The organism is Glutamicibacter sp. FR1 (assembly GCF_047300825.1).
GTDB lineage: Bacteria > Actinomycetota > Actinomycetes > Actinomycetales > Micrococcaceae > Glutamicibacter > Glutamicibacter nicotianae.
Genome location: NZ_CP178602.1, coordinates 1,298,330 through 1,354,826, shown reverse-complemented (window position 1 = coordinate 1,354,826; position 56,497 = coordinate 1,298,330). Strand labels below are relative to the sequence as shown.

General features: G+C 64.0%; 55 protein-coding genes and 1 tRNA gene (2 of these 56 cut by a window edge). 20 read left to right on the top strand and 36 right to left on the bottom strand.

The features are described 5' to 3' along the window. A protein-coding gene (locus tag ACLQ8T_RS06680; RefSeq protein WP_413456126.1) for a hypothetical protein crosses the window boundary here: on the bottom strand, positions 1–283 show its beginning. It extends 1,424 nt beyond the left edge of the window; 283 of the gene's 1,707 nt are visible here — the first part of the coding sequence; the start codon lies at positions 281–283; its stop codon lies beyond the left edge, outside the window. Between the two features lie 161 nt (positions 284–444). On the opposite strand from ACLQ8T_RS06680, the gene ACLQ8T_RS06675 reads away from it, so the two are divergent. Then, positions 445–1,794 carry an AI-2E family transporter gene (locus ACLQ8T_RS06675; protein ID WP_413456125.1) on the top strand — a complete coding sequence of 450 codons (1,350 nt, stop codon included), beginning with the start codon at positions 445–447 and terminating at the stop codon, positions 1,792–1,794. Between the two features lie 23 nt (positions 1,795–1,817). Here ACLQ8T_RS06675 and ACLQ8T_RS06670 read toward each other — a convergent pair whose 3' ends face one another. Beyond that, complete coding sequence (locus ACLQ8T_RS06670) at positions 1,818–2,189, bottom strand: hypothetical protein (RefSeq protein ID WP_413456124.1); 372 nt, start codon at positions 2,187–2,189, stop codon at positions 1,818–1,820. A 59-nt stretch (positions 2,190–2,248) separates the two neighbouring features. On the opposite strand from ACLQ8T_RS06670, the gene nucS reads away from it, so the two are divergent. From nucS to nagA, 3 genes are all read left to right on the top strand, one after another. After that, positions 2,249–2,944: an endonuclease NucS gene (nucS, locus tag ACLQ8T_RS06665; protein ID WP_038990509.1), complete on the top strand. Its 696-nt coding sequence runs from the start codon at positions 2,249–2,251 to the stop codon at positions 2,942–2,944. Between the two features lie 119 nt (positions 2,945–3,063). Further along, on the top strand, positions 3,064–3,810 hold the full coding sequence (locus ACLQ8T_RS06660; protein WP_413456123.1) for a DUF4126 domain-containing protein: 747 nt from the start codon (positions 3,064–3,066) through the stop codon (positions 3,808–3,810). 86 nt (positions 3,811–3,896) lie between these two features. Next, on the top strand, positions 3,897–5,105 hold the full coding sequence (gene nagA / locus ACLQ8T_RS06655) for an N-acetylglucosamine-6-phosphate deacetylase (RefSeq protein WP_413456122.1): 1,209 nt from the start codon (positions 3,897–3,899) through the stop codon (positions 5,103–5,105). 59 nt (positions 5,106–5,164) lie between these two features. Here nagA and ACLQ8T_RS06650 read toward each other — a convergent pair whose 3' ends face one another. The 20 genes from ACLQ8T_RS06650 to argS form a co-directional block, all read right to left on the bottom strand. Continuing rightward, on the bottom strand, positions 5,165–5,593 hold the full coding sequence (locus ACLQ8T_RS06650) for a DUF2550 domain-containing protein (RefSeq protein WP_066137627.1): 429 nt from the start codon (positions 5,591–5,593) through the stop codon (positions 5,165–5,167). 8 nt (positions 5,594–5,601) lie between these two features. Further along, positions 5,602–5,871 carry a F0F1 ATP synthase subunit epsilon gene (locus ACLQ8T_RS06645; RefSeq protein ID WP_038990466.1) on the bottom strand — a complete coding sequence of 90 codons (270 nt, stop codon included), beginning with the start codon at positions 5,869–5,871 and terminating at the stop codon, positions 5,602–5,604. Positions 5,872–5,873: 2 nt separating this feature from the next. Beyond that, positions 5,874–7,319, bottom strand: a complete 1,446-nt coding sequence (gene atpD, locus ACLQ8T_RS06640; protein WP_060701294.1) for a F0F1 ATP synthase subunit beta — start codon at positions 7,317–7,319, stop codon at positions 5,874–5,876. A 36-nt stretch (positions 7,320–7,355) separates the two neighbouring features. Further along, positions 7,356–8,249 carry a F0F1 ATP synthase subunit gamma gene (locus ACLQ8T_RS06635; protein WP_060701293.1) on the bottom strand — a complete coding sequence of 298 codons (894 nt, stop codon included), beginning with the start codon at positions 8,247–8,249 and terminating at the stop codon, positions 7,356–7,358. Between the two features lie 76 nt (positions 8,250–8,325). Beyond that, positions 8,326–9,963, bottom strand: coding sequence for a F0F1 ATP synthase subunit alpha (gene atpA / locus ACLQ8T_RS06630; RefSeq protein WP_060703342.1), 1,638 nt, complete (start codon positions 9,961–9,963; stop codon positions 8,326–8,328). A 122-nt stretch (positions 9,964–10,085) separates the two neighbouring features. Further along, positions 10,086–10,898 (bottom strand): F0F1 ATP synthase subunit delta, encoded by an 813-nt coding sequence (locus ACLQ8T_RS06625; protein ID WP_146274869.1) that lies wholly within the window; start codon positions 10,896–10,898, stop codon positions 10,086–10,088. Further along, positions 10,898–11,452, bottom strand: a complete 555-nt coding sequence (locus ACLQ8T_RS06620; RefSeq protein ID WP_413456121.1) for a F0F1 ATP synthase subunit B — start codon at positions 11,450–11,452, stop codon at positions 10,898–10,900. Before ACLQ8T_RS06620 ends, ACLQ8T_RS06625 begins: the two co-directional genes overlap by 1 nt. A gap of 80 nt (positions 11,453–11,532) precedes the next feature. Further along, positions 11,533–11,745: a F0F1 ATP synthase subunit C gene (locus ACLQ8T_RS06615; RefSeq protein WP_413456382.1), complete on the bottom strand. Its 213-nt coding sequence runs from the start codon at positions 11,743–11,745 to the stop codon at positions 11,533–11,535. 97 nt (positions 11,746–11,842) lie between these two features. Further along, the gene (gene atpB, locus ACLQ8T_RS06610; RefSeq protein WP_413456120.1) at positions 11,843–12,634 is read right to left on the bottom strand and encodes a F0F1 ATP synthase subunit A; all 792 of its coding nucleotides are present in this window, start codon (positions 12,632–12,634) and stop codon (positions 11,843–11,845) included. Between the two features lie 284 nt (positions 12,635–12,918). Next, positions 12,919–13,353 carry a hypothetical protein gene (locus ACLQ8T_RS06605; protein ID WP_413456119.1) on the bottom strand — a complete coding sequence of 145 codons (435 nt, stop codon included), beginning with the start codon at positions 13,351–13,353 and terminating at the stop codon, positions 12,919–12,921. A gap of 170 nt (positions 13,354–13,523) precedes the next feature. After that, positions 13,524–14,645, bottom strand: coding sequence for an MraY family glycosyltransferase (locus ACLQ8T_RS06600; RefSeq protein ID WP_413456118.1), 1,122 nt, complete (start codon positions 14,643–14,645; stop codon positions 13,524–13,526). Continuing rightward, positions 14,642–15,325: an L-threonylcarbamoyladenylate synthase gene (locus tag ACLQ8T_RS06595; protein WP_413456117.1), complete on the bottom strand. Its 684-nt coding sequence runs from the start codon at positions 15,323–15,325 to the stop codon at positions 14,642–14,644. The genes ACLQ8T_RS06600 and ACLQ8T_RS06595 overlap by 4 nt, the downstream gene beginning before the upstream one ends. A gap of 35 nt (positions 15,326–15,360) precedes the next feature. Then, the gene (gene prmC, locus ACLQ8T_RS06590) at positions 15,361–16,218 is read right to left on the bottom strand and encodes a peptide chain release factor N(5)-glutamine methyltransferase (protein ID WP_413456116.1); all 858 of its coding nucleotides are present in this window, start codon (positions 16,216–16,218) and stop codon (positions 15,361–15,363) included. Between the two features lie 7 nt (positions 16,219–16,225). After that, positions 16,226–17,299, bottom strand: coding sequence for a peptide chain release factor 1 (gene prfA, locus ACLQ8T_RS06585; protein ID WP_038990452.1), 1,074 nt, complete (start codon positions 17,297–17,299; stop codon positions 16,226–16,228). Positions 17,300–17,487: 188 nt separating this feature from the next. Further along, complete coding sequence (gene rho / locus ACLQ8T_RS06580; RefSeq protein WP_413456115.1) at positions 17,488–19,692, bottom strand: transcription termination factor Rho; 2,205 nt, start codon at positions 19,690–19,692, stop codon at positions 17,488–17,490. A gap of 334 nt (positions 19,693–20,026) precedes the next feature. Next, positions 20,027–20,959 (bottom strand): homoserine kinase, encoded by a 933-nt coding sequence (gene thrB / locus ACLQ8T_RS06575; RefSeq protein ID WP_413456114.1) that lies wholly within the window; start codon positions 20,957–20,959, stop codon positions 20,027–20,029. A gap of 131 nt (positions 20,960–21,090) precedes the next feature. Beyond that, the gene (gene thrC / locus ACLQ8T_RS06570) at positions 21,091–22,191 is read right to left on the bottom strand and encodes a threonine synthase (protein ID WP_413456113.1); all 1,101 of its coding nucleotides are present in this window, start codon (positions 22,189–22,191) and stop codon (positions 21,091–21,093) included. Position 22,192: 1 nt separating this feature from the next. After that, a complete protein-coding gene (locus ACLQ8T_RS06565) occupies positions 22,193–23,479 on the bottom strand; it encodes a homoserine dehydrogenase (protein ID WP_413456112.1) in 1,287 nt (428 codons plus the stop codon). Next, entirely contained in the window at positions 23,480–24,901 is a 1,422-nt protein-coding gene (lysA, locus tag ACLQ8T_RS06560; protein ID WP_413456111.1) for a diaminopimelate decarboxylase, read from the bottom strand. It lies immediately after the preceding gene. 6 nt (positions 24,902–24,907) lie between these two features. Beyond that, entirely contained in the window at positions 24,908–26,551 is a 1,644-nt protein-coding gene (argS, locus tag ACLQ8T_RS06555) for an arginine--tRNA ligase (protein WP_413456110.1), read from the bottom strand. A 167-nt stretch (positions 26,552–26,718) separates the two neighbouring features. Here argS and ACLQ8T_RS06550 point away from each other — a divergent pair. From ACLQ8T_RS06550 to ACLQ8T_RS06540, 3 genes are all read left to right on the top strand, one after another. After that, positions 26,719–26,794: transfer RNA gene (locus ACLQ8T_RS06550), tRNA-Arg, on the top strand. Positions 26,795–26,915: 121 nt separating this feature from the next. Then, a complete protein-coding gene (locus ACLQ8T_RS06545) occupies positions 26,916–27,638 on the top strand; it encodes a VIT family protein (protein ID WP_061952444.1) in 723 nt (240 codons plus the stop codon). A 29-nt stretch (positions 27,639–27,667) separates the two neighbouring features. Then, positions 27,668–28,156, top strand: coding sequence for a GNAT family N-acetyltransferase (locus tag ACLQ8T_RS06540; RefSeq protein WP_413456109.1), 489 nt, complete (start codon positions 27,668–27,670; stop codon positions 28,154–28,156). 74 nt (positions 28,157–28,230) lie between these two features. Here the strand turns inward: ACLQ8T_RS06540 and ACLQ8T_RS06535 are convergent, their stop codons facing one another. The 3 genes from ACLQ8T_RS06535 to ACLQ8T_RS06525 all read right to left on the bottom strand — a co-directional run bounded on the left by ACLQ8T_RS06535 (position 28,231) and on the right by ACLQ8T_RS06525 (position 31,032). Beyond that, on the bottom strand, positions 28,231–29,022 hold the full coding sequence (locus ACLQ8T_RS06535; protein ID WP_038990443.1) for an ABC transporter ATP-binding protein: 792 nt from the start codon (positions 29,020–29,022) through the stop codon (positions 28,231–28,233). Further along, on the bottom strand, positions 29,015–29,935 hold the full coding sequence (locus ACLQ8T_RS06530; RefSeq protein ID WP_413456108.1) for an ABC transporter permease: 921 nt from the start codon (positions 29,933–29,935) through the stop codon (positions 29,015–29,017). Before ACLQ8T_RS06530 ends, ACLQ8T_RS06535 begins: the two co-directional genes overlap by 8 nt. Before the next feature lie 101 nt (positions 29,936–30,036). Continuing rightward, a complete protein-coding gene (locus ACLQ8T_RS06525) occupies positions 30,037–31,032 on the bottom strand; it encodes an ABC transporter substrate-binding protein (RefSeq protein ID WP_073707650.1) in 996 nt (331 codons plus the stop codon). 409 nt (positions 31,033–31,441) lie between these two features. Here ACLQ8T_RS06525 and hrpA point away from each other — a divergent pair, with 409 nt between their 5' ends. Further along, positions 31,442–35,422 (top strand): ATP-dependent RNA helicase HrpA, encoded by a 3,981-nt coding sequence (gene hrpA, locus ACLQ8T_RS06520; protein ID WP_413456107.1) that lies wholly within the window; start codon positions 31,442–31,444, stop codon positions 35,420–35,422. Here the strand turns inward: hrpA and ACLQ8T_RS06515 are convergent. Further along, positions 35,417–35,740 (bottom strand): AzlD domain-containing protein, encoded by a 324-nt coding sequence (locus tag ACLQ8T_RS06515; RefSeq protein ID WP_413456106.1) that lies wholly within the window; start codon positions 35,738–35,740, stop codon positions 35,417–35,419. The two genes, hrpA and ACLQ8T_RS06515, sit on opposite strands and share 6 nt — an antisense overlap. Before the next feature lie 119 nt (positions 35,741–35,859). Here ACLQ8T_RS06515 and ACLQ8T_RS06510 point away from each other — a divergent pair, with 119 nt between their 5' ends. Then, entirely contained in the window at positions 35,860–36,024 is a 165-nt protein-coding gene (locus ACLQ8T_RS06510) for a hypothetical protein (RefSeq protein WP_413456105.1), read from the top strand. Positions 36,025–36,178: 154 nt separating this feature from the next. On the opposite strand, the gene ACLQ8T_RS06505 is transcribed toward ACLQ8T_RS06510, so the two are convergent. Genes ACLQ8T_RS06505 through ACLQ8T_RS06495 form a run of 3 tightly spaced genes read right to left on the bottom strand, consistent with a single transcriptional unit; the run spans position 36,179 to position 38,174 of the window. After that, complete coding sequence (locus ACLQ8T_RS06505; RefSeq protein ID WP_204721580.1) at positions 36,179–36,607, bottom strand: HIT family protein; 429 nt, start codon at positions 36,605–36,607, stop codon at positions 36,179–36,181. A 29-nt stretch (positions 36,608–36,636) separates the two neighbouring features. Then, complete coding sequence (locus ACLQ8T_RS06500; RefSeq protein ID WP_413456104.1) at positions 36,637–37,473, bottom strand: sulfurtransferase; 837 nt, start codon at positions 37,471–37,473, stop codon at positions 36,637–36,639. Beyond that, positions 37,470–38,174, bottom strand: coding sequence for an MBL fold metallo-hydrolase (locus ACLQ8T_RS06495; protein WP_413456103.1), 705 nt, complete (start codon positions 38,172–38,174; stop codon positions 37,470–37,472). Before ACLQ8T_RS06495 ends, ACLQ8T_RS06500 begins: the two co-directional genes overlap by 4 nt. A 152-nt stretch (positions 38,175–38,326) precedes the next feature. Here ACLQ8T_RS06495 and ACLQ8T_RS06490 point away from each other — a divergent pair, with 152 nt between their 5' ends. Then, positions 38,327–38,752 (top strand): Fur family transcriptional regulator, encoded by a 426-nt coding sequence (locus tag ACLQ8T_RS06490; RefSeq protein ID WP_066137597.1) that lies wholly within the window; start codon positions 38,327–38,329, stop codon positions 38,750–38,752. A gap of 80 nt (positions 38,753–38,832) precedes the next feature. Then, a complete protein-coding gene (locus tag ACLQ8T_RS06485) occupies positions 38,833–40,293 on the top strand; it encodes an HNH endonuclease (RefSeq protein ID WP_413456102.1) in 1,461 nt (486 codons plus the stop codon). Positions 40,294–40,321: 28 nt separating this feature from the next. Here the strand turns inward: ACLQ8T_RS06485 and ACLQ8T_RS06480 are convergent, their stop codons facing one another. From ACLQ8T_RS06480 to ACLQ8T_RS06460, 5 genes are all read right to left on the bottom strand, one after another. Further along, a complete protein-coding gene (locus ACLQ8T_RS06480) occupies positions 40,322–40,951 on the bottom strand; it encodes a maleylpyruvate isomerase family mycothiol-dependent enzyme (RefSeq protein WP_038990430.1) in 630 nt (209 codons plus the stop codon). A 75-nt stretch (positions 40,952–41,026) separates the two neighbouring features. Beyond that, positions 41,027–41,884, bottom strand: a complete 858-nt coding sequence (locus ACLQ8T_RS06475; protein WP_413456101.1) for a metal ABC transporter permease — start codon at positions 41,882–41,884, stop codon at positions 41,027–41,029. A 9-nt stretch (positions 41,885–41,893) separates the two neighbouring features. Continuing rightward, on the bottom strand, positions 41,894–42,727 hold the full coding sequence (locus ACLQ8T_RS06470; protein ID WP_204721570.1) for a metal ABC transporter ATP-binding protein: 834 nt from the start codon (positions 42,725–42,727) through the stop codon (positions 41,894–41,896). Between the two features lie 129 nt (positions 42,728–42,856). Continuing rightward, positions 42,857–43,930 carry a hemolysin family protein gene (locus ACLQ8T_RS06465; RefSeq protein WP_204721568.1) on the bottom strand — a complete coding sequence of 358 codons (1,074 nt, stop codon included), beginning with the start codon at positions 43,928–43,930 and terminating at the stop codon, positions 42,857–42,859. Beyond that, complete coding sequence (locus tag ACLQ8T_RS06460) at positions 43,923–45,245, bottom strand: hemolysin family protein (protein ID WP_413456100.1); 1,323 nt, start codon at positions 45,243–45,245, stop codon at positions 43,923–43,925. The genes ACLQ8T_RS06465 and ACLQ8T_RS06460 overlap by 8 nt, the downstream gene beginning before the upstream one ends. A 429-nt stretch (positions 45,246–45,674) precedes the next feature. Between ACLQ8T_RS06460 and ACLQ8T_RS06455 the strand changes: the two genes are divergently transcribed. From ACLQ8T_RS06455 to ACLQ8T_RS06445, 3 genes are all read left to right on the top strand, one after another. After that, positions 45,675–49,430 (top strand): multifunctional oxoglutarate decarboxylase/oxoglutarate dehydrogenase thiamine pyrophosphate-binding subunit/dihydrolipoyllysine-residue succinyltransferase subunit, encoded by a 3,756-nt coding sequence (locus ACLQ8T_RS06455; RefSeq protein WP_204721564.1) that lies wholly within the window; start codon positions 45,675–45,677, stop codon positions 49,428–49,430. A gap of 210 nt (positions 49,431–49,640) precedes the next feature. Next, positions 49,641–50,246 (top strand): GDSL-type esterase/lipase family protein, encoded by a 606-nt coding sequence (locus tag ACLQ8T_RS06450; RefSeq protein WP_204721562.1) that lies wholly within the window; start codon positions 49,641–49,643, stop codon positions 50,244–50,246. Between the two features lie 98 nt (positions 50,247–50,344). Beyond that, positions 50,345–50,419, top strand: coding sequence for a 50S ribosomal protein bL37 (locus ACLQ8T_RS06445; RefSeq protein ID WP_369299107.1), 75 nt, complete (start codon positions 50,345–50,347; stop codon positions 50,417–50,419). Positions 50,420–50,506: 87 nt separating this feature from the next. On the opposite strand, the gene rsrA is transcribed toward ACLQ8T_RS06445, so the two are convergent. Together rsrA and ACLQ8T_RS06435 are read right to left on the bottom strand one after the other, a co-directional pair. After that, the gene (rsrA, locus tag ACLQ8T_RS06440; RefSeq protein ID WP_038990421.1) at positions 50,507–50,767 is read right to left on the bottom strand and encodes a mycothiol system anti-sigma-R factor; all 261 of its coding nucleotides are present in this window, start codon (positions 50,765–50,767) and stop codon (positions 50,507–50,509) included. 1 nt (position 50,768) lies between these two features. After that, positions 50,769–51,557 (bottom strand): sigma-70 family RNA polymerase sigma factor, encoded by a 789-nt coding sequence (locus ACLQ8T_RS06435; RefSeq protein ID WP_413456381.1) that lies wholly within the window; start codon positions 51,555–51,557, stop codon positions 50,769–50,771. A 160-nt stretch (positions 51,558–51,717) separates the two neighbouring features. Between ACLQ8T_RS06435 and aroA the strand changes: the two genes are divergently transcribed. The 6 genes in view from aroA to ACLQ8T_RS06405 are tightly spaced (at most 50 nt apart) and all read left to right on the top strand, a layout consistent with a single transcriptional unit that may run on beyond the window. After that, entirely contained in the window at positions 51,718–53,034 is a 1,317-nt protein-coding gene (gene aroA, locus ACLQ8T_RS06430; RefSeq protein WP_413456380.1) for a 3-phosphoshikimate 1-carboxyvinyltransferase, read from the top strand. After that, a complete protein-coding gene (locus ACLQ8T_RS06425; protein ID WP_239543261.1) occupies positions 53,034–54,125 on the top strand; it encodes a ribosome small subunit-dependent GTPase A in 1,092 nt (363 codons plus the stop codon). The genes aroA and ACLQ8T_RS06425 overlap by 1 nt, the downstream gene beginning before the upstream one ends. Before the next feature lie 7 nt (positions 54,126–54,132). Next, positions 54,133–54,945 (top strand): inositol monophosphatase family protein, encoded by an 813-nt coding sequence (locus ACLQ8T_RS06420; RefSeq protein ID WP_413456379.1) that lies wholly within the window; start codon positions 54,133–54,135, stop codon positions 54,943–54,945. A gap of 14 nt (positions 54,946–54,959) precedes the next feature. Continuing rightward, positions 54,960–55,589 (top strand): metal-dependent transcriptional regulator, encoded by a 630-nt coding sequence (locus tag ACLQ8T_RS06415; protein WP_204721558.1) that lies wholly within the window; start codon positions 54,960–54,962, stop codon positions 55,587–55,589. A gap of 50 nt (positions 55,590–55,639) precedes the next feature. Continuing rightward, positions 55,640–56,134: a universal stress protein gene (locus tag ACLQ8T_RS06410; protein ID WP_413456099.1), complete on the top strand. Its 495-nt coding sequence runs from the start codon at positions 55,640–55,642 to the stop codon at positions 56,132–56,134. Further along, positions 56,131–56,497, top strand: partial view of a fluoride efflux transporter FluC gene (locus tag ACLQ8T_RS06405; RefSeq protein WP_073707666.1) — the 5' portion only. 95 nt of this gene lie beyond the right edge of the window; only the first 367 of its 462 coding nucleotides appear in the window; its start codon is at positions 56,131–56,133; the stop codon falls past the right edge of the window. The genes ACLQ8T_RS06410 and ACLQ8T_RS06405 overlap by 4 nt, the downstream gene beginning before the upstream one ends.

Sequence of the window (56,497 nt, the reverse complement as noted above, 5' to 3'; positions counted from 1 at the left end):
CGGTGACCGATACGTGCGCGGCATCACCGATCCACGCCTCGACATCATAATCGCGTCCCAAGGATGCAGTGAATTCACCCTTCGACTTGATCACCAGTTCCACCGGATCCAGCTTGGGGTCGTTGACCGAGGATTCAATCAGGGTCAGCGGGGCCTCACCGGATAGTTGCGGCATGGTCGCGGTCACCGTTTCGGGCGGCGCCCAAAAGGTCTTCTGTCCGATGCCGACCACCAGGGCCACGGCCCCCAGCAGCATCGCGATCACGGAGATTACTTTTCGCACAAGTTCACCTATTCGCCTACGTCTCACAGCTGTTCTTCGACAAGTCTAACGAGTTACGGCGGATCATGGTTCCGATCCGTGCCTGTGAACTGCCTCAACACCGCAATTGAGTGGTGCCTTGAACCACTTAATAGACTCCAATGCGCGATATGCTCTGACCCATGGAGCCAGATCACCCGCGCCCGCATCGCGCTCAGCACGCGCACGACGAGCAATCGCACGCACCTGAGCGCTCCGTGGAACCAGAGACCCCAGGCCCGGAATCCACAGCGTATTCCCAGCCAGCGCCACCCCCATCAGAGGGCACGCCGGTCCCCCGCTATCCCGATTCTGCGCTATCGGGCGGCGCTGCGGCTCGCGAGGGCTGGACCAGGAAGCTCGCCGACCGGGTGGGCAAGCTGCTCAACGCCCCGCAGCGCGGCGCGGCCCTCGGCGAGGAACCCGAGCAGCCGCTGGAGGGCTCCCCCGAACCGATTCCTGCGCTGCACCCGATTTCCATGGGCTTCCTGGGCACCATCGGGGTCGGCATCGCCCTGGGCGGCTTCTACCTGCTGACCAATGTCGGCTCGCTGATGACCTGGATTGCCATTGCGCTGTTCATTGCCCTGGGCCTTGACCCGATTGTGCGCTTCATGATGCGCAAGGGGCTCTCCCGTCCGCTGGCCGTGACCGCGACCATGGTCAGCCTGCTGGCAATCTTCGGCGGCTTCATGGCCTTGATCATCCCCACCCTGGTCAATCAGATCACCGCTTTCATCACGCGGGCGCCTGAAATCGTCGATGATTTCCTCAACAGCGAATGGGTCAGGGAAATCGACCGCCAGTATGCAATCTCCCAGCGCATCACTACCGAGGTGGACCGCTTCTTTGGCGACTCGGGCGCAGTAACGAATGTCTTCGGCGGTGTCCTGGGCGTCTCGCAAACCGTCGCGCAGTCGATGTTCGGCGTGCTGATCGTGCTGGTGCTGGCCATCTACTTCCTGGCGTCACTGCCGGGCATGATGGGCTTCTCGCTGCGCCTGGCCCCTCGCTCCAAGCGCGAGCGCGTCTCGGAATTGACCGTGCGCATCACCCGCTCGGTGGGCAACTATGTCATGGGCCAAGCCACCGTCGCGATACTGAACTGCCTGGTGGCGCTGCTCCTGATGAGCATCCTAGGCGTTCCGTTCACCGCGCTGCTCACCTTGCTGGTGGCCTTGCTGGCCTTCATCCCACTGGTTGGTGGCGTGATCGCCGGTGTGCTGGTCACCTTGGTGACCCTGTCCCTGGGGTGGCAAACCGCGCTGATCTATGCCATCTGCTACTTCGGCTACCTGCAAATCGAAGCCTACTTCGTCTCGCCGCGCATCATGCGCCGTGCGGTGGCAGTGCCCGGCGCGGTCGCCGTGATCTCGGTGATTGCCGGTGGCAGCCTGGCCGGAGTCACCGGTGCGCTGATGGCCATTCCGGTAGCTGCCAGCGCAATGATCCTGTTGCGCGAGGTATTCATCGCACGCCAGGACCGCCGCTAGCGGACTCCCCCAGCTTGCTGGCCCTAGTAGCGGTAGGAACGGGTTTCCCAGCAGTGCGGATGCCAGTGGCGGCGCGCATTGGCCGCGGCTTCATCCCCGGACCAGTGATCCGCCCGCCAGGCAACCACATGGGCCACGCCCACGCCGATGGATCGGTGGCACCCAGGGCAGGTGTAGATCTTGTTGGCGTTCAGCGGCGCGATCTTGCGGACATGCCACTGCCCATCCGGGGCATCCTGGCGGAGCACCACGCCGAAGCGGGCCCGTTGCATCCACTCTTCCTGGTCCGCTCCGTACTCTTGCTCGTCATCCCCGTAGCCGTGGTCGGATCCGGAGTTCCGGCCTCTGGCAGGTCGTGAATTCTTCGAGCGGCGCGGGCGGTTGGAACGTGGCATGTCATTAATCATGCCGTATCTGAGGGCACAAGTCGCAACCAGCTAGTAAAGTGTGTGGGGTGCGTTTAGTGGTAGCGAAGTGTTCAGTAGATTACGAGGGCCGTCTGCGAGCCCACCTTCCGTTGGCGACCCGCCTGATCATGGTCAAGGCCGATGGATCGGTTCTAATCCACTCGGATGGCGGCAGCTACAAGCCGCTGAACTGGATGAATCCTCCATTGACCCTGCGCGAGGCCGACCCCGACGAGGAAGCCGCCGCTTTGGGAGCCACCGCCACGTGGATCGTGGCCAGCGCCAAGACCGATGACAAGCTGACCATCCACTTCCACAGCTTCGAGCACGACTCGGCCCACATTCTGGGCAATGATCCGGGGCTGGTCAAAGACGGCGTCGAGGCCGACCTGCAGCGACTGCTGGCCGAGCAGATCGAGTTGCTCGGCGACGGCCACCAACTGATCCGCCGCGAGTACATGACCGCCATCGGCCCGGTGGACATCCTGGCCCGTGATGCCAAGGGCGCCACGGTAGCGGTAGAGCTCAAGCGCCGCGGCGACATTGACGGCGTGGAACAGCTGACCCGCTATCTGGACCTGCTCAACCGCGATCCGCTGCTCAAGCCGGTGACCGGCATCTTCGCCGCCCAGCAGATCAAGCCGCAGGCCCGCACCCTGGCCGAGGACCGCGGCATACGCTGCCTCACCCTGGACTACGACGCCATGCGCGGTGTCGACGATTCTGCAGGACGTCTCTTCTAGCGCAGAGTCCTGCCCCACGCGCTACGAGTCCCGGAGCTGCCTGCCGACTGCTAATCTGATCTCCTCAACCAAATGCGCTTGGGGCCGCACGGCACCAGCCAGCTTTGCCGGGAGGACCATTGGATCCGCTGACAGCTTCGCTCATGGCCATTGGCAGCGGTTCCGCCGCCGGACTTCGGCCCTACTTCACCGTGTTGGCGCTCGGCATTGCGGGACTCGCAATTCCCGACACCGCACCAGAGATGATCGCCTCCGCCGCCCGGCAGATCCCCGAGAGCATCAGCAATCCTTGGGTTCTGGCGATTTGCGCGGTGCTGGCCATTGGCGAAGCGGGCCTGGACAAGATCCCTTTCCTGAACTTGTCCATGGAAACGGTCTCCGTATGGCTGCGCCCGGTCTTCGGAGCGCTGGTAGGCATTGGGCTTGGGGCCAACTCGGGAGTGGAAGTTGCCGTGGTGACCGGGTTGCTCGGTGCGGGATCCGCGCTGTCGGTGAGCCTGGGCAAATCATCGCTGACCGCGGCAACCAACGTCGTGCCCGAACCAGTGACCCAATGGGTGCGCAGCCTGATCGAGGATTTCGGTGCGCTGGTGCTCGTCCTCGCCGCGGTGCTGCTTCCGGTGCTGGCCGCGTTGCTCGGCCTGGCTGCCGTGGCGATAGGTTTCCTCCTCTACCGGATGTTCCGCAAGGCCTACCGCTCGCTGAAGAGCAAATTCGGCAACGCGAAGGAGAAGCAGGCCGCCGCACGGACCGCCCGCGAAGCGCAGAGCGACACCGGCGGGAATGCCAGCGCCTGGCAATCGCTGAAGCTCATCGCTTCCGGCACCGATCCGGAAAACCCGGATCCTGCCGCTACACGCGGCTGAGCGCATGGCGCCGGCCCTCCACGTCCGCTGCGAGAATAATCCGCCAAGTCGGTGACTGGATGCCTTCTCTCTTCTAAGCTGGGAACATGACTACGACGCGCTACGCTTTGTTCGCCACCCTGATTTCCGATGGTCTCAAGGTCACCGATGGCGTGCTCGCCGTCGAGGGAGACCGCATCCGCTTTGCCGGCAACCGCGATGACTTCACCGCCCTGCCCGACGCCTCCGACTACCCGGTGCTCGAGGTGGCCCCGGGATCCATCATCATCCCGGGCCTGATTGACCTGCACTGCCACGGCGCCCTCGGCGCTGATTTCTCGTCGCCGGATCACAAGAGCGTCACCGAAGCCATCGAGTACCTGCACCGTTCGGGCACTACAACGCTGCTCGCCTCGCTGGTCACCGCTGAGCCGTCGTCGATGATCGAGGCCGCCGAGCTGCTCGCCGAATTGGCCGAGGCCGGGAAGATTGCCGGCATCCATGCCGAGGGCCCGTTCCTCTCCGAAGCCCGCTGCGGCGCCCAGGATCCGCGCTTCCTGCAGGAACCTGATCCCGGCTTCGTCAGCGAGTTGGTGGCCGCCAGCCGCGGCCAGCTGCGCACCATGACCTATGCCCCCGAGCTGGACGGCACCGAGGAAATCATCGAGCAGCTGGTCTCCCACGGCGTGGTTCCCTCGCTGGGGCATACCGATGCCAGCGCGCAGGTCGCCTCCGATTCGCTGCGCTTTGCCCGCGAGCAGCTGCGCAGCGCCGGGGTGGACGGATTCACCGAACGCCCGACGGTCACCCACCTGTTCAACGGCATGCCCTCGCTGCACCACCGCGAGCCGGGACCGGTGGCCGCCTGCCTGGAAGAAGCGGTGAACCGCAATGCATTCGTGGAGCTGATCGCCGACGGGGTGCACCTGTCCCCCGATACCGTGCGGCTGGTCTACCGGCTGGTGGGCGGAAGCAACATCCTGCTGGTTAGCGATTCCATGGCAGCCACCGGCTTGGCCGATGGCCAGTACGCTCTCGGCCCGCAGGAGGTGACCGTGTCCAACGGCCAGGCACGGCTGTCGAGCGATAATTCGCTGGCCGGCGGCACCTGCACGTTGCTCCAGATCGTCCAGCATGCGGTGCAGGCAGGGGTCTCGCTGGTCGAGGCGGTCAACTCGGCCACGTCCATCCCCGCCTCGCTGATCGGATTGGCCGATGAAGTCGGCTCCCTGCACTACGGCTTCGCGGCCGACGCGCTGGTCCTCGATGCCGACCTGCAGCTGGTCCAGACGATCCGCAACGGGGAATACCTCTAGCCTTTAAGAAGCGAAGACCGCCGCTGCATCTGCAGCGGCGGTCTTCGCGTATTCAAGTGCTAGATCTGCCAGCTTCCGGCGATCGGACCGGCTTCGAGCCAGGCCGAGAAGCCGGTGTAGTCACGGTAGTCCATGGCCAGCAGCAGTTCCTCACCGCTGCGCACCAGCATCACGATGATGAATCCCGGAGGGATCCGCGAGGTTTCCTCATCGGTGGGCTGGCGCGTTCCGGTGATGTCCAGTCCGCGGCGCTCGATCACGAAGCTCGGCACCGGGGAGACAGAGAAAAACCGCAACAGGTCCACATGCGCTCCGCCGTAGCGGCCGATGACCATGATCCATTTGCCCGACGGCGCAAGGATTGATGCATCGAAGGTGCCCAGCGTGCGCCGCAATTGGATGCGGCGCACGGCCATGGCCCCGAAGAACATGGCGATGCCGATCAGGATCAGCAACGCGATCAGAACTGGTGCGGTTATCTCGAACAATTCATCGCCTACGCTGCGGTACCAAGCACAGCGTTGTCAGCAACGATTACTACGCGATCCGAATCAACGGAGAAGAAGCCCCCATCGATCTGGACCGAGAAGCGGGACTCGGAAACCGGTTCGATTTCCAGGTCCCCAGCGGCAAGCACGGACAGCATCGGAACGTGACCGGGCAGAACACCGATCTCGCCGTCCACCGAACGAGCCTTGACCAGCTTCGCTGCGCCCGACCACACGAAGTGGTCGGCCGCGACGATTTCGACCTGAAGCTCAGCCATGATTAGCTGGCCTTCTGGATTTCGGCCCACTGGCGCTCGACGTCGTCAAGACCGCCGATGTTGAAGAACGCCTGTTCTGCAATGTGGTCCAGGTCGCCATCGCAGATGGCCTTGAAGCCTTCGATGGTGTCCTTGATCGATACGGTCGAGCCCTCGACACCGGTGAACTGCTTTGCGGTGTAGGTGTTCTGCGACAGGAACTGCTGGATGCGGCGTGCACGGGCAACGACGATCTTGTCCTCTTCGCCCAGTTCGTCGATACCGAGGATCGCGATGATGTCCTGCAGTTCCTTGTTCTTCTGCAGGATAGCCTTCACGCGGATGGCTACATCGTAGTGATCCTGGCCGATGTACTGCGGATCTAGGATTCGCGAGGTCGAGGTCAGCGGATCGATTGCCGGGTACAGGCCGCGCGACGCGATTTCACGCGACAGCTCGGTGGTTGCATCCAGGTGGGCGAAGGTTGCTGCTGGAGCCGGGTCGGTGTAGTCATCGGCCGGGACGTAGACAGCCTGCATCGAGGTAATCGAGCGGCCCTTCGTCGAGGTGATGCGTTCCTGCAGCAGACCCATTTCATCGGCCAAGTTCGGCTGGTAGCCCACGGCGGAAGGCATGCGGCCCAGCAGGGTCGACACCTCGGAACCGGCCTGGGTGAAGCGGAAGATGTTGTCGATGAACAGCAGCACGTCCTGGTTCTGGACATCGCGGAAGTATTCCGCCATGGTCAGTGCGGACAGTGCCACGCGCAGACGGGTTCCTGGTGGCTCATCCATCTGGCCGAACACCAAGGCGGTGTCCTTCAGAACGTTGGCCTCATCCATTTCGACCCAGAGGTCGTTGCCTTCACGGGTGCGCTCGCCCACACCGGCGAATACCGAAGTACCACCGAAGTTACGTGCAACACGGGTGATCATTTCCTGGATCAGCACGGTCTTGCCCACGCCGGCGCCGCCGAACAGGCCGATCTTTCCACCCTTGATGTACGGGGTGAGAAGGTCGATCGACTTGATGCCGGTTTCCAGCATTTCGGTCGAGCCCTCAAGTTCAGAGAACTTAGGTGGCTGGCGGTGGATTGGCCAGCGCTCGGTGACCTGGATCTCCGAGTTGTCAACGTCCAGGGCGTCGCCCAATACGTTGAAGATGTGGCCCTTGACGCCGTCGCCAACAGGGACGGAGATCGCAGCGCCGGTGTCGGTCACCGAGGTGCCGCGGACCAGGCCGTCGGTGGCCTGCAGCGATACCGCGCGAACCAGGCCCTCACCGAGGTGCTGGCTGGTTTCGAAGGTGATCTTCTTGGTTTCACCGTTGAGGGTCAGCTCAGCGGTCAGTGCGTTGTAGATAGCAGGCAGTGCATCGGCTGGGAACTCGACGTCCACGACCGGGCCAGTCACGCGCGCGATGCGACCGATGGCCCCTGCGGTAACCTGCTCGTTGAGTTGGGCAGTCATCTTTCTCACTTCTTGTCTGGTCGGACCTGTCGGGAATTAGCCGTTCAGCGCGTCGGCGCCGGCAATAATTTCCGAAAGCTCCTGGGTGATTTCAGCCTGACGGGCATTGTTAAGCAATCGTGTGTACTTCTTGATCAGTTCGCCTGCGTTGTCGCCTGCGGCCTTCATTGCCCGCTGGCGTGCAGCAAGCTCGGAGGCTGCGGACTGCAGCTGGCAGTTGAACAATCGAGACTCGATGTACCGAGGAAGCAGTGCGTCAAGCACTTCTTCCGCCGATGGCTCAAACTCGTACAGTGGCAACAGCTCGTCGGTTGGAGTCTCGGATTCATCCTCGACAACCTCCAACGGCAACAGACGGATGACCGTCGGTTCCTGCGTGACCATCGACTTGAACTGGGTGTAGACGACGTGGATTTCTTCCACGCCACCCTCTTCGTAGTCGGTGTTGAAGTCCTCCAGGAGGACGTCTCGCAGCTCGTGTGCGGTTTCGAAACGCGGAGAATCAGTTTCCCCGGTCCACACTCTGGCGTACTCGCGTGAACGGAAATCAAAGTAAGCCTGTGCCTTGCGGCCGACCAGGTAGGTCTTGACTTCTTTGCCTTCTTCACGCAAGAGTTCCACGAGGTGCTCTGCCTGCTTCAGAACGCTGGCGGAGTAGGACCCGGCAAGTCCTCGGTCCGAGGTCATCACCAAGACCGCGGCACGGCGTACCTGCGCCGGCTCGGTGGTCAGTGGGTGTTCGACATCGGCCTGGGACGAGACGGCGGTTACTGCACGGGTAATCGCATTGGCGTACGGCAGTGATGCCGCGACACGCGTACGTGCCTTGCCAATGCGGGATGCAGCGATCAGTTCCATCGCCTTGAAGATCTTGCGCATCGACTTGGTCGATCCGATCTTCTGGCGGTAGACCCGAATCTGGGCTCCCATGTGTGTCCTTTCCTTATCCCCTGTGCTGTTGTTGCGGCGCCGTCACCGGCGCCGCAACTTCAGCACAAGAAAATTGTCAGCGCTTCTGCTTGACGATCTGTTCCTGGTCAACGGACTCGGCGTTCAGAGCGTCGTGCTCTTCGTGGCCAGCGGCAACCAGCTGATCGCTGCCTGCACCGAAGAAGCCGGCCTTGAAGTCGGCGATGCCGGACTTCATGGCTTCCAAGGTCTCGTTCTCAAGCTTGCCGGTCTGGCCGATTACGGTCAGAACGTCAGTGCGGTGACGCAGGTAGTCGATGAACTCAGCTTCGAAGCGGCGTACGTCCTCAACCGGGACATCGTCCAGGTAGCCGTTGGTGCCGGCCCAGATCGAAACGACCTGATCCTCAACAGCGTATGGGGTGTACTGGCCCTGCTTGAGCAGTTCCATCAGGCGTGCACCACGGGTCAGCTGCTGCTTGGAAGCGGCATCCAGATCCGAAGCGAACATTGCGAAGGCCTGCATGTCGCGGTACTGAGCCAATTCAAGCTTCAAGGTACCGGAGACCTTCTTCATGGCCTTGACCTGTGCCGAACCACCAACGCGGGATACCGAGATACCCACGTCGACAGCTGGGCGCTGGTTGGCGTTGAACAGGTCCGACTGCAAGAAGATCTGGCCGTCGGTGATCGAGATAACGTTGGTCGGGATGAACGCGCCCACGTCGTTGGCCTTGGTCTCGATGATTGGAAGACCAGTCATCGAACCTGCACCGAGCTCGTCCGAGAGCTTGGCGCAACGCTCAAGCAGGCGGGAGTGCAGGTAGAAGACGTCACCTGGGTAGGCTTCGCGTCCTGGCGGACGGCGCAGCAGCAGGGACACGGCGCGGTAGGCTTCAGCCTGCTTCGACAGATCATCGAAGACGATCAGAACGTGCTTGCCACCGTACATCCAGTGCTGGCCAATGGCCGAGCCTGCATATGGCGCCAAGTACTTGAAGCCTGCTGGGTCAGATGCCGGGGAAGCCACGATGGTGGTGTATTCCAGGGCGCCCTGCTCTTCGAGGGTCTGGCGTACGGCAGCGATGGTCGATGCCTTCTGGCCGATTGCCACGTAGATGCAGCGAACCTGCTTGGTTTCGTCACCGGTTGCCCAGTTGTCGCGCTGGTTCAGGATGGCGTCAACCGCGATAGCGGTTTTGCCGGTCTGGCGGTCGCCAATGATCAGCTGACGCTGGCCACGGCCGATCGGGATCATTGCGTCGATGGCCTTCAGGCCGGTCTGCAATGGTTCGTGAACGCTCTTGCGCTGGGTCACGCCTGGTGCCTGGAGCTCCAGTGCACGACGTCCTTCAGCGGCAATTGGGCCCATGTTGTCCAGTGGCTCACCCAGTGGATCAACAACGCGGCCCAGGTAGCCGTCGCCGACTGGAACCGAAAGGATCTCGCCGGTGCGCTCTACCTTCTGGCCGTCTTCGATGCCGGTGAAGTCACCAAGCACAACGACACCGATTTCACGGGTATCGAGGTTCTGGGCCAGGCCCAGGGTGCCATCTTCGAACTTCAGCAACTCGTTGGCCATAACGGAAGGAAGACCTTCCACTCTGGCGATGCCGTCGCTCGCGGCGACGACGCGTCCCACCTCGGTGCGCTCTGCCTTACCCGGTTCGTAGGAAGATGCGAACTCGTTTAGGGCATTGCGGACGTCGTTGGCATTGATGGTCAAATCGGCCATCTGCAGTCCCTGCTCTCCTAAATTGTGATCCACCCTCAAGAATGGTGGATCGATGTGAATGAAGTCTGTGTTGGTCCCGGCGAGCCGGAACAACTGCCAGGAGCCAGCTCCTGGCAGAAGTCCTAGCTAGCCAGTGCGCGGCGCAAATCCGCCACGCGCGATGCCACGGAAGCGTCGACAACTTCGTCGCCAACCTTTACTACCAGTCCACCGACCAGCGATGGGTCGATAGCGGTGTTGAGCTTGAGCTGACGACCGTATAGCTTGTTCAGGCTGGTCTCCAGGCGCGAACGCTGAGCCTCGGAAAGCTCCACAGTGCTGGTCACCGTAGCGATCCAGCGCTGCTGGCGCTTGGCGACTAGTTCAACGAAGCGTTCGGCCAGGGTTGCAGGCTTCAAACCGCGTGGGTTCGAAACTGCCTGGGAGATCAAAACCTGCGAGGTCTGCGACGCGTTAGGCACAAGCTTGAGCGCAAGTGCGCGCTTAGCTTCAACTGGGGCCTGTGCATCATCCAACGCACGCTGCAGTTCGTGGTTTCCACGGACCACCTCGATGAAGGAGAACAGATCCTGCTCCAGCTTGTTCAGCCCTGAAGCGCCGTCCTGCTGTTCCGCCACTGCGGTAGCCGCGGTGACAGCCAGAGTTTCGAGCGCATCGCTAATGTCGCGTTCCGAGCTCCAGCGGGTTGAAGCCAGCTGGGCGACGGTGTCCTCAGCGGCAGCCGAGACCTTTCCGTGCAGCAGCTGAGCCAAGAGGCCTGCCTTTTCGGCATCTTCACGGGCTGGATCAGTCAGTGCTCGGCGAAGACCGGCATTTGCATCCAGTACTTCCAGGACCGCGAACAGTTCCTTTGGCAGCTCAATAGATGCCAGTGCCAGCTTGGGTTCCAGGAACTCCAAGGCCTTTGCCAATGACTCGCTCGATACACTTGCCATTAGTTCGATGCACCTGCGTTCTGCTGAGCTTCCAAATCGTTCAGGAACTGATCAACCACGCGCTGTGCACGGGCATCGTCCTTCAGAGCTTCGTCAACAACCTTGCTTGCAAGCTCGGTGGCCAAGGTGCCCACGTCGGTGCGAAGCGAGGACAGAGCGGCTGAGCGCTCTGCCTGGATCTGGCGCTGAGCCTGCTCGCTGATGCGAGTAGCCTCGTCGGTTGCTTTGATCTTCAGATCTTCAAGGATCTGAGCGCCTTCGCTGCGAGCTTCCTCGCGGATGCGGTTTGCTTCGGTGCGTGCTTCCAGAAGCTGGGCCTTGTACTGTGCCAAGGTCTCCTCTGCTTCCTTCTGCGCTGCCTCGGCCTTTTCAAGACCGCCTTCGATCGCGGTGACGCGATCTTCATAGGACTGCTCAAACTTCGGAGCGATGACCTTGATGACGATGAAAAGGAGGACCGCGAAGCCAACGCCCGTGACGAGAATTTCCCACGGGTTAGGCATCAGCGGGTTGACCGATTCGCCCGCAGCGAGGATGAAGTCAGTGCTATTCATTCTCACCATTCCTTATCTATTAGTTTCCACTTGTGTGTATGCCTCGCGATAGTGGCGAGGCCACTACAGCCGGGAAGGACTTACTTGATAACGAAGGCGAAAACCAGGCCAAGGATGGCCAGTGCTTCAGCAAGTGCGAAGCCGAGCATTGCGATTGGCTGCAAGATGCGCTGTGATTCTGGCTGACGTGCAACGCCGTTGATGTACGCTGCGAAGATCAAGCCCACGCCGATAGCCGAACCAATTGCTGCCAGACCGTAGCCGATCATGTTCAGGGAGCCGCTCATGCGAATTTTCCTTTCAAGATACCGGCTTTTTGCCGGTAGGTTGTGAGGTTTTCCTTGAATCGTTCAAGGAAGAACATTTGGGATTTAGTAAATAAGAAATGGCCTAGTGGGCGTCAGCTTCAATTGCACCCTGGATGTAGATCGCGGTCAGCAGCGTAAACACGAACGCCTGCAGAACCATGATCAACAATTCCAGGAAGTACATAGCCACGGAACCTGCGATGACCAGAACACCAACACCATTCAGTGCCAGCGAGTCCTGGACGACGATCAAGTGGCGTGCACCTGAAGCAGCCAGCATCACAATGATATGGCCTGCCAGCATCGTTGCCATCAAACGCAGCGAGTGCGTCAGCGGGCGGACAATGAAGTTAGAAATGATTTCCAACGGCACCAGCAGAATCAACATCACTGGGCTGACACCCGGTGGGGTGACAGCCAGCTTGAAGTAGCGGATACCATGGTTCTTCAGGCCTACGGCAATCCAGGTGCCGTAGATGATGATAGCCATCGCGTAGGCAGAACCAGCGTGTGAGAACGATGGAAGCTGCAGGAACGGAATCGCGCCGAAGAGGTTGTTTAGCAGTACGAAGAAGAAGGTCGCGAACAGCAGAGGAATCCAAGGACGGAAGTTCTTCTCGCCGATGATGTCGCGGCCAATTCCGTTACGTACGAATGCGTAACCGGTTTCAGCGATGTACTGCATCTTGCCTGGAACCAATTTAGGGTTCTTGATGGCCGCGGTGAAGAACCAAGTGATGAGCACGATCGACAAAACGATCATGAGCATCTGCTTGCCGAAACCCGTGCCGTACTCCGCCATCCAAGGGAAGATTTCTGGAAGGTGGGTATCGGAAACGGTTGGCGGTACGAAGCCGCCTTCTTCTGAGGCCATTGGGAGCGCAAACGCGAACAACGCGCTGTCCTCTCTGCAGTAACGGTCACGGGCAAAAGGCGGTGACTGGCGGTAACTGCCTCTCACCGTGTGAAGAAAAGATCAAACGGGGATCCCATCATGGCCCATGCCAAAGCATCAACCCTGATGAGGGTCCATCTGCGGGTCTCCCCGCGGATGCATCTTGCATAAACCACCCGCAGTTCAGCGGACGGCCAAAAATGACCCGAAGTAAGCTTATCAAACTCACAGCACCCCACCGACACATAGTCGGGCGGAATACTCTATTCCTCGTTGTAGATAGCCAGGCGTGCCTTCATGAAGGCACGCACCTCGCCAACCTGCCAGGCAACAAGGGAGATAGCTGCTGCAAGAACGAATCCCTGGCGGTTGACCCATTCGGGCAACCCCAGGTTCAACAGCACGAAGGCGATGCCGAAAACCTTGATGACAAAGACGCCCAGGAACGCGGGCATGGCCCACGAGCGGCGGATTCGCCCGGCAGCTTCGGCGATGAGGATGCCAATTGCGAAAAAGCCGATCACGATCCCGGCAGCCAGCGCGCCAGAAAGCGCGTAGGTGAGATCAGCTACCAGCCATGAAATCAGGAAAAAAATGGCGGTAGCGATCGCTGAATACACCAGTGACAAGCCGAGAATCGGCGGCCAGATGGATTTCGGGGCTGACGAAGCACTGACGCGGGCAGAACCAGGATTCACGTCCGCAACCTTTCTTCGTCAACACCGAGGGACCATCGTGCACCCATCGATGCTGATGAAACTTGAAACTCCCACCCGCTCCCGAAAAGAACAGGAGGAAGAAGATCCACATGGAATTCTACACGAGATAGAAACAGATTGCTCATGCATTACTTGGCTAATTAACCGGGCTAGGCCTTGCCCATGCGCTTGCGCAGGGCATCAACCCGCTTGATCACCAGCGGACGCCAGGTCGCCACCGCTGCCACTAGGAACAACAGCAAGGCCATCGGCACCACCAGGATGACCGGGATGAAGGCGATGGACACCACTGAGACAGCAATCACGGCAGCCCAGAGGTACAGCAGGATCACCGACTGGCGCACCGAATGTCCCTGGGCCAGCATCCGGTGGTGGATGTGCTTGGCGTCCGGTGAAAAGGGTGAGCGTTTGTTGGCCAGCCTGCGGAAGACCGAGAGCACAAGGTCCAGAACTGGTAGGAAGACGATGACCATCGGCAGCAGCATCGGCATGTAGGCAGGGATGTTGCGGAAGCGCCGGGCCTCCAGCCCCTGCACATCCCCGGTCACCGCGATCGCGGCCACCGACAGGATCATGCCGATGGCCAGCACCCCGGTCTCCCCCATGAAGATATTCGCCGGGTTGAAGTTGTGCGGCAGGAAGCCCAGGCAGGCGCCGAGCAGCAGGGCGCAGAGCAGCGCCCCGATATTCGCGTAGTCATCCGCGCTCACATGCGTGGCCAGCACATAGGAATACACGAAGAAGGTCGCCGCGCCAATTGTGGCCAGGCCCGCGGCCAGGCCGTCGAGCCCATCAGAGAAATTGATCGCGTTCATGGTCAGCACGATCAGGAACACCGTCACCGCGATCTGCAGCCACGGCTCATCGATCTGCCACGAACCGACCGGCAGCGACTGGATGACGATTCCGTGGGTGGCGATCAGCCAGCCGATCAGGATCTGCCCGGCGAGCTTCAGCCACCACTTCAAGTCGTACATGTCATCGGCCAGACCCATGAGCACGATGACGCCCAGCGCGTAGGCGATGCCGCGGATGGCTTCGTCATTGCCGAAAACCCCGCGGAAGAAATGGAAATTGCTCGCGAGCCATAATCCTGCGGCGAATGCGGCGATGATTGCCAGCCCGCCGAACTTCACGATCGGCTTTTCATGCTGGTCGCGTTCGCGCACCAGCTGGTTCCCGGTAAAGCGCTGGCCGAGCGTGCGCACGATCGGCGTGAGCAGGAACGAGACCGTAAAGCTGAACGCTATGAGCAGGACATATGTTCTCATGCGCCGGTTTCCGGTGCGTCCTGTCCCAAATCGAGAATTCCAGGGACAACCACGCGCAATTCCTCAATGGAAATTGCGCCCGAGCGGACTACCTGCAGGTGCGCACCGGTGCAATCGATGATGGTCGAGGGCAGGACTTCTTCGCCGGCCGCACCGCGCGGACCGCCGTCGAGGTACACGTCCACCGACTCGCCCAGCTGGGCGATGGCCTGCTCGACATCCAGCGCCGCCGCGTTGCCGGTGCGGTTGGCCGAGGACACTGCCAGCGGGCCGGTCTGGCCCAGCAGTTCCAGGGCGGTGTCATCGTTGGGCACGCGCAGCGCAACGGTGCCGCGGGTCTCCCCCAGATCCCAGGTCAGCGACGGCTGGGCGTGCAGGATCAGGGTCAGGCCGCCCGGCCAGAAGGCTTCGGCCAGCTTCCGGGCTTCCTTTGGGATGTCCCGGGCCAGCCCGTCCATGGTGGCGGTCTGGGCAATCAGCACCGGTGGCGGCATGGTACGGCTGCGGCCCTTGGCCGCCAGCAGCATCGCTACGCCCTGGGCGCTGAAGGCATCGGCGCCAATCCCGTAGACGGTATCTGTGGGCAAGACGATGCAGCGCTTGTCCGCCAGTGCGGCCTTGGCTGCGGCGATGCCGTCAGCGTGTTCCTGCTCGTTGCTTACCGAAAATATTGTGCTCACGGGATCATTCTTTCATGCACTGGTGTGTCGTTTGGTTATTGGGGCGCGTAGCCGGATGTGGCGCGGGCGCGCCCGGTGAGGTCCTGGTGGCCGGCAACCTGCGTGAACCCTGCTTCGCGCAGCATCGCCGCCGCGCTCTCGCGCTGCACTTCGGCGTGTTCCATCACGTACCAGCCGCCGGGACGCAGCAGCTTCAGGGCCTGGGCTGTGACGACACGCGGGACCTGCAGCCCATCCTTCCCCAGCCCGTACAACGCCATCTCCGGGTCGTGCTCGCGCACCTCGACCTCGCGCGGCACCGCATTCGGCGGGATATACGGCGGATTGGAGATCACCAGGTCCATGGTGGCGTCCAGCTGGGCGGGCACCTGCGTGGCGTCCCGGTGCAGCACGGTGACCCCGTGGGGTTCGCAGTTGGCCCGGGTGTAGCCGATAGCATCATCCGAGAGCTCCACGGCCCAGACGCTGGCCGCCGGCACCTCGCTGGCCAGGGCCGCGGCAATGGCGCCGGAACCCGAGCATAAGTCGATGCACCGCGGGCTGCCGATCCCGTGGGCCGCCAGGAAATCAAGGCCCAGCTGCACCACGGTTTCGGTTTCCGGCCGAGGGGTGAAGACCCCCGGCCCGACCTTCAGTTCCAGGTAGCGGAAGTAGGCGATGCCGGTCAGGTGCTGCAGCGGGATGCGGGTGCGCCGGGCTGCCACCAGCTCGGTGAACTGCTCCCGGTGCGCCGGCTGAAGGCCGTCGCCGCGCAGCTCGCGCAGCTTCAGCTGCGCGCGGTCGATGCCCAGCACATGGCAGAGCAGCAGATCGGCGTCGACGCCGGGGCTTGGCACCCCGGCGTCGGTCAGCGCCGCAATCGCCTGGCGGCGTACGGCAGATAGTTCTTCCAAGGCGCAGTTACTCGCCCAGCGCAGCTAGGCGCTCTTCCTCGTCCATCTGGATGCAGGAGTCGACCACCGGCTGCAGGTCGCCGTCCATCACGGCATCCAGGTTGTAGGCCTTGTACCCGGTGCGGTGATCCGCAATGCGGTTCTCCGGGTAGTTGTAGGTGCGGATGCGCTCGGAACGGTCCATGGTGCGGATCTGGCTGGCGCGCTGCGCAGAGTTCTCGGCGTCGATCTGTTCCTGCTGGTGGGCCAGCAGGCGCGAACGCAGCACGCGCATGGCGGCTTCGCGGTTCTGGATCTGCGACTTCTCGTTCTGCATGGCCACCACGATGCCGGTGGGCAGGTGGGTGATGCGCACGGCGGAGTCGGTGGTGTTCACCGACTGCCCGCCGGGGCCCGAGGAACGGTAGACGTCGATCTTCAAATCATTCTGGTGGATATCGACTTCTTCGGGCTCGTCCACTTCGGGCAGCACCAGCACGCCGGCGGCCGAGGTGTGGATGCGGCCCTGGGATTCGGTGACCGGCACGCGCTGCACGCGGTGCACGCCGCCCTCGAACTTCAGCTGGGCGTAGACACCTTCTGCCGGGTCGTTGGAGTTGCCCTTGATGGCCACCTGCGCGTCCTTGTAGCCGCCGAGGTCGGACTCGTTGTAGGAGATCATCTCGACCTTCCAGCCCTTGTGCTCGGCGAAGCGGGTGTACATGCGCAGCAGGTCCGCGGCGAACAGCGCCGCTTCGTCGCCGCCTTCGCCGCCCTTGACTTCGAGGATCACGTTGCGGCCGTCGTTCTCGTCGCGCGGGATCAGCAGGCGGCGCAGCTTCTCCTCCAGCGCCGGCAGCTCGGCGGTCAGGGTTTCGACCTCTTCGGCGAAGTCCGGATCCTCGTCGGCCATTTCCTTGGCGGCTTCCAGGTCCTCGGTGGCGGTGTTCCACTTGTTGTAGGCTTCGACGATGCCGTTCAGCTGGGCCGAACGGCGGCCGAGCTTGCGGGCCAGCGCCTGGTCGGCGTACACCGCTGGATCCGAGAGCTGCGCCTGGATGGCTGCATGCTCTTCTAGTAGCGACTTGACGGACTCGAACATGGTGGTGTGCTTCCTTGTTGGCGTTTTCCGCGCAGTGCCGGCGCTTGCTGCGTTCCTAGGCACTGCTGGAATTCAATTCTAGACGCTGCGCCGGCGGTCACCGGCGTGCGAGGTGTCACTACGCGCCGATGGCGTCCAGCCAGCTGCCGAGGTGGCAAGCTGGCTGGACGCCATGGCGGTGGATGGTGCTAATCCTTGTTTGGAGTGGTCTTGTTGACCAGCATCAGGAATTCCGCGTTGGACTGGGTCTCGCGGATCTTCCCGGTGAGCACCTCCAGTGCCTGCTGCGGATCGATGCCCGAGAGCATGCGCCGCAGGCGCCACATGATGCGCACCTCTTCGGCACTCATCAGCTGCTCTTCGCGGCGGGTCGAGGATGCGTTGACATCCACCGCAGGGAAGATGCGCTTCTCGGCCAGCTGGCGCGAGAGGCGAAGCTCCATGTTGCCGGTGCCCTTGAATTCCTCGAAGATGACCTCGTCCATCTTGGATCCGGTCTCCACCAGGGCGGTGGCCAGGATGGTCAGCGAGCCGCCGTTCTCGATGTTGCGGGCGGCACCGAAGAAGCGCTTGGGCGGGTACAGCGCCGCCGAGTCCACGCCGCCGGAGAGGATGCGGCCCGAGGCAGGGGCGGCCAGGTTGTAGGCGCGGCCCAGGCGGGTCATCGAGTCCAGCAGGACCACGACATCCATGCCCATTTCCACCAGGCGCTTGGCGCGCTCGATGGCCAGCTCGGCCACGGTGGTGTGGTCATCTGCCGGGCGGTCGAAGGTCGAGGCGATGACCTCGCCCTTGACCGTGCGCTGCATGTCGGTGACTTCTTCGGGACGCTCGTCGACCAGCACCATCATCAGGTGCACCTCTGGGTTGTTGGTTGTGATGGCGTTCGCGATGGACTGCAGGATCAGCGTCTTGCCGGCCTTTGGAGGCGAGACGATCAGGCCGCGCTGGCCCTTGCCGATCGGTGCGACCAGGTCGATGACGCGTGGGCCGACCAGCTTCGGGTCGGTTTCCAGGCGCAGGCGCTCGGTCGGGTACAGCGGCACGAGCTTGTTGAACTCGACGCGTTCCTTGTTGTCTTCCGGCTTCTTGCCGTTCACGGAAGTCAGCTGCACCAGGGCGTTGAACTTCTGGCGCGGGTTCGGGGTCTCGCCCTCGCGCGGCTGGCGGATGGCGCCGACGATGGCGTCGCCCTTGCGCAGGTTGTACTTCTTGACCTGTCCCAGGGTGACGTAGACGTCGTTCGGGCCGGGAAGGTAGCCGGAGGTGCGGACAAACGCGTAGTTCTCCAGCACGTCCAGGATGCCGGCGATCGGCAGCACGACATCGTCTTCGCTCAGCTGCGGCTCGTCGTCGTCGCGGCGGTTGCGGCGGTTGCGGTTGTTCCGGTCGTTGTTGCGCTCACGGCGGTTGTTCCGGTCATTGCGGTCATTGTTGCGCTCGCGGCGTTCACGGCGGTCATTGCGCTCGCTGCGTTCAGAACGCTCCTCGGTGTTCTCCGAGTCGTTCGAGTCGTTGTTGCGATCATTGCGATCGTTGTTGCGATCATTGCGATCGTTGTTGCGATCACGGCGGTTGTTCCGGTCATTGCGCTCGTTGTTGCGCTCGCGGCGCTCTTCGCGGCGGTCGGTGCGCTCTTCGGCGTTCTCCGAATCGGCGGCGTCATTGCGCTCGTTGTTGCGCTCGCGGCGGTTGCCACGCTCACGGCGGCTGCCGCGCTCGCGGCGGTCTTCGCGTGCTTCGCCGTTGTTCTCGGTGTTCTCTGCCGGAGCCTCGGCTGGCTCGGCGCCCTGTTCTGCAGGCTGCTCAGCTGGCTTGCTGCTGCGCGAGTTGCGGCGCTGGCGCGGGGCCTTGGCTTCCTCGGCTGGAGCCTGCTTCTCGGCAGGTGCTTCGGCGGCTGCTTCCTTGGTTTCGGCAGCAGCGGCAACCTTGCCGGAGTCGGTCACGCGGCGCGAGGTGCGGCGTGCGCGAGCAGGCTTTTCCGCCGGTGCTTCGGCAGCTGCGGCGGTTTCCGGCGCGGCGGCGGTATCGGTCTCGGCCTGCTCCTTGGCTGCGGCCTTCGGGGCGCGGCGTGCGCGGGCCTTGGTTTCCTTGGCCGGCTCGGCGGCGGCTTCTGCCTTGACTGCAGGTGCTTCGGCCTTGGCCGACTTCGCTTCCTGCGCGGCCTTGGCTTCCTGCGCTGCCTTGGCGTCCTTGGCGGCAACGGAGCCACCGCGCTGGTGGTCGCCGATGGCCTTGACCAGATCAGCCTTGCGCATGCGCGACCCGCCGGTAATTCCCAGCTGGGAAGCCAACTGCTGCAGCTGGGTCATCTTCAAAGAGGCCAGACCGGCACTCTTATTTTCGGAAGTCTTGGTGTCCACGCCTTCGGTGAGGCTCGTGGTTTCGGTCACGAAAGTTCCTTCTGACTCGTAGGATGGGCCGCTTCAGGCAGGCCCACTATGCCGTAAATGATGTTCCGTAGCCGAAGATTTCGTGGCTACTTCACTTTCTCCCCGCAAGATAGCCCAGAATTCGGAGCAAAACTGCGGTGGATTAAAGAAACTGATATCGCCTGGGCACGAAGACGTACCTGGATGCGGGATATCAAAGGTGCTGCGAACTGCAGGGAAATCCGGAGCGGCTGGAGGGATGAAATGGGGTTCAAGAACCGAATTTATCCGCATCAACACTGGCCACAAATGATTCGGACCGGGCTACTGCCCAGCGATCCGGCCTGCCATGGTGTTACAGCACTTCTACTGTAACACCGTTAGAGGCAAGCTTGGGAACTTCAGCACGCCAAGACACTGAAGAACTCGCAGAAAATTCGTTGATCACCGCTTGCACGGCAGCTACCTGGTCCTCGCTGGATACCAGGGTCATCACCGTTGGGCCGGCACCGGAAACCACTGCGGCCAATCCGGCATCGCGCAGCTTGGCAATCAGTGCGGCGCTTTGCGGCATGGCCGCAGCCCGGTAATCCTGGTGCAGGTAGTCCTTGGTGCCGCCAAGCAGCTGGCTTGGGTCATTGCTCAAAGCGTGGATCAGCAAGGCGGCACTAGCGCTGTTCGCCGCGGCCACCGCATGCTCGATGTGCGAGGGCAGTGCACCACGGGCCACTTCGGTGGACAGCCCGTTGGAAGGGATGGCCAGCACCGCACGCAGATCCGGGTGCAATGGCACCTGCACGGAGCTGAAGCTGCCATCGGGATTCGTGGCAGAAATGCTCAAACCGCCAAAGACCGCAGGGGCCACATTATCCGGGTGGCCTTCCCACGCGGCCGCGGCCTGGAAGATTGATTCGGTTCCACGACGTGCCGCTGCTGGCAGCAGCGCGTCGGCCGCAGCATAGGCGGCAACGATCGCCGCTGCGGACGAGCCCATGCCCCGAGCATGCGGAATGCGGTTATGCGCCACCAGTTCCACGCCTACCGGGGCGAAGCCGGCGTCTTTCCAGTAGCGGTGCATTTCCTGGATGATCAGGTGGGATTCATCGCGTGGCAGCTCATCGGCCCCGTCACCGAAAATCTCGACGCGGCTGGAGTGCGCGGTGCCCACCTCAAGGCGGTCGCGGTATTCCAGGGCCAGGCCCAGCGAATCGAAGCCGGGACCGAGGTTGGCGGAGGTGGCCGGAGGGGAAACGATCAACTTCTGGCCCAGGGCGATCTGCTGCGTCATGGTTCCTTCAAGATTTCGGTGCGATAGATGATGGATGCACAACGGCCCGCCACGGCCGGCTCCCCCGTTTCCGGGAGAGCCATTGGCGCGGCGGGCCGTTGGCTGGCCAGAAGAATTCTGGCCGAAGGCGTTTAGGCCAGGCCCAGGGCGCCGGCGACCTCGACTACGTCGAAGGCCACCTTCTTTGGTGCGACGTCCGAGCCGTCGGCCTGCTTCAGGGCCCAGTCCGGGTCCTTCAGGCCGTGGCCGGTTACGGTGATCACGATCTTCTTGCCGGTGGGCACGTTGCCGGCGGCGTGGTGCTTGAGCAGTCCGGCGACGCCGGCTGCCGAGGCGGGTTCCACGAACACGCCTTCGCGCGACGAGAGCCAGCGGTGCGCGGCGAGAATTTCCTCATCGGTGACCGAGTCGATCTGGCCGCCGGACTCGTCGCGGGCTGCTTCGGCCTGTTCCCAGGAAGCCGGGTTGCCGATGCGGATCGCGGTGGCGATGGTGTCCGGTTCGGTGATCGGGTGCCCGGCAACAATCGGAGCGGCGCCAGCTGCCTGGAAGCCCCACATGATCGGGTTCTTGGTGGATACCGGTTCGAGGACCTTGCCGGCCTCGTTGGTCCACGGCGTGGAGTACTCCTTGTAGCCCTTCCAGTACGCGGTGATGTTGCCCGCGTTGCCTACCGGCAGCAGGTGGTAGTCAGGTGCATCGCCCAGGAAGTCCACGACCTCGAAGGCGCCGGTCTTCTGGCCCTGGATACGCGCAGGGTTCACCGAATTGACCAGGAATACCGGGTAGTTCTCGCTGAGCTTGCGGGCGACCTCAAGGCAGTTATCGAAGTTGCCGTCGATCTGGATGATGTCTGCGCCGTGGGCGATCGCCTGGGACATCTTGCCCATGGAGATCTTGCCGTCCGGTACCAGCACGGCGCACTTCAGGCCGGCCTGGGTGGCGTAGGCCGCGGCCGAAGCCGAGGTGTTGCCGGTGGAGGCGCAGACCACTGCCTTCGCGCCGGCGGCGACCGCAGCGGTCATCGCCATGGTCATGCCGCGGTCCTTGAAGGAGCCGGTCGGGTTCATGCCCTCGACCTTCAGGTACACCTCGTTGCCGGTATGGGCCGACAGCGCCGGTGCGTAGACCAACGGGGTGCCGCCCTCGCCGAGCGTGATGACCTTGGTGTTTTCGTCGACTGGCAGGCGATCGGCGTATTCGCGGATCACTCCGCGCCACTGGTGAGCCACGTTAGTTTCCTTCAACTCGCATAACGGATAGTACACAGTGCACCGCGTCCAGCGCGGTGAGCGCCTCGACGGTGCTGGCCAGGGCAGCTTCGGTGCCCTGGTGGGTCAGGATGCGCAGCTGCGCGCCGGCCTCGGCGTCGACCTGCTGGCTCATCGACTCGATGGAGACCCCGTGCTCGCCGAAGACGGTGGCGATGGCCGCCAGCACGCCCGGCTGGTCCTTGACCGACAGTCCGATCCAGTAGCGGGTGTCGATGGCTTCGAAGTCCAGCATCCTCGGGGCCTGGCTGACCGAGCCGTTGGGCAGCGGCGCTCCAGCGGCGATCTGCCGGGCCACGGCGACGACGTCGCCCATCACCGCCGAGGCGGTCGGGTTGCCGCCCGCGCCTGCGCCGTAGAACATCAGGTCCCCGGCGTTCTCGGCCTCGACGAACACCGCGTTGAACGCGCCGTGCACGGTGGCCAGCGGGTGGCTGCGGCGCACCAGCGCCGGGTAGACGCGCACCGAGATCCCGGCTTCTGTGCGTTCGGCGATGGCCAGCAGCTTGATCACGTAGCCGGCGGCGGATGCGGCCGCGACATCGGCGGCGGTGACCTCGGTGATGCCCTGGGTCCAGACCTGATCCGAGGACACGGTGGTGTGGAAGGCCAGCGAGGCCAGGATGGCCGCCTTCGCGGCGGCGTCGTGCCCGCCTACGTCGGCGGTCGGATCGGCTTCGGCATAGCCCAGCGCCTGGGCTTCGGCCAGCACGTCGTCGAACGCGGCACCGGTGGTGTCCATCGCGTCGAGGATGAAGTTGGTGGTGCCGTTGACGATGCCCATCACCTTGGTGATGTGGTCGCCCGCCAACGAGTCGGCGATCGGGCGCAGGATCGGGATGGCCCCGGCCACCGCCGCCTCGTAGCGCAACTGCGCGCCGTTGGCGGCGGCCAGCGCGTTCAGCTCGGCGCCCTTGAGCGCGATCAGCGCCTTGTTGCCGGTGATGACGCTGGCGCCCTTGGACAGCGCGGCGGCGATGTATTCGCCGGCCGGTTCCATGCCGCCGAGCAGCTCGATGACCACATCGGCCTGGGCGATCAGCCCGGGAGCGTCGGTGGTGAAAAGCTCCTGGGGCAGCGCCGCATCGCGTTTGGCATGCAGGTTGCGCACGGCAATGCCGATCAGCTGCAGGCCGGCGCCCGAGCGGGCGGCCAGTTCATTCGCATCTTCCAGCAGGATCCGGGCCACCTGGGCCCCAACGGTGCCGCAACCCAGCAGGGCTACCTTCAGGTTCTTTTCGCCGCTCAATTAAACTCCCATGTCGCGGGCCAACAAGTCTGTTTCCGTTTCCCTGCGCACGATCAGGCGGGCTTGGCCATCGCGTACAGCTGCCACCGCGGGACGGGTGAGGTAGTTGTAGTTGCTCGACAACGCCCAGCAGTAGGCGCCGGTGGCCGGAACGGCGAGCAAATCGCCGGCCGCCACGTCCTCGGGCAGGTAAACGTCCTTCACGACTATGTCACCTGACTCGCAATGTTTCCCAACTACACGAGAAATAATTGCGTCGCTTTGCGTCATACGGCTGGCCAGCACGGCGGTGTATTGCGCGTCGTAGAGCACCGGGCGGGGATTATCGCTCATGCCGCCATCCACCGAAATATAACGGCGCGGGAACAGTGCTCCGGTGGAGTCCTCCACCTGGACGTCCTTGCGCACGCCGGCCTCGTAGAGGGTGAAGGTGGTCGGGCCGACGATGGCTCGTCCCGGCTCGATGGAGATGCGCGGGCAGTCCAGGGCCAGTGCCTTGCAGGTCGCGGTGACGACCTCCGCCATTTGGCCGGCCAGCTTCGCAGGGGTCGAGGGGTGGTCCTCGGAGGTGTAGGCGATGCCGTAGCCGCCGCCGAGATCCAGTTCGGGCAAGCTCACGCCGTGAATTTCGCGGATCTGCGCCAGCAAGCCGAGCATGGTGCGAGCAACCATGGCAAAGCCTTCGGCTTCGAAGATCTGCGAGCCGATGTGCGCGTGCAGGCCCAAGAGGTTCACGTTCTGCGCTTCAAGGGCGCGGGCTACCGCGCGCAATGCCGGCGAGGTGCCGGTGGCATCAGCAAGGATCGACAGTCCGAACTTCTGGTCCTCGTGGGCAGTGGCGATGGCCTCATGGGTGGAGGCGTGCACGCCCGGGGTGATGCGCAGCATTACTTCTGCCTTCAGGCCTAGCCCATCGGCCAGCGAGATCACACGGTCCAGCTCATCGAGCGAGTCGATGACAATGCGTCCGACGCCCATTTCCAGGCCCCGGGTGATTTCGGCCTTGGACTTGTTGTTGCCGTGCAGCGAGAGGTTTTCCGCCGGGACGTTGGCGGCCTTGGCCACGGCCAGTTCGCCGCCGGAGCAGGTGTCCAGGCGCAGCCCTTCTTCGGTCACCCAGCGGGCGACCTCGGTGCAGACAAAGGCCTTGCCGGCGTAGTAGACGTCGACTCCCCCGCACAGGTCCTTGAAGGCCTCATCGAAGGCGGTCTTGAAACCGCGGGCGCGGGCGCGGAAGTCGTTTTCGTCCAGCACGAACAGCGGGGTGCCGAATTCCTCGGCGAGCGCGCTGACCGTGATGCCCTGGACAGACAGTTCGCCGCTAGCTTCGCGGGAAACCCCCGAAGCCCACTCGATCTGACGAAGCGCGTTGATGTTTTCCGGGAAGTGCAGCCATTGCGGGGCTAGCGGCGATACGGCCATAGGGTCTTACATCCTCTCTGGGGCGGAAACGCCCAGCAGTTCCAATCCATTTGCCAAGACGGTGGTGGCGGCGTCGTTCAGCCACAGGCGGGTGCCGTGCACCGGTGCGACTGCTTCATCTTCGCCCATCGGGGTGATGCGGGTGGCGGCGTACCACGAGTGGTAGGCGCCGGCGACCTGCTCCAGGTAGCGGGCGATGCGGTGCGGTTCGCGGAATTCAGCGGCGCCGGCAACCACCGACGGGAACTGGCCGAGCACTGCCAGCAGCTCGTTTTCGGTGGCGTCGGTCAGCAGCGCGGCGTCGAACTCATCGCGGGTCACGCCCTTGGCGGCGGCATTGCGGGCTGCGGCGGCCGAGCGCGCGTGGGCGTACTGCACGTAGAACACCGGGTTGTCATTGGTGTTCTTCTTCAGCTGCTCCGGGTCCAGTGCGATCGGCGAATCGGCCGGGAAACGGGCCAGCGAGTAGCGCAGCGCGTCGGCGCCGATCCAGTTGATCAGGTCGCGCAGCTCGATGATGTTGCCGGCGCGCTTGGACAGCTTGGCTCCGTTGACCGAAATCAACTGGCCGATCAGTACCTCGATGTTCTTTTCCTTGTCATCGCCAGCGCACGCGGCAATGGCCTTCAGGCGGTTGACGTAGCCGTGGTGGTCGGCGCCGAGCAGGTAGATCTTCTCTTCGAAGCCGCGGTCCTTCTTGGACAGGTAGTAGGCGGCGTCCGCGGCGAAGTAGGTAGGCTCGCCGTTGGCGCGGATCAGCACGCGGTCCTTGTCATCGCCGAAGTCGGTGGTGCGCAGCCAGACGGCGCCTTCCAAATCGAAGATGTGGCCCTGTTCGCGCAGGCGTGCCACGGCGTCAGCTACGGCACCGCCCTCATGCAAGGTGGTTTCTGAGAAGAACACGTCGAAGCTGACGCCGAAGTCGGCCAGGGTCTTCTTGATGTCTTCGAGCTGTGCCTTGTAGGCGGCTTCGCGCAAGGCCGGGATGGCTTCGGCTTCGTCCAGGTCCTTCAGGCCAGGGTTTTCGGCGAGAACGATCTCGCCCAGTTCCTTGATGTATTCGCCGGGGTAGCCGCCCTCGGGCACCGGCAGGCCGTGGATGCGGTTGTACACCGAGCGGGCAAAGACGTTCATCTGGTTGCCGGCATCGTTGATGTAGTACTCGCTGGTCACGCTAGCGCCGGAGGCACGCAGGACACGCGAGATCGCATCGCCCAGGGCGGCCCAGCGGGTGTGGCCGATATGCAGTGGTCCGGTGGGGTTCGCCGAGACGAACTCCATGTTCACCACGTGGCCGGCCAGGGCCTGGTTGTTGCCGTAGGCGGCTCCGGCCTCGACGATGGTGCGAGCCAGTTCGCCGGCGGCGCCAGCTTCGAGGGTGATATTCAGGAAGCCTGGACCTGCGATGTCCACGGCGCCGACTCCTGGAACTTCGGCAAGGCGTCGGGCAAGGATCTGCGCGAAGTCGCGCGGTGCCATGCCGGCCTTCTTGCCCAGCTGCAGCGCGATGTTGGTTGCCCAGTCACCGTGCTCACGGCTCTTGGGACGGTCGACACGCACGGTGTCTGGAACCTCAACGGAGATTTCACCAGCGGCGACGGCTTCGGTAAGGCATGCGGATATTGCTGCGGAGAGTTCTTCAGGAGTCACCGTTCAAGAATACCGGTAATTGCACTGCTTATTTAGCATTCATGACTCCGCCAAGGCTGTGAGACTTGCCGGGTTCGGTGACTTTTACAACACATCACAGCCCGGCTGCTCGAATTGCGCAGATCAGCACACCACCTGATAGTATTTTTTCTGTTGCCCGGCAACACGCCTCTGTAGCTCAGTGGATAGAGCGTCTGCCTCCGGAGCAGAAGGTCGAAGGTTCGATTCCTTTCAGGGGCACCAGCAAATTGCAGGTCTGGTTTATCCGGACCTGCAATTTTTTTATTTCCCCAGCGGTGTGATCTTCCACCGCAGATCAGCTAAACACTGGCGGTTCTCGCCCAGCTGGTGGTTATCTTGGGGCATGACCGATTCAACGCAGGCCCACCCGGATGAGCCACACGATCAGAACTTCGCCGAACGCCTGAACTGGCTCCGCGCCGGGGTGCTCGGCGCGAATGACGGCATCGTTTCGGTAGCCGCCACAGTGGTTGGCGTCGCCGGCGTCACCAACCACACCGCCCCCATCTTCACTGCCGGAATGGCCGCGGTCATCGGCGGAGCCATCTCGATGGCCCTGGGTGAATATGTTTCGGTCAGCAGCCAACGTGATTCGCAGCGAGCCCTGGTTGAAAAGGAGCGCCAAGAACTCCGTGACGATCCCGACGCGGAGCTCGCTGAGCTTGCCGGGATCTACGAGGCCAAGGGATTGAGCCAGCACACCGCGATGCAGGTAGCCACCGAGCTGACCGAGCATGATGCGTTGGCAGCACATTTGTCCGCTGAGCTAAATATCGATGAAGAAGAAGTCGTCAATCCTTGGCATGCCGCCTATGCATCGGCGGCGTCCTTCATTGTCGGCGCCATCTTGCCCATGCTGGCGATCTTGCTGCCGCCGGAACAGATCCGCATTCCGGTGACCTTTGCCGCGGTACTCGTAGCCCTCGCTCTTACCGGGACGCTTGGCGCCTACATCGGCGGAAGCTCCAAACGCGTGGCAGCACTGCGCCTGGTCATCGGCGGTGCCCTGGCCTTGGCCGCGACCTTCGCCATCGGCTCACTGCTTGGCTCCAGCGGAATTATCTAGCCCACGAACTCCGGCCTGGGAAACTATTCATGGACACCCCATCGATAACTTTTGCTGAAGCGACACCACAGGATTCGAAGCACGTCCAGCGCGCTGCGAAAATCTGGGCGCAGGCTGCGGCCCAACGCGATCACAAGCCCCTGCCTTTCGACGGCAGCCAAGCACTGGCCGGCGTCGAGCGTCGCTTGGCCTTGCCTGGTGCCAGGCTCGTGGTCGCATCCGAGGACGGGGTTCCAGCAGGATTTACCCTCTGCTCACCGCAAGATGGCTATCTGGAGATCTACTACGTCGCTGTTGCGCCGGATTTCTGGGGACAGGGCGTGGCACGCGAACTCTTGGCCGAAGTGGACCACTTCGCGCATAAGGCCGGTTCCCACGATTTGCGTCTATGGGCCATCGCCGATAATTCACGGGCCATCAAGCTGTATCAGGCCAACGGCTACCGTCCTACTGGTGAAGAACACAGGGATGAAGCTTCGGGACGAGTGGAAATCCTGTTGTCCAAGACACTGCGCTAAAACCCTGGCTTAAAAACAGCAAGGGCTTTGCCGCCCCCTCGGATCGGCAAAGCCCTTGATACTGGGCAATTCAGCTACTGCAGCATGGTCTTGTCATCGAGCTGCGCGCCCTTGATCTTGCTGAATTCGTCGAGCAAGTCCTGGACGGTCATCCTGGACTTCTCTTCCTGGTTCAAATCCAGGATGATCTGCCCGTCGTGCATCATGATCAGCCGGGTGCCCAGCTGCAATGCCTGCTCCATATTGTGCGTGACCATCAACGTGGTCAGCTGGTGGCGTTCGACAATTTCCTTGGTCAAGCGCGAGACCAGCGCCGCACGCTGCGGATCCAGGGCCGCGGTGTGCTCATCGAGCAGCAGGATCTTCGGCTTGGAGAAGGTGGCCATCAGCAGGCTCAGCGCCTGGCGCTGGCCGCCGGAGAGCAGGCCCACCTTCGTCTTCAGTCGCCCTTCCAGGCCGAGCTCCAGGGACTTCAGCTCCTCGACGAACAGCTCGCGGCGCTTGGAGCCCACGCCCAGGCCCAGTCCGCGGAAACGGCCGCGGGCGTAGGCCAGCGCCATGTTCTCCTCGATGGACATGGTCGGTGCGGTGCCGGCCATCGGGTCCTGGAACACCCGGCCGATGTACTTGGCGCGGGAGTAGTCGGCCATCTTGGTGACATTCTTGCCCGCAATGGACACCGAGCCGGTATCCGGCTGCAGCTTGCCGGCGACCATGTTCAGCACGGTGGACTTGCCGGCGCCGTTGGAACCGATGACCGTGACGAATTCGCCGTCCGAGAGGTTCAGGTTGATATTGCGCAGCGCCTTGCGCTCGTTGACGGTTCCCGGGAAGAAGGTGCGGGACAGGTTCTTGATCTCAAGCATTGGTGCGAACCTCTTCCTTGGATTCGGTGACGGACGCCGGGGTGCGCTTGAAGGACTTCACGATCTTCTGGAAGCCCTTCCACTTCGGCAGCAGCAGGGCAACGACCACGAGGACCGCGGAGATCAGCTTCATGTCGTTGACCTCCAATCCGGCCGACAGGGCCAGCTGGATGACCAGGCGGTAGATCACGGCGCCGAAGACCACCGCAATGGCGGCCAGCCAGATGTAGCGCTGGGTGAAAATCGCCTGGCCGACGATGACCGAGGCCAGGCCGATCAGGATCAGGCCGATGCCCATGCCGATGTCGGCGAAGCCCTGGTACTGGGCGATGACCGCGCCGGAGAGCGCCACCAGGCCGTTGGACAGCGCCAGGCCCAGGATCTTCTGGTTATCGGTGCTTACGCCGAAGGAGCGGATCATCTCCTGGTTGTCGCCGGTGGCGCGCATGGCCATGCCCAGTTCGGTGTGCAGGAACCAGACGATTGCCGCGACGAAGACCAAGCAGGCGCCGAAGAGGATCGCCACCGAAGCGGCCGAGCCGAGGATGCCGGCGGCCCGCATCGGGCTGATCAGCGTTTCCTCGCCGAGCAAGGGGGTATTGGCCTTGCCCATGATGCGCAGGTTGACCGAGTACAGCGCGATCATGGTCAGGATGCCGGCGAGCAGGCCGTCAATCTTGCCCTTGGTATGCAGCAGGCCGGTAATGACACCGGCAACCATGCCGGCGAAGAAGGCCAGCACGGTGGCCAGCCAGGGATTCATCCCGTTCACGATGCCGACCGAGGCGACGGCTGCACCGGTGGTGAAGCTGCCGTCGACGGTCAGGTCGGGAAAGTCCAGGATGCGGAAGGTCAGGTACACCCCGAGCGCCATGATGGCGTAGATCAGGCCGAGTTCAACCGCTGTGATCATGTGTGGATCCTTGAGTTGTAAGTTTTTTGCGAGTTATCACGACGAAAGGCGAGGCATCAGGTTATGCGCCTCGCCTTTCGTCGATAAGTTGTTGCCGGGGTTTAGTAGACCTCGACGGCTTCCGATTTCATCTCATCGGTGAATTCGATGCCTGCCTTCTTGGCGGCATCTTCGTTCAGGTAGAGGTCGACCTCGGAGATAGTCTCCACCGGCATGGTTGCCGGCTCGGCCTCGCCCTTGAGCAGCTTCACGGCCATGGCAGCGGTCTGCTCGCCGAGCTTCTCGTAGTTGATGCCGTAGGTTGCGGTCGCGCCGCGCTTGACGGACTCGCCGTCAGCCGAAATGACCGGAACCTTGTTCTTCTGGGCAACCTGCAGCAGGCCTTCCAGTGCGGAGACCACGGCGTTGTCGGTCGGGACGTAGTACGCGTCGACATCCAGCGAGCTGGCGGCCTGCTGGACTTCGCTGGAGGCCGAGACGGCGGCTTCCTCAATGGTCAGGCCCAGGCCCTTGGCGGCTTCCTTGGCCATCTTCACCTGGACTGCGGAGTTCGCTTCGCCCGAGGAGTAGACGATGCCGACCTTCTTGGCATCCGGCACCAGGTCCTTGAGCAGCTGCAGCTGCTCATCGACCGGGTTCATGTCCGAGGTGCCGGTGACGTTTGCGCCCGGGGCTTCGTTGGAAGCAACCAGCTTGGCATCCACCGGGTCGGTCACAGCCGAGAAGAGCACCGGAACATTGGTGATCGCCTGGGCGGCTGCCTGTGCCGATGGGGTGGCTACTGCCAGCACCAGGTCGATATCCGAATCGGCGGCCAGCTTGCCGGCGATCGAGGTGTTGGTGGCCTGGTCGGTTTCGGCGTTGTTCTCGTCGTAGCTGATCTTCTCGCCCGTGTAGCCGGCTTCTTCCATGCCTGCCTTGAAGCCGGTGACCACTGCATCCAGCGACGGGTGCGAGACGAACTGGGAGATGCCGATCTTGACTGGTTCGTCGCCGCCTCCGGCGGCACCCTGTTCTCCGCTGCCGCCGCAGGCGGTCAGGGCCAATGCGCCAGCTGCTGCGATCGCAGCGAATTTCATGGCGGTGAAGCTCTTCATTGAAGTTCCTTTCAAAGTTCCCTTGCGAGTGATTCCCACCGATAGCGCGGATGCCAGGTTATGAAGCGCAACTGGTGCGCAGCATGCGGGAACCGTCCAGGCATCGCGACGATGATTACCCACGATCTTACATGTGAACGACCTCACCTTGCCTACAATCAAGGTCGTTTCCTAGACGATTGCCTCTTGATACCGATTCTGATGGACACAAACGATCCACTTCTGGCCGGAATCTGGAAGTTTTGTATTTGGCGGCCCGAAGTTGTCGACAATTGCTTGGACAATCTGAAAATTTGACTCCTGGACCCCTGCTTGCCGACCGCCTGGGTTATTGCATTTCTGCTGCCCGGCCAGGCTCCGGCCCGGCGGCCACCACGAAAATGCGGGGCGTGAATAGAATGGGAACATCATGGCGCTCAGCATTACGTATCCCGAAGCACTTCCCGTCTCAGCCCGCCGAGAGGACATCCTCGACGCGGTGCGCGAAAACCAGGTAGTGGTCATCGCCGGCGAAACCGGTTCGGGCAAGACCACCCAGCTTCCCAAGATGCTCATCGAACTCGGCCTGGCCGAGCAGGGCATGATCGGGCACACCCAGCCGCGCCGCCTGGCCGCGCGCACCGTGGCCGAGCGCATCGCCGAGGAGATGGGCACGACCATCGGCGAGGAAGTCGGCTTCCACGTGCGCTTCACCGGCGAGGTCTCGCGCAAGACAAAGCTGAAGGTGATGACCGACGGCATCCTGCTGGCCGAGATCCAGCGCGACAAGCTGCTGAAGAAATACTCGGCGATCATCATCGACGAAGCCCACGAACGCAGCCTGAACATCGACTTCCTGCTCGGCTACCTCAAGCAGATCATGCCCAAGCGCCCGGATTTGAAGATCATCATCACCTCCGCCACCATCGACCCGCAGCGCTTCGCCGCGCACTTCGGCAAACAGGATGCCAAAGGCGAACTGGTCCCTGCCCCGATCCTGGAAGTTTCCGGGCGCACCTTCCCGGTGGAGCTGCGCTATCGGCCGCTGCAGGCCGATCAGCCCATGGACGCCGACGAGGCGGCCGAGAACACCCTGGAGGAAGAGCGCGACCCGCTGGATGCGGTGACCGACGCGGTCAAGGAGCTGAGCGGCGAAGCGCCGGGCGACATCCTGATCTTCTTCTCCGGCGAGCGCGAAATCCGCGATGCCGCCGAAGCCTTGCGCGCCATGGTCACCGCCAACAAGCGCCTGCCGCGCTATGAGGTGCTGCCGCTGTTCGCCCGGCTGTCGCTGGCCGAGCAGCACCGGGTCTTCCACCCCGGCGGCGCCCCGCGCATCATCCTGGCCACCAACGTGGCGGAGACCTCGTTGACCGTGCCGGGCATCAAGTACGTGATCGATACCGGCACCGCGCGCATCTCCCGCTACTCGCATCGCACCAAGGTGCAGCGCCTGCCGATCGAGCGCGTCTCGCAGGCCAGCGCCAACCAGCGCTCGGGCCGCTGCGGCCGCGTCTCCGAGGGCATCGCCATCCGCCTGTACTCCCAGGAGGACTACAACTCCCGACCTGAGTTCACCGACCCGGAAATCCTGCGCACCAACCTGGCCAGCGTGATCCTGCAGATGATCTCCATGGGCGTGGTGGCCTCGGCCGCCGAAGTCGCCAGCTTCCCGTTCGTCCAGCCGCCCGAAGCCAAGGCGATCACCGATGGCGTGAACCTGCTGCGCGAGCTCGGGGCGCTGGGCCAGGACAAGTCGGCCAAGCTCACCGAGGTCGGCCGGAAGCTGGCCCAGCTGCCGCTGGATGTGCGCCTGGGCCGGATGATCGTCGAATCCGCGCAGCGCTCGGTCGCCAAGGAGGTGATGGTGCTCGCCGCCGGGCTGAGCATCCAGGACCCGCGCGAGCGGCCCAGCGAGGAGACCGGGCAGCGCGAGCGCGCCACCGAGCTGCACAAGCGCTTCGCCGACGGCAAGTCGGATTTCATCGCGCTGCTGAATCTGTGGGCCTATCTGCAGGAGCAGCAGAAGGAACTGTCCTCCTCGGCCTTCCGCCGGCTGTGCAAGGCCGAGTTCATCAACTACCTGCGCGTGCGCGAGTGGCAGGATTTGTTCACCCAGCTGCGCCAGCTGGCCAAGCCGCTGGGCATCACCGTGGCGGCCGCCCCGATCGAGCCGGCTGCCAACGAGGACGAGGTGCACAAGTCGCTGCTCTCCGGCCTGCTCGGGCACATCGGGCTCTATGACGAGCGCAAGCGCGACTACCAGGGCGCGCGCGGCACCCGGTTCGCGATCTTCCCCGGCTCGGGCCTGTTCAAGAAGTCCCCGACCTGGGTGATGTCCGCCGAGCTGGTGGAGACCTCGCGGCTGTGGGCGCGCACCAATGCGGCGATCGACCCCGCCTGGGTGGAGGAGCTCGCCCCGCATTTGCTCAAGCGCACCCACTCGGAGCCGCACTGGTCCAAGCGCAACGGCTCGGTGATGGGCTACGAGAAGGTCACGCTCTTCGGGCTGCCGATCGTCCCCCGCCGCCAGTTCCACTACTGGCGGGTGGACAAGGACCTGGCCCGCGAGCTGTTCATCCGCCATGCGCTGGTTGAGGGCGATTGGCGCACCCACCACAAGTTCTTCGCGAAGAACCGCGCGCTGCTTGAGGAAGTCGAGGAGCTGGAAACCCGCATGCGCCGCCACGACCTGCGCATCTCGGACGAGGACCTGTTCGCGTTCTACGATGCCCGGGTGGGTGCCGAGGTGTACTCCGAGCGGCACTTCGACCGCTGGTGGAAGAAGGCCCGCGCCGCCGACCCGGCGCTGCTGGACTTCGACCCCGAGGCGCTGCTGGCCGAAACGGACGCGGTGGACGAAACCGCGTTCCCGACCACCTGGAAGCTCAGCGGCATCCACCTGCCGCTGTCCTACGAGTACAACCCGGCAGCATCCGCCGGCGAGGGCGATGGCGTGTCGATCACCGTGCCGGTGGTGTTCCTCAACCAGCTCGATCCTGCCCGCTTCGCCTGGCTGATCCCGGGGCTGCGCCACGAGCTGCTCACCGCGCTGATCCGCTCGATGCCCAAGGCGATCCGCAAGAACTTCGTGCCCGCCCCGGATGTGGCGTCCAAGGCACTGGGGATGCTGGAGGCGGACTTCGATCCGGACACCGACGAGCTGGCCGAATCGCTCGCCCTGGTGCTGCGCCGGCTGCGCGGCATCGTCGTCGACCCAGCCTCCTTCGATTTCGCCGCGCTGCCTGCGCACCTGCGCTTCGGCTTCACGATTACCGACGGCTCGGGCAAGGTGCTCGGCCGCGGGGACGATCTGGCTGCGCTGCAGTACAAGTTCGCCGCCGCCAACCGCGCCGCACTGGCCAGCGGGGTCAACTCCCCCGGCTCGGCCGTGCCGGGCGCAGCCGTCAAGCCCGGGACCCCGGGGGCGGTGGCCTCCTCCTCGAAGCGGAAGCAGAAGGGCGCCAAGGCCGCCGGCTCCGCGGCCGCTGGCTCCGCTGCCACCGGGGCCTGGGACCAGCGCGGGCTGGATCACTGGCCGCAGCTGGAATCCGCCGGCGAGACCCTGGGCGATACGCTGCCGCAGAAGGTGAGCACCACCGTGATGGGCCAGCAGATTACCGCCTACCCGGGGTTGCTGGATACCGGGGACAAGGTGGACCTGACGGTCTTCCGCACCCAGGCCGAACGCGATGCGGCGCACCGCACCGGCGTGATCCGGCTGCTGATGCTGCGCCTGCCGCCAGCAGCGAAGTTCGTGATCTCGCACCTGAAGAACGCCGAGAAGCTGGTGTTCACGCAGAACCCGCACGGCTCCATCGAGAAGCTGATCGCCGACTGCACCATGGCAGCGGTCGACCAGCTGGTGCCCGAGCGGCTGCCGATGAACCGCGCCGAATTCGAGGCGCTGTTCGAAACCGTGCGCGCCGAGCAGATCGATACGGTCTTCACCATCACCGCGATCGTGGCGAAGGTGTTCGGCTCCTCCACCCGCATCGCCAAGGATGTGAAGAACACCAAGTCGCTGGCGATGTTCGCGGCGGTGAGCGATATCCGCTCGCAATTGGAGCAGCTGATCTACCCGGGCTTCATCGCCGCTACCGGCGCGCCGCACCTGATGCGCCTGCCACGCTACCTGCAGGGCATCGAGCTGCGCTTGGAGAAGTTGCGCGGCGGTGCGGTCACCCGTGATGGGCAGGCTTTGGCGATCATCCAGAAGCTGGAGGACGAATACGATGCCGCGCTGGACAAGGTGCCCGAGGGCGCCCGGGTGCCGGCCGGCTTGGCCCAGGTGAAGTGGATGCTGGAGGAAATGCGCATCTCGCTGTTCGCCCAGGAGCTGGGCACCGCCTACACGGTCAGCGAGAAGCGCATCCGCAAGGCGATCAAGGATTCGCTGGCGCAGCTATAGCGGCCAGGAAAGGATCCCGACATACACGGCGGTGCCGCCGAGCACGCTGGGCACCGCGTTGGACTTCAGCAGGTGCAGCCCCACGGTGGCCGCCAGCGCGGCGGCCACCGGCCAGGCCACTGCCGGATCCATGATGCCGGCGGGCAGCGTGGCAGCAATGAGCACTACCATGATGCCCAGCGGCATGCGCAGGGCGAGGTAGTTGATGACCCCGTTGCTGCGCAATTTGGCGATGAAGGCGAAGGGCAGCGCGCGCAGCCCGAAGGTCACGGCGGTGCTCGCCGCGCTGGCAGAAAAGAGGTACAGGTTTTCGGGCATTGCTTCCTTCTTCCTCGGCTGGCGCAGCGGCAGGCTCGCCGTCGCCGGCACCGGTGCGTCGGCGCAGCAGGTAGTCCACCGCCATTCCGGCCAAGGACAGCGGAATACTGCGGTGCGCCTTGAACGCTTCGATCGCCAGCACGGCGAATAATGCGGTCACCGCGAATTCCAGGCCCTTGATGGCTTCGGGGATCAGTGAGCCCAGCAGCGCCCCAGCCAGCACGCTGGTGGTCCAGCTTGCATGGAGCAGGCCCTGGATGGCCGTGATCCGCGTCGAGGAATAATTGTTCCGCTCTGCCTGCAGGGTCAGCGCGTAGGCCTCATCGGTCAGCGCGAACATGCTGTAGATCTTTGCGCCCTTGCCCCTGACGCGGAGCAGCCTCCCAAATGACCATGCGCAAGGTCCGCGGCTAGGCCGTCACAGGGCTGAAGGCCGGCTCAGGCCCCGGGCACGAACTGGCCGTGGCCGTCCTGGCGCAACCCCTCGCGCAGCGCCTGCGCGTTGTTCTCCATCGCCTGCGGATCCGGATTGTCGGCCGCCCGGGACAAATCGAAGTCGGCCAGCGAATTGGTCGGCCAGACATGCACATGCAGGTGCGGCACCTCGAAGCCGGCGATCATCAGCCCGGCGCGCTGCGCGGAGAACACGCGCTTCTGGGTGCGCCCGATCTTGGTGGCCACCAGCGTCAGGTGCGCCATCAGCTCATCGTCGGCGTCGGTGAACTCGTCGATTTCCACGCGCGGAACCACCAGCGTGTGCCCGTCGGACAGCGGCCCGATGGACAGGAACGCCACGCACTGCTCGTCCTTCCAGACGAAGCGGCCGGGAATTTCCCCGTTGATGATCTTGGTGAACAGCGTGCTCATTGCGGCCTTTCTGCGTTGATTGCTGAATTCTAGTGGCGGTGCTGCTCGTCGCTCGTGGCGACGGGCGCATCCGGGTAGGAGCAGTATTCCGACCAGCTGCCCGGGAACAGCGCCAGCTCGATCCCGGCGGTGGCCGCGGCCAGCACCTGGTGCGAAGCGGTGATCCCGGAACCGCAGTAGGCGGCCGAACCCGGCCGGTCAGCGCCCAGCTTCGCGAAGCTGGCCCGCAGCGCTGCGGGCGCGTGGAAACGCATCTGTGCGTCCAGGTTGTCGGTGGTGGGGCGATTGCGCGCGCCGGGGATATGCCCGGCCACCGGGTCCACCGGTTCCTCGATGCCCAGGTAGCGTGCGGTGGCTCGCGAATCAATCAGCGTCCCGGCCACCTGTCCCAGCTCGTCGTGCTCCACCACCGGCATCCGGCCCCAGGACAGAGACACGCTGCCCGGCTCGGCCTGCTCGTAGCCCAGCGCCAGCTGCCCGCCGGCGCCGGTCCAGGCGCCCAGTCCCCCATCGAGCACCTGCACGCGCTCGAACCCGGCATGGCGCAAGAGCCACCAGGCGCGGGCGGCGGCCAGCGCGCCGGCGTCGTCGTACACCACGACCTCGCTGCCGTCATCGATCCCCCAGCGGCGCGCGGCCGCTTCGAAGTCCGCCGGCAAGGGCAGCGGGTGGCGGCCGGTGTGCTCGCCCGGGGTCCCGGAGAGCTCCTTTTCCAGGTCGACGAACACGGCGCCGGGAATATGCCCGGCGGCGTAGTTCTGCGCGCCGTCATCGCGCCCGAGCACCCAGCGCACGTCAAGCAGCACCGGGTTCTGGCCTGCGTCCAGGATTTCGCGCAGCTGCGCGGCGTTGATCAAGGGGTTCATTGGCTGTGTCCTCCCAGCAGCTCGTCGAGTTCGTGTTCGGTTCCCGGTTCCGGGCGCAGATAGCTGCATCCCGCGCGCTGGGCAATGGCGCCGAGCTGGCGGTCGAAAAGGCCCAGCCCGTTGCCGTTGAGCAGCCCATCGTGGATCGGGATCCAGCACGCCGCATCCACCGCTACCGCGAAGTCGGCGGCCTCGGCCATCTTGCCCCAAGGGGCCATCACCGGCAGCAGCAGCACATCGGGCTTGGCCCCGATGGGAACCTGGTAGCTGTCGCCCGGGTGGAAGATTTCTTGCTGGCCGACCGCGCGGTCCCCCAGCAGGTAGCCCACATTGGCCACCAGCGGGATCGAATGGTGGATCGTGGCGTGGGTGCCGCCGAAAGTGCGGATGCGGATGCCGCCGACGATGAAATCGGCCCCGGCCCGCACCGCCACCACCTGGGCTTGGCTGGCCGGCGGTAGCTGCTCGCGCATTGCGTGCGCCAGCGCTTCGGGCGCGTAGAGCTCCAGGACGGGGTTCGCTTCCAGCGCGGCGGCAATGGCCGGCTGGTCTGCATGATCGGCATGCTCGTGGGTGATCAGCACGGCGTTGATGCCGTTGAATGCGTCGTCGAGCTGCGAGAACCCGCCCGGATCCAGCAGGACCTTGCCGTCGATCGTGCCCACTTCCACGCAGGAATGGCCCCTAAGTTTGATGCGCATATCCTTAGCGTAGGCTCAGCGCCCCGCCCATGCCAGAGCCAGACACGCATTGCGCCGCAAAGTTGGCTAAAATTGAGGGAAACCGCAGGTGATTGGCCCAGTTTGCTGGCTGGTCGCCGGTCCGCAACAACGTCAAGGAATGGTGCACGTCGATGTCCCAGCCAGAAACCCGGGTCACCAAGCAGCGCCTGGCCGTCACCGAGGCGCTGAGCGAGGTCGATGATTTCGCCACCGCACAGCAGCTGCACCGCTGGCTGCAGGATTCCGAGAAGAAGGTTTCGCTGGCCACCGTGTACCGCCTGCTGCAGTCCATGGCCGACGACGGCCTGGTCGATGTGCTGCGCAGCGGAGATGGCGAAGCCCGTTTCCGCCAGTGCGTTACCGAGGTCCACCACCATCACCTGGTCTGCCGCTCCTGCTCGAAGACCGTCGAGGTGCTCGCCCCGGCCGTCGAGCGCTGGGCCGCCCGCGTCGCAGCCGAGCACGACTTTTCCGATCCCGAGCACACCGTGGAGATCTACGGCCTCTGCGCCGACTGCCGAGCCAAGGCCGAGACCGGCACCAGCTCCGCCAAGTAGCCGTTTCAAGACCCGGGATCGGTTATCCCCACAAGAAAATATTCGAAGACATTTTCGAATAACGGGCGTATACTTATAGCATGTCCGAAGCAAAGGCGCACGGAAATGGCCTCGCACTCACCGCGGATCAGCCGGATTTGGAATCCCACCTGATCCAGCTGCAGAACGATCTGTCATGGCTCCAAGACCATGGCAGCAAAGCCGAATGCGCCCAAGCCATAGAATCCATCGAGGGCGTCATCTCTTCCCTGCGCTATGGCCAAGCTGGCCTGGCTCATCAGCTGGAGAAAGAAGTGCTGCGCGAGAATGAAGAGCGCGGCACCAATATCGATGACCAGGTCCGCGGAGCAGCCAGCCGGGTCGCCATCGCCCGCAAGCGGCCCCAAAACGGTTCCAGGAACTACTTGGTCAACTGCCGCATCCTCTTCGAAGACACGCCAAATATTGCCGCCGCATTTTCCCGAGGTGAATTCACCGAAGCGCAGATCCAGGCAATACTCACTCCGCTGCAGGATGTCCGGCCGCTGCGCCGCACCGAGTTCGATGAGATTTTCAGGCAGAATCCAGACATGTTCGAATCCATGGGGCCTAAGCGCATCAAGGAGACGGTCACCAACTTCACCGTCAAATACACCTCGGATCGCGAAGACAAGAAGCTCAAGGACTCCAACGCCCAGCGTTATGTCCGCTTCCGCAAGGACCGCGAAGAAGGATGCGTTTTCCTGCAAGCCCGTCTGCCCATTGTGGGCGGCACCGGTTTGCAGAAGACCCTGCGGGACCAATCGTTCAGGATCAAGTGCAAGGGCGACCCGCGCACGCGCACGCAGATCGAGGCCGACCTGCTGGCCCGCTACATGTTCTTCGATGAAAACAACGATCAGACGATCAACGTCCAGCTGGGGCTGATCATGACCGACAAGGCATTGTTCATGGGCGATCGGGAACCGGCCTATTTGGAAGGCTACGGCTTCATCCCTGCCCAGACAGCCCGGGAACTGATTGGCGGCCACCAAATCCCCAATGAGCTGACCTTCGAGGAAATGGAAGCCAAGCTCACCCCGGAAAATATTGAGCGGATCGAGGTAATGACCGAGATTACCCGCCTGTACACAGCACCTGGGGATCAGGAACTGATCACGATGGATTCCAAAGCCCGGATCTTCCCGCAAAAGCTCAAGAAGTTCATCAGGATCCGCGACCGGCACTGCCGAACCCCATTCTGCGATGGGCTGGTCGAGGAAACAGACCATGTCATCCAATTTGCCCGTGGCGGAGCGACCAGCGTTTCGAACTCATCGGGCCGTTGCGCCATCTGCAATAAGGCGAAGCAAGCCACCGGCTGGTACGAATACACCGCATTCAATGATCATCATTCGATGCTGATCTGCCCGGGCTCGGCAATGTCCTATCGCTCTACCGCGCCACCGGCAACTGGGTACGTGCATAAGCCCTTCCCGCAATTGATGTGCGATTCGAAGTGGTTCACCGGATTCAAGGAACGGCTCAGCCAACCCGATGGTCCAGATTTCACGCAAACATAGATGGCAGCGCGTGCTCCGTCGCGCTATTTCAGCGCACGAAGGCCATCCCCGGGCCTGACAACCCTCTAGCATGCTTGCCGCGGCCGGAGAGCAGCATCAGCAATTCAAGACGAGTGCCGGCGATCTGCGGGCCAATGCCCCAACGAAAAGTTTCGTCCTGGCTGCATAACTGCACTTTGTGTGCCAGTTCCTTGGCACCGCCAACGCCTTGAGGGGTGGCGGCCTGGTACTTGATCGCCAATTCCAGCGACATTTCGGGATAGTCCCGTTTCAAGCCCACGGCACGGCGGATATCCTCGCCGTGCGCGATTTCTTCGACCAATCGGCTGGCTACCGGCCCCGGCGGAGCATCGCGCAAACCAGCTACCTTCACAAGCTTCTGCAATGTGCCATCGGGAGTTGCGGATTTCTCTGCCGCCACTCCCTGATCGTTCTGGCGGTCAAAGTTGAATCCAGCCTTGGCCATCGCGATCAGCAGCCGGAAAATCGTTGCCCGCGCGTTATTGACTAAATGGGCGGCCACGTCATGGATGCTCCACCCGCTGCAGAGCGAAGGAGCCTCCCACTGATCCGCCGTCAATGTTCCCAGATCATCGATCAGGGCAAGGCGCTCGGCGTGGACCAATGGCCAGATTTCACTGGCAGGGATTTTGCTCATGTTCCACCTTGGGAGCATGGACTCCAGTTAGTCAAGCAAGCCCATGCCAGCCGACGCGCTCCAGGGACAGCAGCGCTATACCTGGTGCCGGCGCGGGGAACGCACCGCTTCGATTCCACGGCAGATCACATAGATAAGGAATGAAATCGTCGTGACATACGGGCTGATCGGCAAGGAACCTGCCAATGCCAGCAGGATGCCGCCTACGACAGCCAGTTCTGCGAACACGATGGAGAGCACGACCGTAGTAACCGGGTTGGAGGTCACGCGCATGGCGGCGGCGGCCGGGGTGATCAGCAACGCAAGCACCAGCAAGGCGCCAACCACTTGGATCGTCACGGCCACGGCCAACGCCAGAATCATCATGAAGACAATGGACAGGCCCGAGGTGCGCACGCCGCGGGCGTTGGCAACCACCGGATCCACCGAAGCGAAGGTCAAGGGGCGCCAGACAAGCAGCAGCACGATGACCACTACTGCCGAAAGGAGCAGCATTCCGTTCAGCTGCACATCATCCACGGCCACGATCTGGCCGGTCAGCAAGCCGAACTTGTTCGCGCTTCGCCCCTCATACAGCGACAGGAAAAGGATGCCCAAGCCAAGTCCGAAAGGCATGAGCACGCCGGTGATGGAGTTACGATCCCGGGCCCGGGTTCCGAGGATGCCGAGGATCAGGGCCGCGATCATGGAACCGAAGACTGAACCGGTCACCACGTCAGCGCCGATGAGCAAGGCGAACGCCGCACCCGCGAAGGACAGCTCCGCGATGCCGTGCACGGCGAAAGCCATATCGCGCATCATGATGAAAATCCCGATCAGGCCGCCGACGATGCCCAGGGCAGCGCCGGCGATCAGGGAATTGGTCACCAGCGGAAGCAGCAGCCCATAGTCCTGGAAATTGAATGCCTTCTCCAGAAGATCCGAAAAGTTCATATCCAGCTCCTACTTTCCGGTCTCGAGTTCGATGTCTTCAATGTGGTCATGCCCGTCGGCGGGCAAGGCCCGGGTTCCGTCGCCGGAGACCACCACGATGCGTCCGTTGACCCGGAGCACCGCGACCGGAGCGCCGTAAAGTTCGGTGAGCACGGAGGACTGCATGACTTCATCCACGCTACCCAGGTGGAAGCGCCCTTCGGCCAGGTACAGGACACGGTCGACGTACGGCAGGATCGGGTTGATCTCGTGCGTCACGAAGACCACGGCGCTCCCGCGCTCCACGGCCTGGCGGTGAATCACTTCGCTGATCGCCTGCTGGTGGTTCAGGTCAAGCGACAGCAAGGGCTCATCGCACAGCAGGACCCGAGGGTCGCTGGCCAATGCCTGGGCGGCGCGCAAGCGCTGCTGCTCGCCTCCGGAGAGATCGGACACCGCGCGGTCGGCGTAGCCGCTGGCGCCAACGAGCTCCAGCAGTTCATCGACTTTGCTGCGCACAGCCCGGCGGGCCATGCGGATCCCGGGCTTGGCGCCATCCACCCCCAGCGCCACCAGATCGCGGGCGCGCAACGGGACGTTGTCCCCAAAGGGGCGCTGCTGCGGAATCAGCCCGACGGCAGCTGATCCCCTGCGCACCGGCTCTCCGGCGATCGAGACGCGGCCGTGATTCAGCGCGGTGGTGCCGAGCATCGTGTTGATGAAGCTGGTCTTGCCCGATCCGTTGGGCCCCAGAACTGCAAGGAACTCCCCCGCCGCGATGGACAGGTCGAGTTGTTCCCAGAGCACGCGCGAGCCGAAGGCAAGGCGCGCGTCTTCGAATTTGACGATGGGGGTCTGAGTCATTGACTGCTTTCTGGATTGCGCTGGCTGCGGGTGGGCCGGCAACGAAAAACTGCGGCACCGCCATGGGTGCCGCAGTCAATCCTACCAGTTGCGAGTCATTCGCAATATGCGCGGAGGCGTGAGCTTCCGCTATTTTGCCTGTTTCTCGCTGCGAGGCGGGATAACGCGCTTTCGGGTGGTATCGGTGATCTCGCCAACCAGCACCTCGATGATGTCCTCCAGGAAGACGACGCCGAGGGTTGCCCCGTACTCGTCGACGACTGCAGAAAGGTGGTTGCCTTCCTGCCGCATCGCTTCGAGCGCCGCCTCGATTTCGGTGTCCTGCTCCAACCGGCCCAGCGGGTGCAATGGCAAGTCGAGCAGTGGCTGCGTGGAGTGCGCATCATCGATGAGCATCACGTCCTTGACATGCCAGTAGCCCACCGGAACATCGTTCTTGGTGATCACCATGCGCGAGAACCCGGTCTTGCCGACCTTCTTCTCGAACTCGCGTGCGGTGGTCTGCCCGTATTCCAGGGTGAACAGGTCATCCAGCGGAACCATGCAGCTGCGTGCGGTCACCGAGGAGAATTCCAGCGCCTTGGTCAATCGGGCGGCGTCGTCCTCATCCAGCGCGCCTTCCTCGGAGGAAGTATCGATGATCGAGCGGACTTCAGCGGCAGTGTAGGAACTGGCCACCTCGTCCTTCGGCTCGATGCCGAAGGCGTGCAGCACGAGGTTCGCCAGGCCATTGAGCGACGCGGTGATCGGCTTAAGCACCTTGGACAGGCCAACCAGCGGCATGGCCAGCAGCAGCACGGCCTTGTCTGCGATGGACACCGAAATGTTCTTCGGCACCATTTCGCCGAAGGTCACGTGCAGGAAGGTCACCAGGATCAAGGCGATAAGGAAGGCGACGGAGTCCGCGGCGGATTCGGCCATGCCGATCTTCATCAGCGGCTCGGCCAGCAGGTGGTGGATTGCCGGCTCGGAAATATTCAGGATCAGCAGCGAGCAGACGGTAATGCCCAGCTGGCATACCGCGAGCATGATCGACACATGCTCCATGGCGTACAGCGCAACCTTCGCCCGCTTGTTGCCTTCGTCGGCCAGCGGTTCGATCTGCGAACGGCGTGCACTCATCACCGCGAATTCACCGGCGACGAAGAACGCGTTGCCGGCCAGCAGCACAACCAGCCAGACCAGGCCCATGAAGTCATTCATTGCCTTCCTCCTTCGCTGTGGTTGCTGGTTCGAATCGGACCTGGGCGATGCGGCGGCCGTCTAGCTCGGTCACGGTAAAGGTGCCATGCTCGGTCACGACCTGGTCGTTGAGCTCGGCCAAGCGGCCCAGTTCGGCGAGCATGAAGCCGCCGATGGTCTCGTACGCCGATTCCTCCGGGATCACGTCGCCATCGAAGTTCTCGTTGATTTGGTCCGGACGGTACATGCCCGGGAACAGCCAGTTGCCATCGGGCTGGGTGACTGCTTCTTCCTCGTCCTCGTCGTGCTCATCGGACACTTCGCCGACTATTTCCTCGACCAGGTCTTCAAGGGTGACCAGCCCGGCGGTTCCGCCGTACTCGTCCATCACAATTGCAACCTGGTATTCGGCGGCGCGCAGCTGCTCGAGCAGCACGTCCAGGTGGATTGTTTCCGGCACGTACAGCGCATCGCGGGCGAACTCGCCGACCTGCAGTGCCGCGCGGCGTTCACGGGGCACCGAGACAATCGCCTTGACATGGCAGATGCCCTGGATTTCATCGGTGGATCCGGTGGTGACCGGGAAACGCGAGAAGCCGGTGTCGGCGCTGACTTCGATCAGCTCGGACAGGGCCGCCTCGGAATCGATGGTGGACATCGAGGTGCGCGGGGTCATCACGTCGGCAGCGGTGCGCTCGGAGAATTCAATGGTGGATTGCACAAAGCGCGCGGTCTGCACATCCAGGGTGCCCAGCTGGGCCGAACGGCGCACCAGCGACGCCAATTCCTGCGAGGAACGGGCCGCGGAGATTTCCTCCTTGGCTTCCAGCCCGAAGAACTTGCGCAGGACCATGTTGGAAAAGCCGTTGAGCACGATGATCGCCGGCTTGAAGACGGCGGTGAAGACCAGCTGCGGGCGGGCCAGCAGCTTGCCGACCGCCATGGCCTTGGCGATCGCCATGTTCTTCGGGACCAGCTCGCCGATGAGCATCGACAGCAAGGTGGCAACGACCATCGAGACGACAACCGCGATGGCCAGCGAGCTTGCGGCGGGAATGCCCAATTTTTCCATCAACGGCTCGAGCAGCGCGCTCATCGCCGGTTCAAGCACATAGCCGGTCAGCAAAGTGGTCAGCGTGATGCCCAGCTGGCAGCTGGAGAGCTGGGTGGAGAGGGAGGTCAAGCACTGCAGCAGCGGCTTGGAGCCGCGCTCGCCATTGTTGACGGCGTTCTGGACGGTGCTTTTATCCAGTGCGACCAAGGAGAATTCCACGGCCACGAAGAAGCCGGTGCCGAGAATCAGCAGCAGGCCGAAGAGTATTGAGAGCCATTCCATAGGTGCTTACCGCCGCCTATGCACTGGCGTGCAAAGTTCAGTTTCAGTGCCGATCTGGCGGCAACTAGAAGGCTCCAAACGGGAGGCGGAACTTCCTGAACATGGACTGTTGTGGCCGGCACTGCGCCCGTGGGCGGCACACCGGCTTGGAGAGTGAGATTCCATAGTGCGCATCAGTCTATCGAACGAAGTGCCGTTGCGCACGACTTCGACACATGCTCGTTCAGCGGTGCCGCGGATACGCTGAACGGCATGTTATGCGCGCCACTTTCGTGAGATTAGATACGTGCCGTGGCCAAGTGGGAGAAAAAGTCACTAGACTGGTGCGCAGGTCTAGAAATCTTGTGGGTCGCAGTGGTCGTATCACGTCCTCGAAAGACCACCGGCTCAAGCTAGAACAACGTAGAAATCAGGGAAGAGGCGTTGCACGTGCCAGAGCAAGCACACCACCGGCTGACTGAAGAGTTTGGTGGAAACGAGTGGCTAGTAGACGAGCTGTTCGAACAGTATCTCGTCGACAAGAACTCGGTAGATAAGAAATGGTGGGATATTTTCGAATCTCTCGCCGCCGAAAAGAAGGAACCCGCAGCACCGGCAGCGCAGCCGGCACCAGCAGCGGCAGCCGCGGCAGCACCATCTGCCAACGGGCAGGGCGCACCACGCGCCGCCGCCCAGGCCCGTGCCACCGAACCAGCGCCGGCTGCCACGGCAGCACCAGCTCCGGCCGCTGAAGCCAAGAAGGCTGAGCCAGCTCCGAAGACTGCCCCGATCCCGGCACAGGCCCCGAAGACCACGCCGTCCACCGAACTTTACGGCGAGGAGAAGCGCACCCCGCTGCGCGGGCCGATGAAGGCCATCGCAACCAACATGGACGCCTCGCTCACCGTTCCTACCGCCACCACCGTGCGTGCCGTGCCGGCCAAGGTGATGATCGACAACCGCATTGTCATCAACAACCATCTCAAGCGCGCCCGCGGCGGCAAGATCTCCTTCACTCACCTGATCGGCTTCGCCGTGATCCGTGCGCTGAAGCAGATCCCGTCGATGAACGTCACCTACGACGTGATCGACAAGAAGCCGACCGCGATCCAGCCGGCCCACGTGAACTTCGGCATCGCCATCGACATGCCGAAGCCCGATGGCACCCGCATGCTGGCCGTGCCGAACATCAAGGCCGCCGAGACCCTGAGCTTCAACGAATTCTGGGCCACCTACGAAGATTTGATCAAGCGCGCCCGCGGCAACAAGCTGACCGCTGACGACTATGCAGGCACCACCGTCTCGCTGACCAACCCGGGCGGCATCGGCACCGTGCACTCGGTGCCCCGCTTGTCCAAGGGCCAGGCCGCGATCATTGGTGTCGGCGCACTGGAATACCCGGCCGAATACCGCGGCTCCTCGGAGAAGACCGTGGCCCGCCTGGGCATCGGCAAGCACATCACCCTGACCTCCACCTACGACCACCGCGTCATCCAGGGTGCAGGTTCGGGCGAGTTCCTGAAGCTGGTCGAGTCGCTGCTGCTGGGCGAGCAGGGCTTCTACGACGAGATCTTCGAGCAGCTGCGCATCCCTTACGAGCCGGTTCGCTGGGCCGTCGACAACCAGGTCGACATCGACCTGCAGGTCAACAAGGTTGCCCGCATCCAGCACCTGATCAACTCCTACCGCGTGCGCGGCCACCTGATGGCCGACACCAACCCGCTGGAATACGTCCAGCGCAAGCACCCGGACCTGGACATCAAGTCCTACGGCCTGACCCTGTGGGACCTGGACCGCGAATGGCTGGCCGGCGGCCTGGGCGGCAAGGACCGTGCGCTGCTGCGCGACATCCTCGGCGTGCTGCGCGATGCCTACTGCCGCACCATCGGCACCGAGTACATGCACCTGCAGAACCCGGAAGAGCGCGAATGGTTCCAGGCGAAGCTGGAATCCGGCTACGCCAAGCCAAGCCGCGAAGAGCAGCTGCGCATCCTGAGCAAGCTGAACTCCGCCGAGGCCTTCGAGACCTTCCTGCAGACCAAGTTCGTCGGCCAGAAGCGCTTCTCGCTGGAAGGCGGCGAATCGCTGATTCCGCTGCTGGATGCGATCATCTCCGACGCCGCCGACGAGCAGCTGGACGAGGTTGCGATCGGCATGGCCCACCGCGGTCGCCTGAACGTGCTGACCAACATCGCCGGCAAGACCTACGCACAGGTCTTCCGCGAATTCGAAGGCACCGCCACCCCGGGATCGGTCCAGGGCTCAGGCGATGTGAAGTACCACCTGGGCACCGAGGGCTCGTACACCTCGGACGCCGGCAACCAGACCAAGATCTACCTGGCTGCCAACCCATCGCACCTGGAAGCGGTCGATCCGGTGCTCGAGGGCATCACCCGCGCCAAGCTGGACCGGCTGGAGCAGAAGAACACCGTGCTGCCGATCCTGGTCCACGGCGACGCCGCCTTCGCAGGCCAGGGCGTGGTTTCCGAAGTGCTGGCAATGAGCCAGCTGCCGGGCTACAAGACCGGCGGCACCGTGCACGTGATCGTGAACAACCAGATCGGCTTCACCACCGCGCCGAGCTCCTCGCGCTCCTCGGTCTACGCCACCGACGTGGCCCGCACCGTGCAGGCCCCGATCTTCCACGTCAACGGGGATGACCCGGAGGCAGTGGTGCACGTGGGCCAGCTGGCCTTCGAGTACCGCCAGAAGTTCGGCAAGGACGTCGTCATCGACCTGGTGTGCTACCGCCGCCGCGGCCACAACGAGGGCGACGACCCGTCGATGACCCAGCCGATCATGTACAACCTGATCGAAGCCAAGCGCTCCACCCGCAAGCTGTACACCGAGGCCCTGGTCGGCCGCGGCGACATCACGCAGGAAGAAGCCGAGAACGTGCTGGCCGAGTACAAGGAGAACCTGGAGCGCATCTTCGCCGAGACGCATGCCGCCCAGACCTCCCCGATCCCGATCATCACCCCGGGCTCGACCATCAACGACCTGGAGAAGCCATTCGCGCAGGCCGCCGACGAGAACACCGTAGACGGCGCCCGCGGCTCGTCCATCTCCGAGCAGACCCTGGCCAAGATCGGTGCCGCCCACCTGGACATCCCAGAAGGCTTCACCATGCACACCAAGCTGAAGTCGCTGCTGGAGCGCCGCGAGAAGATGTCCCGCGAAGGCGGCATCGACTGGGGCTTCGCAGAGCTGGCAGCCCTGGGCAGCTTGACCATGGAAGGCGTGCCGGTCCGCCTGGCAGGCCAGGACTCGCGCCGCGGCACCTTCGTGCAGCGCCACGCAGTCTTCCACGACCGCGAGAACGACAACGAGTGGTACCCGCTGAAGGGCCTGTCCGAGGACCAGGCTCCGCTGTGGATCTACGACTCGCTGCTCTCCGAATACGCCGCCCTCGGCTTCGAGTACGGCTACTCGGTAGAGCGCCCGGATGCGCTGGTCATGTGGGAAGCGCAGTTCGGCGACTTCGTCAACGGCGCGCAGACCGTGATCGACGAGTTCATCTCCTCCGCCGAGCAGAAGTGGTCGCAGTCCTCCTCGCTGGTCATGCTGCTGCCGCACGGCTACGAAGGCCAGGGCCCGGACCACTCCTCGGCCCGCATCGAGCGCTTCCTGCAGCTGTGCGCGGAGAACAACATGGTCGTGGCCCAGCCGTCCACCGGCGCCAACCACTTCCACCTGCTGCGCCGCCAGGCCTACGCCCGTCCGCGCAAGCCGCTGATCGTCTTCACCCCGAAGCAGCTGCTTCGCCTGAAGGCAGCCGCCAGCGCCGTGGAGGACTTCACCACCGGCGGCTTCCGCGAGGTCATCGGCGATGCGTCGATCACCGATGCGAACGCCGTGGACAAGGTGCTGCTGTGCTCGGGCCGCGTGTACTACGACCTGCTGGCAGCACGCACCAAGGCGAACGACACCAAGACCGCGCTAGTGCGCGTCGAGCAGCTCTACCCGGCTCCGGCCGAGCAGATCGCCGCCGAGCTGGCTAAGTACCCGAACGCCGAGGTTTCATGGGTCCAGGACGAGCCTGCGAACCAGGGCCCATGGCCGTTCTTCGGCCTCTACGTGGTGCCGCAGCTGGATCGCAAGATCAAGCTGGTTTCGCGCCCGGCATCGGCCGCCACCTCGGCCGGTACCGCCAAGCGCCACGAAGCAGAAAACGCAGTGCTGATCCAGCAGGCTTTCGCCCGCTAATCGGCATCGGCTGAACGCTGCTGGCCAACTGTGCCGGCGAACCTCCGGGGTTTGACCCCGGAGGTTCGCCGGCACAGCGCTTTAACCCCGGCACCGGATTTTCGCAGGGAATTGTGGGGTTCAACCACTGGGCGCCTCCCCCGATGCCGGCGATCCGACTGCTAAGGTGGGGATCGATTCATCATTTTGAGCCAACGAAAGGTCGCCCAGTTGGAGTTACGCACAATCCGCATTACCGCAATCGGAGATGAGCTACTGGCCGGACATGGCGACCCGCGAGGCCTGGGCTGGTTCGGCAGGGTCTTGGCCCGCACCCAGGATCCGGCGCTGCGCCTGCAGTCCTTCGTGCTGGCCGCACCGGCCGAGGGATCCGAGTCGCTGGCCGAGCGCTGGCTGGGCGAAGCCTCCCGCCGCTTCAGCGACCAGTACGAAAACCGCCTGGTCATCGCACTGTCCGACCGCGACGTCGATCTGGACGTCACCACCGCGCGCAGCCGGTTGAACCTGGCCAACATCCTGGATTCGGCCTCGCAGATGAACATCAAGGCGCTGCTGGTCGGCCCGGCCCCCGGCCTGGACGATGCGCGCAACCAGCGCGTGGCGGAGCTGAACCGCGTGTACTCGGATGTGGCGCTGCGCCGCAACCACCACTACGTCGATACCTTCACCCCGCTGCGTTCCCATGCCCAGTGGCGTGCGGACCTGAACGCCTCCGGCGGCGTGCCCGGCCAAGCCGGCTACGGCCTGATGGCCTGGCTGGTGCTGCACCGCGGCTGGTATTCCTGGCTGGACTTGCCCGAGCCGGGCGATAGCTGAGCCGGTCCGGTCCGTTAGGAAAATGGGCCGGAAGTGTGAAAGACTATGAGCCGGCCCGAATTTTCGGGAAGTACTATTGATCCCTCTAAGGAGTCACCATGTCGAAGCGCGCTCGTAAGCGTCGCGATCGCAAGCGTGGCGGTGCCAACCACGGCAAGCGCCCAAACAGCTAAGCGAAGCGAATATGAAAAGAACCCCGTACCCTTCGAGATCTTCTCGAAAGATGCGGGGTTTCTCTTTGCCTTGCTAGCGGTGCCGGGCTAATGGCCCGACTCCACGCGGATCTGTGAAATCCGCGCAATGATGCTAGCCTTCAGGGTCTGCGGGGCATGCTCCTGGCAGCTGCGGCGCACCACCGAGCGGATGATGCACTCCAGATCATACTGCTCGGTGCATTCCGGGCAGCCTTCCAGATGAGACTTGACCTCCTTGAGGTCATCGAGCGTCAGCGCGCCGTCTAGGTACTCGTAGATGCGGACGATGCGGTCATCGGCGCAATCACCCAATGAATTGCAATCCATCCTATTTCGCTCCTCGTTCGGCCTTGGCGGCGCTCTTGCTCTGGGTGCCGGTGGCGATCCCGCGATCCGCGGCGTAATCCGCCAGCAATTCCCTCAAATTCTTTCGTCCACGATGCAACCTGGACATCACGGTGCCCATCGGCACGCCCAGGATCTCGCTGGCTTCCTTGTAGCTGAAGCCCTCGACATCCACGAAGTACACGGCCATGCGGAAATCCTCGCCGATCGACTGCAGCGCGGCCTTCACATCCGAATCCGGAAGATGGTCCAGTGCTTCGGCCTCGGCCGAACGCAAGCCGGTCGGCGAATGCTCCATAGCCTGGGCCATCTGCCAATCCTCGACCGTGTCGGTGGAGGTGCGCAGCGGTTCGCGCTGGCGCTTGCGGTACAGGTTGATGTACGTGTTGGTCAGGATCCGGTACAGCCACGCCTTGAGGTTGGTGCCAGGCTTGTACTGGTGGAACGCGGAATAGGCCTTGGTGTAGGCCTCCTGCACCAGATCTTCGGCATCCGACGGGTTGCGCGCCATGCGCAGGGCAGCCGAATAGAGCTGGTCCACGTACTGCATCGCGTCACGCTCGAAGCGTTCGCGGCGCTGCTGTTCGGACTCAGAGGCCGCATCGGGCAAATTCTCGTCCACGCTCTCGTTATTCATCACTGCCGAGTCTACGCGTTCAACCGGCTTTGTGCGCGCGCCAGCACGGGCCCGGGCCAGGCGTGGGGCCTCTGCCAGTGCGCAGGCGGTGCCGCCGGCACTTGAAGTGTCCTGTCGTATCGTCACACTGGGCATAACCAACGGGGCGCAAACCTTATTCCCGCACCGATCTCGGCTAGGATTAAGCAGTGGGCACACAGTGCTTCAAGCGCTGCCCGCGTCCCCAAAGTGAAGCATCTAGCCGAAGGATCTACCAATCAGCACCGCAAGCGCCCCCGGCAACCGACCCAACCAGCTGCACGAGGCAGAAGAGAACTGGTGGGCGGCGCCCTTCGCCGCCACCGGCCTGGATGCCACCGTGCAGGTGCCCGCGTCGAAGTCGCTGACCAACCGGTATCTGATCCTTGCGGCCCTGGCCTCCTCCCCCTCCACCATCCGCAACACGCTGATCAGCCGCGACACCGAGCTGATGCTGCGCGCCCTGGCCGAGTTCGGGGCAGGAATCGAGCGCATCGGGCAGGCCGATGGCTCCACCACCGTGGTCATCACCCCGGGCCAGCTGGCCGCCGGCCCGCTGTCCATCGACTGCGGCCTGGCCGGCACGGTGATGCGCTTCGTGCCCCCGCTGGCCGCCGTCGCCGGCGCAACGGTGGCCTTCGACGGCGACGAAGCGGCCCGCGTGCGCCCGATGGCCCCGGTGCTCGACGCGCTGGCGGACCTCGGCGCCCGCATCGACTATGCCGGCGCCGCCGGAATGCTGCCCTTCACCATCGATGCCAGCGCCATGAAGCAGGACGCCGAAGTGGTGATCGACGCCTCGGGCAGCTCGCAGTTCATCTCCGCGCTGCTGCTGGTCGGCCAGGCCCTGCCCGGCGGGCTGGCGCTGCGCGCCGCACCAGGGCCGATCGCCTCCCCCGACCACATCGCGATGACGGTGCAGACCCTGCGCGAGCTCGGCGTGGACGTGCAGGTCGATGCCGATGCGCGCGGCTGGCGCATCGCACCGGGGCAGCTTCAGGGCTTCACCGTCACCGTCGAGCCCGACCTGTCCAACGCCGGCCCGTTCCTGGCCGCCGCGCTGGCCACCGCCGGCACCGTGCGCGTGCCCTTCTGGCCCGCGAAGACCACCCAGGTGGGCGGCAAGTGGGTCGAGATCCTGACCGCGATGGGCGCTCAGGCAAGCTTGGGCGATGACGGCGTGCTTTGCGTGCGCGGCACCGGAACAATCCGCGGGATCGACTACGCCGACGCCTCCGAGCTGGCCCCGACCCTGGCCGCCCTGTGCGTGCTGGCCGATGCGCCGAGCACGCTGAGCGGCATCGGGCACCTGCGCGGGCATGAAACCGATCGGCTGGCCGCGCTGGAAGCCGAATTGTCGAAGGTCGGCGCGCGCGTCACCGCGACCGCCGACGCGCTGCAGATCGTCCCGGGCCCGCTGCGGGCCGCGGATATCGAGTCCTACGAGGATCACCGCATGGCCACCGCCGGCGCCCTGCTGGGCCTGGCCATCGACGGGGTGCGCGTGCAGAACATTGCCACCACCGCGAAGACCATGCCCGATTTCCCGCAGCTGTGGAGCGCCATGGCGGCTACCGCAAGGGGCCAGGGCTGATGCGCTACTCCGACTACGACGAGTCCTCGGTGCGCGTGCGCCCGAACAAGAAGGGCAGCCGTCCGCGCACCAAGGACCGCCCGGCCTACGAGCAGGCGGTGATCGGCCGCATCATCACCGTGGACCGCGGCCGCTACACTGCGATCCTCGACGAGGACACCGCCACCGAGCGCATCGTCATCGCCGCCCGCGCCCGCGAGCTGCGCCGCCAGGCGATCGTGCCCGGGGACCTGGTGGGGCTGGTCGGCGACACCTCCGGCAAGCCCGACACCCTGGCCCGGCTGGTGCGCATCGAACAGCGCAGCACCCTGCTGCGGCGCAGCGCCGATGACACCGACGCAACCGAGCGCGTGGTAGTGGCCAATGTAGACAAGCTGGTCATCGTCGTCGCCGCCGCGAACCCCGAGCCGCGCACCGGCTTCGTGGACCGCGCGCTGGTCGCCGCCTACGACGCCGGCATCCAGCCGGTGCTCTGCGTGACCAAGGCCGATGTGAAGGACCCGGCCGAATTCCTCACCCACTACGAGGGGCTGGACTTCCCCGTGGTCATCTCCCGCACCACCGCGGCCGAGGCCTCGGGCATCGACGCCCGCAGCGCCGACGGCTCCAGCGCCCGGCTGGATGCCGGTGCCCTGGCCGAACTGGAGCAGCTGCTCTCCGGCTGCGTCTCGGTGGTGCTCGGCCACTCCGGGGTGGGCAAGTCCACCCTGGTCAACGCCCTGACCGGGTCGACCCGCGCCACCGGGCACGTTAACGCGGTCACCGGCCGCGGACGGCACACCTCCTCCAACGCGCTGGCCCTGCGCCTGGGCGACACCCCCGGATCCTGGCTGATCGATACCCCGGGCATCCGCTCCTTCGGGCTGGGGCTGGTGGATCCGGACAATATCCTGGCCGCCTTCGAGGACCTGGCCGAGATCGCCACCGGCTGCCCGCGCGGCTGCACCCATGCGGCCGGCGAGGCCGGCTGCGCGCTGGAAGCCTGGGCCGCCGAGGCCGAGGGCAGCCAGGCGTCCAACCGCCTGGCCTCCTACCGCCGGCTGGTCGCCACCGAGGAAACCACGCACGAAAAGGAGCTCGGCGCGCAGTAGGCGCCGCATAACCATGGCTGAATACACCCTGCAGCAAGATCTCGACTTCGCCCTGGCATTGGCCGACAAGGTCGACGCCTTCACCCTGGCCCGCTACGGCGCCAACGACCTGGTGGTCGAATCCAAGCCGGACATGACCCCGGTCTCCGATGCCGATCGCGGCGCCGAGCAGCTGATCCTGGCCGAACTGGCCGCCCACCGCCCCGGCGACTCGGTGCTCGGCGAGGAGTTCGGCGTGCACGGGGATTCGACCCGCCGCTGGGTGATCGACCCGATCGACGGGACGAAGAACTTCGTGCGCCGCGTGCCGGTGTGGGCCACGCTGATCGCGCTGCTCATCGACGACGAGCCGGTGCTCGGCGTCATTTCCGCTCCGGCGATGACCCGCCGCTGGCATGCGGCCACCGGCCTGGGTGCCTACGTCAGCGAACCGGGCGCGGTCCCCGAGTCCATCGCCACCCGCCGCCTCGCCGTCTCCTCGGTCAGCGCGCTGGAAGACTCCTCGCTGTCCTACGCCTCGCTGAACGGCTGGAAGGACGCCGGCAAGCTAGATGGCCTGCTGGAGCTGCTGGGCACCGCCTGGCGCACCCGCGGCTACGGGGATTTCCTCTCCTACGCGCTGGTGGCCGAAGGCGCGGTCGATGCCGCCTTCGAACCCGAGCTGGAGCTCTACGACATGGCCGCGCTGGTGCCGGTGGTGCGCGAGGCCGGGGGCCGCTTCACCTCGGTGGCCGGGGCGGAAGGCTGCCATGGCGGCAACGCGCTGGCCAGCAACGGCAAGCTGCACGAGGCGATCCTGCCCTTCCTGAACCGCAGCTAGGCGCCAAGACGATCATGGCACCTGCACGCCGCGGACCGGCCGGGCTGACCACCAGCGAAGAGGACTACCTCAAGGCGCTGTACGCGCTCACCGAATGGGAAGACGCTGACGTCGGCACCGGTGCGCTGGCCGACCAGCTGGGCCTGTCCCCCGCCTCGGCCACCGCCATGGTGCAAAAGCTCGCCTCCAAGTCGCTGGTCCACCATGTGCCGCGCGGGGCGATTACGCTCAGCGCCACCGGCCGGCGCGAGGCGCTGCGCATGGTGCGCCGCCACCGGCTGCTGGAGACCTTCCTGCGCGACGAGCTGGGCTACGGCTGGGACGAGGTCCACGACGAGGCCGAGGCCCTGGAGCACACCGTCACCGACCGGTTCATCAACGCCCTGGACGCCCGGCTGGGCCACCCGCGCCATGACCCGCACGGCGATGCGATCCCCAGCGCCGACGGGGTGCTGCCGGTTTCTGCCGCGATCCGGCTGGACCGCTTTACCGGAACTAGGGCGGTCATCGACCGGATCAGCGACGAGGACCCGCAGTTCCTGCGCCGTGCCGCCGCCCAGGGCCTAGTGCCCGGGGCGGGGATCGAGCTGCCGCATCAGCTGGATTTCATCGAGGCCTCGCTGATCTGGGTGCGCAAGGCCTAGCTGCGGGCTGTGCGAGAATGAAGAACAGCCCAAGACCCCAGGGAGGCCGGATGGAGCAGCGACCGATCATTCTCGGCGTGCCCGACCGGTTCGCTCCCCACGTGCTGGCCACTGCCGCGCAATTGGCTGGCGCACTGGGCACCGGGTTGCTGTGCGTGCATGTCGATGCCACCGGCTACCCTCTCGAAGAACTGCCCGACGGCACCGTACGCAGCGCACCGCTGGATCCCGAATCCGGTGAGGAAGCCATCGTCCGCTTCCCGCAGGAGCTGCTGCTCCGGCTCGAGGCCCAGCTTGCGGGCACGGAAGTCCACTGGCAGGCGCACGCCACCGCTGGCGGGCCAGGGCAGCAGCTGGCGCGGCTTGCCGTGCGGCATGATGCGGCGCTGATCGTGCTCGGAGTCCGCCAGCGATCCATGGCCAACGTCATCCGCGAGCTGCTCAACGGCTCCGTGGCGTTGCATCTGACGCACCGCCAGCGCCATCCGGTGCTTCTGGTCCCGCCACTCCCCGCCCGCCGAGCAGAACAGATCCAGAGTTCATGACCCCTCCGCCATCGCGCAGCGCGCAGAACACCGTGCCGCCTTCTTCCCTGGCCCCGGGTTCCCTGCTGCTGGTGTTCCTTGGCGGCGCCGCCGGGACAGCCGCCCGGCAAGGACTGGGCCTGCTGCTGCCTTCCGCTGGCGGTTTCCCGATCGCGATTTTCGCCGCCAACATGCTGGGAGCCTTCCTGCTCGGCCTGCTGCTGGAGGCGCTGTCGCACGGCGGCGGCAGCGAGGGACGGCGCCGCCGGCAGCGCTTGCTGCTGGGCACCGGTTTCATGGGCGGCTTCACCACCTACAGTGCGCTGGCCACCGACAGCATGCTGCTGTTCTCATCCAGTGCGGTGCTCCCGGCGCTGGCCTATG

Bases quoted from the DNA above. Each gene is read 5' to 3' on its own strand.
- atpA (WP_060703342.1), bottom strand. From the start codon at position 9,963: ATGGCCGATTTGACCATCAATGCCAACGACGTCCGCAATGCCCTAAAC.
- thrB (WP_413456114.1), bottom strand. From the start codon at position 20,959: ATGACGCAGCAGATCGCCCTGGGCCAGAAGTTGATCGTTTCCCCTCCG.
- ACLQ8T_RS06500 (WP_413456104.1), bottom strand. From the start codon at position 37,473: ATGAACCCCTTGATCAACGCCGCGCAGCTGCGCGAAATCCTGGACGCA.
- ACLQ8T_RS06620 (WP_413456121.1), bottom strand. From the start codon at position 11,452: ATGAATAGCACTGACTTCATCCTCGCTGCGGGCGAATCGGTCAACCCG.
- atpD (WP_060701294.1), bottom strand. From the start codon at position 7,319: ATGACTGCCCAACTCAACGAGCAGGTTACCGCAGGGGCCATCGGTCGC.
- ACLQ8T_RS06470 (WP_204721570.1), bottom strand. From the start codon at position 42,727: ATGACTCAGACCCCCATCGTCAAATTCGAAGACGCGCGCCTTGCCTTC.
- hrpA (WP_413456107.1), top strand. From the start codon at position 31,442: ATGGCGCTCAGCATTACGTATCCCGAAGCACTTCCCGTCTCAGCCCGC.
- ACLQ8T_RS06505 (WP_204721580.1), bottom strand. From the start codon at position 36,607: ATGAGCACGCTGTTCACCAAGATCATCAACGGGGAAATTCCCGGCCGC.
- lysA (WP_413456111.1), bottom strand. From the start codon at position 24,901: ATGGCCGTATCGCCGCTAGCCCCGCAATGGCTGCACTTCCCGGAAAAC.
- ACLQ8T_RS06635 (WP_060701293.1), bottom strand. From the start codon at position 8,249: ATGGGAGCCCAGATTCGGGTCTACCGCCAGAAGATCGGATCGACCAAG.
- ACLQ8T_RS06435 (WP_413456381.1), bottom strand. From the start codon at position 51,557: ATGCCCAGTGTGACGATACGACAGGACACTTCAAGTGCCGGCGGCACC.
- ACLQ8T_RS06525 (WP_073707650.1), bottom strand. From the start codon at position 31,032: ATGAAGAGCTTCACCGCCATGAAATTCGCTGCGATCGCAGCAGCTGGC.
- ACLQ8T_RS06545 (WP_061952444.1), top strand. From the start codon at position 26,916: ATGACCGATTCAACGCAGGCCCACCCGGATGAGCCACACGATCAGAAC.
- ACLQ8T_RS06475 (WP_413456101.1), bottom strand. From the start codon at position 41,884: ATGAACTTTTCGGATCTTCTGGAGAAGGCATTCAATTTCCAGGACTAT.
- ACLQ8T_RS06460 (WP_413456100.1), bottom strand. From the start codon at position 45,245: ATGGAATGGCTCTCAATACTCTTCGGCCTGCTGCTGATTCTCGGCACC.
- ACLQ8T_RS06675 (WP_413456125.1), top strand. From the start codon at position 445: ATGGAGCCAGATCACCCGCGCCCGCATCGCGCTCAGCACGCGCACGAC.
- ACLQ8T_RS06515 (WP_413456106.1), bottom strand. From the start codon at position 35,740: ATGCCCGAAAACCTGTACCTCTTTTCTGCCAGCGCGGCGAGCACCGCC.
- ACLQ8T_RS06425 (WP_239543261.1), top strand. From the start codon at position 53,034: ATGCGCTACTCCGACTACGACGAGTCCTCGGTGCGCGTGCGCCCGAAC.
- ACLQ8T_RS06485 (WP_413456102.1), top strand. From the start codon at position 38,833: ATGTCCGAAGCAAAGGCGCACGGAAATGGCCTCGCACTCACCGCGGAT.
- ACLQ8T_RS06670 (WP_413456124.1), bottom strand. From the start codon at position 2,189: ATGCCACGTTCCAACCGCCCGCGCCGCTCGAAGAATTCACGACCTGCC.
- ACLQ8T_RS06600 (WP_413456118.1), bottom strand. From the start codon at position 14,645: ATGAGAACATATGTCCTGCTCATAGCGTTCAGCTTTACGGTCTCGTTC.
- atpB (WP_413456120.1), bottom strand. From the start codon at position 12,634: ATGGCCTCAGAAGAAGGCGGCTTCGTACCGCCAACCGTTTCCGATACC.
- ACLQ8T_RS06530 (WP_413456108.1), bottom strand. From the start codon at position 29,935: ATGATCACAGCGGTTGAACTCGGCCTGATCTACGCCATCATGGCGCTC.
- prfA (WP_038990452.1), bottom strand. From the start codon at position 17,299: ATGTTCGAGTCCGTCAAGTCGCTACTAGAAGAGCATGCAGCCATCCAG.
- nagA (WP_413456122.1), top strand. From the start codon at position 3,897: ATGACTACGACGCGCTACGCTTTGTTCGCCACCCTGATTTCCGATGGT.
- rsrA (WP_038990421.1), bottom strand. From the start codon at position 50,767: ATGGATTGCAATTCATTGGGTGATTGCGCCGATGACCGCATCGTCCGC.
- ACLQ8T_RS06480 (WP_038990430.1), bottom strand. From the start codon at position 40,951: ATGAGCAAAATCCCTGCCAGTGAAATCTGGCCATTGGTCCACGCCGAG.
- ACLQ8T_RS06645 (WP_038990466.1), bottom strand. From the start codon at position 5,871: ATGGCTGAGCTTCAGGTCGAAATCGTCGCGGCCGACCACTTCGTGTGG.
- ACLQ8T_RS06540 (WP_413456109.1), top strand. From the start codon at position 27,668: ATGGACACCCCATCGATAACTTTTGCTGAAGCGACACCACAGGATTCG.
- ACLQ8T_RS06410 (WP_413456099.1), top strand. From the start codon at position 55,640: ATGGAGCAGCGACCGATCATTCTCGGCGTGCCCGACCGGTTCGCTCCC.
- ACLQ8T_RS06535 (WP_038990443.1), bottom strand. From the start codon at position 29,022: ATGCTTGAGATCAAGAACCTGTCCCGCACCTTCTTCCCGGGAACCGTC.
- ACLQ8T_RS06465 (WP_204721568.1), bottom strand. From the start codon at position 43,930: ATGAATGACTTCATGGGCCTGGTCTGGCTGGTTGTGCTGCTGGCCGGC.
- ACLQ8T_RS06625 (WP_146274869.1), bottom strand. From the start codon at position 10,898: ATGGCAAGTGTATCGAGCGAGTCATTGGCAAAGGCCTTGGAGTTCCTG.
- ACLQ8T_RS06415 (WP_204721558.1), top strand. From the start codon at position 54,960: ATGGCACCTGCACGCCGCGGACCGGCCGGGCTGACCACCAGCGAAGAG.
- ACLQ8T_RS06495 (WP_413456103.1), bottom strand. From the start codon at position 38,174: ATGCGCATCAAACTTAGGGGCCATTCCTGCGTGGAAGTGGGCACGATC.
- ACLQ8T_RS06490 (WP_066137597.1), top strand. From the start codon at position 38,327: ATGTCCCAGCCAGAAACCCGGGTCACCAAGCAGCGCCTGGCCGTCACC.